Source organism: Pandoraea captiosa (assembly GCF_902459775.1).
GTDB lineage: Bacteria > Pseudomonadota > Gammaproteobacteria > Burkholderiales > Burkholderiaceae > Pandoraea > Pandoraea captiosa.
In genome coordinates this window covers 171,303-214,207 of sequence record NZ_CABPSQ010000009.1, presented here as the reverse complement: position 1 = coordinate 214,207, position 42,905 = coordinate 171,303, and the positions used below count along the sequence as shown (strand labels likewise).

The window sequence follows — 42,905 nt, the reverse complement described above, 5'->3', positions numbered from 1 at the left end:
GGGATCAAGGCGGTCAAGGGCATCGACCTGAACATTCAGCCGGGCGAGCTGGTCACGCTCATCGGCGCGAACGGTGCGGGCAAGACGACCACGATGAAGGCGATCACGGGCTTGCTGCCGTGGGCCGACGGCGACATCGAGTATCTGGGCAAGTCGATTCGCGGGGTGAAGGCGTTCGATCTGCTCAAGCAGGGCCTGGCGATGGTGCCGGAAGGTCGCGGCATCTTCACGCGCATGACCATCCTCGAGAACATGCAGATGGGGGCGTATCTGCGCAACGACAACGCGGGGATCAAGCAGGACGTCGACAAGATGTTCGGCATTTTCCCGCGCTTGAAGGAGCGCCGCGACCAGCTCGCGGGCACGCTCTCGGGCGGTGAGCAGCAGATGCTGGCGATGGCGCGTGCGCTGATGAGCCAGCCCAAGCTGTTACTGCTCGACGAGCCGTCGATGGGCCTCTCGCCGATCATGGTCGAGAAGATCTTCGAGGTGGTGCGTACGGTGTCGGCCGAAGGCGTGACGGTGCTGCTCGTGGAGCAGAACGCGCGTCTGGCGCTGCAAGCCGCGCACCGTGGCTATGTGATGGACAGTGGCCTTGTCACCATGACCGGTGACGCGAAGGACATGCTCGACGATCCGAAGGTGCGCGCCGCGTATCTCGGGGAGTGACTCGGCATGTGACTCGCGATGTGACTCGGCATGTGAGCTCGAACGCACGCAAGTGCGTCGATAGACGCGCAATCGTGTCCTGATCCCGTCCTGAGCAAAAGGGCGCCGGAAGCCAATTCCGGCGCCCTTTGTGCATGTTGGCCAAGACGCTGACGAGCCAACACCCGGCGTGCCTCCTGTCCGTCTTCGTCGCACCCAACAGTCACTACGACGCCCCCGCCGCGAGCGGCAGACGCTTGCCGAGGCTCACGACATCGTCGGCGGCGTAGCCGTGCGCGTTGTAGAACGCGAGCGCTTCGCGCGAGCGCGTGAGCACCTGCAGATTGAGCTTGAGGCAACCGCGTTCGGACAGTGCGGCCTCCGCATGGCGCAGTAGTGCACTTGCCACGCCGCGACGGCGTAACGCCGACGCGACCGCCAGCGAATAGACCCAGCCGCGATGCCCGTCGTATCCGGCCATCACCGTCCCCACGATCTTGCGCTCGCGCACCGCGACAAAGAACAGGCCGTCGTGCATGGCGACTTTGTTGGCAATCGAGCGACGCGGCTCGCGATGCGGCTTGTCCGCGCGATTGTACTCCGGAAACGCCTCGCGCCAGAGCGCGATCACCGCCTCGGTGTCCGTGTCGTCGAAAGTGCGAATATGAATGTCGGCGGGCAGGCGAATCATGGTGCTTCCTGTGGGTTCGTGCGGCTCGTGTAAATGTCGGGCCGGTGGATTTGCATCATCTTGTTCACAGGCCCCAGCGGCTCGAACCCATAACGGGCGTAGAGACTGGCGGCATCGGTGGTGGCGAGCAGGAAACGGCGTAACCCCTGCAGGGACGGGTGCGCGAGCACGTTCTCGCACAGACGTTTGCCGATACCGAGCCCGCGCATCGACGGGTCGACGAAGACGTCTGCCAGATAGGCGAACGTGGCGCGATCGGTGATCACACGTGCGAAGCCCACCTGGCGCGCCGCGCCGCCCTCGACCTGCGTCGCGTAGGCGCCGAAGCACAGCGAATGGCTGATGGCGCGCATGAGCGTATTGCGCGGAATGTCCTGCGCCCAGTGCGTTTGCGTTGAGAGCGCATGGTGGATGAAACCGATGTCGAGCCGTGCCGGATCGGATGAAATTTCGACGATGGCTTCGGCTGGCGCTGTCGGCTGCCCCGGATTCAGATCGTTCATCGATGGGTTCTCCTCTGAAATGTCCGACGTGCTCGCCCCTGCGAAAACCGGGCGAGCATCGACGCACGTGATGTGTTTTTCTATGGACCTTGCTGACCGTGCTGACCTTGCTGACTACGCCTGTCTGGCGAGCAGCGTGTCGAGCATGGCGAGCATCTGATCGATTTCCTCCCGGCTCACGTTCAGCGCGGGCATGAAGCGCAACAGGTTCGGGCGCGCCGAATTGAGCAGCAATCCGTCCGGCGCCATGTCGCGGGCCGCTTCGACCAATTGCGGGCCGATGTCGCGACCAAGCAGCAAGGCGCGTAGCAGCCCCGCGCCACGCTCGCCCTGACCGCCGTAGCGCGACGACAGATGTTGCAACCCTGCGCTCAGATAGTCGGCCTGCGCCCGCACGAATTCGAGGAACCCAGGCGAGCTGACCGTACGCATCACCGCAAGGCCGACCGCGCACATCAGCGGGTTGCCGTTGTAGGTGCCGCCCTGATCGCCTGGCTGGAAGACGGCGAACTCGTCGCCGCAGAGCATGGCCGCGAGCGGCACACCTCCGCCAATGCCTTTGCCGAGCGTCATGATGTCGGGAACGATGCCGTTTTGCTGATGCGAGAACATCGTCCCCGTGCGTCCACAGCCCGTTTGCACTTCATCCACGATCATCAGGAGTTCGTGCTTTTTGGTGAGTTCGCGAAGCGCTTTCATGAACGCGTCCGTGGCGGGCACCACGCCGGCTTCGCCCTGAATCGGTTCGAGCATCACGGCAACGGTATCAGGGCCGATAAGCGCTTCGACCGACGCGATATCGTTCATTTCGGCCTTCGGGAAACCCGGCACTTGCGGCGCGAAGATCTTGTCCCAGCCCGGCTTGCCGCTCGCGGACATCGTGGCGAGCGTACGACCATGGAAGGCGTTGTTGAACGTGATGATCTCGTAGCGTGCGCCGCCGGCCGGATTCGGGTGCAATTGCCCCCATTTGCGCGCGAGCTTGATGGCGCTTTCGTTAGCCTCGGCGCCGCTGTTGGCAAAGAAGACCTTGCCGAGGCCCGAGAGCTTCGCGAGCAGGTCGGCCAGCTCGATCATCGGCAGGTTGTAGTACGCCGGGCTAGGGTTGAGCAGCAAGGACCCTTGTGTGGCGAGCGCGTCGCGCATGACCGGATGACAGTGACCGAGGCTGTTGACGGCCCAGCCCTGAATGAAGTCGAGATATCGCTTGCCTTCGTGGTCGTACAGCCAGCCGCCCTTGCCGTGGGTGAACACGAGTTCGGGGCGCGTAGTGATGGGCAGCAAGGCTTGCGTGGGGTACTCGGCGAACTTGGCGTTGCGAGCGACCTTGGGCGCGTTGGACGGCTGTGCGGCGGACGATGGGGCAAGCGACATGACGGTCTCCGAAGGGCTGTGTGAGAAGAGACGAGGAAATAAAAAAAGCCACGGGGGTTGCCCGTGGCTTCGCTGTGCTTGAGAACTTGCGTTGTTATCGCAGTCGATAGCGTGCCGCGCGGCATCCCGGTTGGGGCAGCGTACGGCGACGTCGGATCGAGGCGATGGCAATCAGGTTCATGTCGGCAAGCATAAGACGGTGACGCGGCGCTTGTCAAAGGGAATGCAGGGACTGTGGTTTGCATGCATCTTTTGCGCATCCCCTGAACGCTTCACGGACAGCGCTCACGTCACGGCGTCACGATGTCATGGCAGCGTTACGCCCCGCCGCCGGGGTTATCGGCCTCCGTCGTGAAGGCGTCTGCGAAGAACGCGTCTTCCGGCAACCGGTGATGGGCGACGAAATCGCGGCGAGCCGACTCGACCATGACCGGCGCACCGCATGCGTAGACCTCGTAGCCCGACAGGTCCGGCAGATCCTCGGCCACGGCGCGGTGCACGAAGCCCGTGCGACCCTGCCACTGATCTTCGGGCGCCGCCTCCGAGAGTACCGGCACGAACTTGAAGCCGGGAATCTCGCGTGCCCATTGTTCGGCCTGATCGCGCAGGTAGATGTCCTTGAGCGCACGCGCGCCCCAGTAGAGCGTCATCGGTCGGTTCAGGCCCTTGTGCACCGCGTGCTCGACGATGGCCTTGATCGGGGCGAAACCGGTGCCCGAGGCCAGCAGCACGATCGGCTTGTCGGAATCTTCACGCAGGAAGAACGTGCCGAGCGGCCCTTCGAAGCGCAGGATTTCACGCGCCTTCATGTGATTGAACACGTGGTCCGTGAACACGCCGCCGGGCATGTGACGCAGATGCAGTTCCAGGAAGCCTTCCTCGTGCGGCGCAGTGGCCATGGAATAGCTGCGGCGGCGACCGTCCTTGAGGATGAATTCGATGTATTGCCCGGCGAGGTATTGGAAGCGTTCGTTGGCGGGCAGTTGCAGGCGCATCACGATGACGTCGTCGGCGCGGCGCTCCAGGGCGTTCACGCGGCAAGGCAGACGCTTGACGGGAATGTCGCCGATGCCCTTGACCTCGCGCGACTCGACGACGAGGTCGCCTTTGGTGTGGGCGCAGCAAAGCAGTGCGAAGCCGCGGGTTTCCTCGTCCTTGGAGAGGGCCGAGCTGGAGTGCGCGCCGTGTTCGACGGTGCCTTCGACGAGCTTGGCCTTGCATGACCCGCAACCGCCGTTCTTGCACCCGTAGGGCAGACCGATGCCCTGACGCAGCGCGGCGGAGAGCACGGCCTCGCCGTCTTCGACCTGGAACTCGCGCCCGCTCGGCACGAGGGTAACGTTGTAAGCCATACTACAATCCGAAAAATGAAAAAACCGTCCAAATCCTTCGGTCGTCCGCGCCTGTTGATCGTGGGCTGCGGCGACGTCGGCATGCGTGCCCTGCCGGCCCTCGTCAAACGCTTTCGCGTTTTCGCCGTGACCGCCAGCGACGCGCGTCATGCTGCCTTGCGCGCTGCGGGCGCGGTGCCTGTCGTCGCCAATCTGGACGAGGCGAAGCGCCTGCATCGTATCGGCCATCTGGCCCCGCGCGTGCTGCATCTGGCGCCGCCTGCGGCGGTCGCCGGCAATGGCAGCCAGGACTGGCGAACCCGCCGTTTGCGCGCGGCACTGACCCGGCCATCCAAACCCGATATTGTACCCGAGGGGGGGCGGGCGGCCCTGTCACGGCTGCCCGTCGCGCCGCGCCGGATTCTCGTCTACGCGAGCACCAGCGGCGTTTATGGCGACTGCGGCGGCGCGTATGTGGACGAGACCCGCACGCCCTCGCCCCGTTCGCCGCGCGGCCAGCGCCGCGTCGATGCCGAACGGACGGTGCGCTCGTTGGGCAGAGCGTCGTTCCATGCGCGCAGCGCGCGCCGACTGCTGCGGGCGGGCGCTGCGCGTGCGCGTACGCCGGGCGCACTGGCGGCCGCCGGCGCGCGAGCCTCGTGGCGCAGTGCCGAGCACGCCCGCGCGCCATGGCGGGTATCCATCGTTCGCATTCCGGGAATTTATGCCGGGCAGCGCTTGCCGCTGGCGCGTTTGCGCAAGGGCACCCCCGCGTTGCAGGCGTCGGACGACGTCTACACCAACCATATCCATGCCGACGACCTCGCAGCGATCCTGATTCGTGCGATGTGGCGCGGCAAGGCGCAGCGCATCGTGCATGCAAGCGACGACACCGACTGGCGCATGGGGGAATACTTCGACCATGTCGCCGACGCTTTCGGGCTGCCACGCCCCCCGCGCATCTCGCGCGAGGAGGCGGCGCGTGTGCTGGAGCCGACGCTGCTGTCCTTCATGTCCGAGTCGCGACGTCTGGCGAACACCCGACTCAAGCGCGAACTCGGCTATCGGCTGATGTATCCCGATGTGGCTGCGCTGCTGGCGTCGCTGGCGCCACCGACGCCACCGACGCCACCTACGCGACCGACGCAGAGCGATCAGGCGGACGTTGCCGCCCCGGCTGGCGCGGCCGCGGCGATACCTTCGCCGAATGTGCCATCGAACGCATCATCGAACGGGACTGCCTGAGCCGTCGGGGCTGACCGGGCCGTCGTTCCCCAAAGTCCCTCCCAGCGCCTTGACGAGCGAGAGCGTCGCGTCGATCTGATCGAGCCGCGATTGTGCAGCGTTGCGGCGTGCCTGACGCGCGAGCCGTTGCGAGTCGAGCCAGCTTTGCAGGTCGATGTCGCCGGCGCGATATCGCGCACCCGAGAGCGTTGCGGCGCGCTGTGCGAGCGAGGCGGCGCTGGCAAGTGAAGCATATTGCGCCGTCGTGCGCTCGCGCGTGGACAAGGCGTCTTCGACTTCCGTCAGCGCCGTGAGAAGCGTGCTGCGAAACATGACGACGGATTGTTCGTAATCGTTGCGTGCGAGGGCCGTGGTAAAGCGTGCCGTCTGCACCTGGAGAAACGGCATGGCAATCGATGCGGCCAGCGTGCCCACCGGATTGGCGAGCAGGCGCGTGAGCGAATCGCTGCTGGTCGCCGCCATGCCGGTCAGGGTGAGCGACGGATAGAACGACAGACGCGCTGCATCGACATCGGCCAGGCGCGCACGCACGCGCGTCTCGGCGGCCGCCAGGTCGGGGCGCTGCGCGAGCAGCGACGCCGGCAGGCCGGGCGCCACTTCGGGTAATCGCACCGCCGCGAGCGACTCGCTTTCCGCGAAACGCGTTTGTGCGGGACTCCCCAACGCGTTTGCCAGCGCGTGCCGCGCGATATCGCGAAGTCGCTCCCACTGCGCGAGCGCCCCGGCGAGGGCATCGCGGTCCTGCTGCGCCTGCACCGGATCGAGCGCCGAGACGGCGCCTGCGCGCCGACGCGCCTCCACCAGCGCCACGGCGCGCTCCGCGGCGACGAGATCTTCCGTCGCACTGCGAACGTTCTCGTTCAGAAACGCCACCCGCCAGTAGAGCGACGCCACTTGGCTCGACAGCGTCAGTGCGGCTGCGCGCCGCTCCCATGCACTGGCGGCGGCTTGCCAGTCGGCGGCGTCGCGTTGCGCAGCCAGCTTGTTCCACAGATCGACTTCGTAGCTGATGCCCAGACTGGCGCCTGAGGTCGTGCGCGTTTGCCCGTCGTAGGCGAGCGCGGCCTTTCCGCCGTCGAGGGCGCGCGACTTCGCCCCCGTGATATTGCCGGCGAATTGCGGCCAGCGATTGGCGCCCGTCAGGCCGGCCTGGAGCGCGTCGCGATCCGCTTGCAGTGCCTTGAGTGCGAGCGCGGGGTTGCCTGCAAGGGCCTGCGAGATGAGCGCATCGAGTCGCGGGTCGTGAAAGGCGCGCCACCAGGGTTGAAGCGCCGCATCCTCCCCGACGGCGACTGGCGCCTCCTGTGTGCCGTCGATGGGGGTACGGAACTGGGCGGGAACCGGCAAGGGCGCACGCGCATAGTCCGTGCGCGTGAGCGCGCATCCCGAGAGCACAACGGCGGCGGCCGCCGCGCTCAGGGCGGGGGCACATCCGCGCAGCATGGTGTCGGTGAACCTCGCCAGACGTGAAATAGGGGGGAAGAGCGGGACCGACGCAAAGCGCGCCAGTCGAGGGCGGCGCGGGTCTTGGCCGTATCTTGGGAGCGGTAGAAAGCGGGTCATCGAATCTGTGAAAAAGACCCCCGCGCGCGACACCGAATCGCGCGCGGGGTATAAATGCCGTCCCGAGCCTGAGGGGGGCGCTGCGGGACGGCGGGGGGCAAATCATTCGCGTGCCAGGGCATCGACCGGATCGAGCCGCGCGGCGCTGCGCGCAGGCAACCAGCCGCTGAGCATGCCGATCGCGCAGGCGCAGGCCACGGCAGCGGCAAACGTGTTGGCGGAGAACACCACGGCCACTTGCGGTATGAGCGTCGACACCAGCCAGCCGATGGCATACGACAAGGCAACCCCGATCGCACCGCCCATCAGACACACGAGCACCGCCTCGATGAGGAACTGCCGGAGGATGTCCTGACGCCGTGCGCCGATAGCACGACGAATCCCGATTTCGCGAGTGCGTTCCGTGACCGACACCAGCATGATGTTCATTACGCCGATGCCACCGACCACGAGCGAGATCAGGGCGACGAACGAAAGCAGCAACGTGAGCATCTGGCTGGTACGCGAGATGGACTTCACGATCGTGTCCATGTTGAACGTGAAGAAATCCTTCTGGCCGTGGGCACGCGTGAGTACACGAACGATCCCCGCTTCGGCGGCCGCAGGGGGATGCCCGTCCAGAATGCGCACGGTGATCGATTCCAGATGCTGCTGGCCGGCCAGTCTGCTTGCGACCGTTGTCCAAGGCACGTACACATTGAGAGTCCGGCTCACGAACATCGACGAACGGTCGCGCACCACGCCGATGACCCGCAACGGCAATGACCCGGCGAGCACGATCTTGCCGATCGGATCGCCGCCGTTGGGCATCAGTTTTCTGAGCGTGTTCTCGCCGAGCAGTGCGACCTGCGCCTGACGCGCGACCTCGCTCGCATCGAAGCTTCGACCGCGCGCCAGTTTCAGACCGTTGGCGCGCAGAAATTCCGCGCCTTCGCCGTGGATCTGCGCGTCGGTGTCGATGCGTCCGAAGCGCATGCGCGCCGTGCGCGGGCCGATTTGCGGCGTCACGCTGTCCGTGTAAGGTTGCGCGGCGAGCAACGTGGCGTCACGCGGCAAGAGCGTACGGATCTCCGTCGCCTTGTCGTCGTTGAAATCCTTGCCGCGCAATACCGTGATCGTGTTGGGGGCGATGTTGCCGATGTCGTCGAGCACGCGTCGTTTCGTGCCTTCGCCGATGGCCGAGAGCGAGACCACCGAGGTAATGCCGATGATGATGCCCAGCATCGTCAGGCCGGTGCGTAGCCGATGCGAAGCGAGCGCGTGCCACGCCATCGCGAGACTCTCGGAGAACGTTGGCCAGCCGGTGATCCAGCGCGTGAGCCACGGGCGTTGTGAGGACGGTGACGATGCGTTCGCTGTCGTCGGCGGGCTGTACGAGGACGACGGATTGCCGTCGTCCTCATCTTCCTCACTGCCCTCATTGCCCTCATGGCCTCCATCATCCCCATCATCCCCATCATTCGGTCCGACATCGGCAGTCGATTCGACGACACGCGGCGTGTCGTTGATGCGATCGCCCTTGACGCGCCCGTCGGAAATCTCGATGACTCGTTGCGCCCATGCGGCCACGCCCGGGTCGTGCGTGACGAGAATGATCGTGTGTCCGCGCGCATGCAACTCGCGCAGAATGTGCATCACCTCCCGCCCGCTGCGGCTATCGAGCGCGCCGGTCGGCTCGTCGGCGAGGATGATGTCCCCGCCGTTCATCAGCGCGCGGGCGATGCTCACGCGCTGTTGCTGCCCGCCGGACATCTGCGAAGGTCGATGCAGGCGATGCTTGCCGAGCCCCAGGCGTTCGAGCAATGCGGCCGAGCGCGACGCGCGATTCGACCGGGTGACACCGGCGTAGACCGCCGGGACTTCCACGTTTGCCTGTGCGGTGAGATGCCCCATCAGGTGATAGCGCTGGAAGATGAAGCCGAAGTACTCGCGGCGCAGCTTTGCCAGCGCATCGTCGGACAGCAAGGCCACGTCGTGGCCGTCAATCTCGTAACGTCCTTCGGTGGCGCGGTCGAGACAGCCGAGCACGTTCATCAGCGTCGACTTGCCGGAGCCGGACGGCCCCATGATCGCGACCATCTCGCCACGCCGGATCGTCAGATCGACGTTGCGAAGCACCGTCACTGCGCCAACACCTTCCCCGAACGTGCGAGAGATGCCGGACAGGCGCAGCAGGGGCGTGGATGCGGCCGTCACAGCAGTGTTCCCGTGTCGTTGGCGCCGTGCGGCGGCGCATCGGTCGGGTCGGCAGTCACGACGCGATCGCCTTCGGACAGGCCGTCCAGCGCTTGCGCGGTGAGGCGATTATCCAGCCCGACCTTGACCCAGCGCGTGTGCGCATGGCCGCCAGCGTCGAGCACGCGAACGCGATAGCGGCCGTCGGCGCGCTTCTCGCCGAGGGCGACCGAGGGAAAGGTGAGGGCATTCGACATCCGGGCGCTCACGATCGACACTTGCGCCGTCATGTCCGGACGCAATACACCGTCCGGATTGGGCACGTCGAAAAGCGCATTGAAGAAGATCGCGTTATTGATCTTTTCCGGCGACGGCTGAATTACGCGAAGCTTTGCCTCGTAGCGCTTCTCGGGGGCGCCCAGAATCGTGAAATACACCGGCTGACCGGCACGGATGCGAACGACGTCGGCTTCGGAGACCTGCGCGCGGATCGTCATCATGGAGAGATCCGCGACCTTCAGAATGGTCGGGATCTGATAGATCGCCGTCACCGTCTGCCCTTCCTGTGTGGTGATCGCGGTCACCGTGCCGTTGATCGGGGAGGTGATCCGCGTATAGGACAGATTCGTGCGTGCCTTGTCGACCTTGACCTTTTGTTGGCTGATCTGCGAGTCGAGTGACGCGAGTTCCGCGGTGAGGGCTTCGGCTTCGGTGCGGGCCTTTTCGAGGTCGCGCGGCGACGTCGCGTCATCGCGCGCCAGTTGGCGCTGGCGCGCGAGTTCGCGCTCGGCCTGGGTCTGGCGAATGGACTTGGCGCGACGGTCGGCGGCGAGCGTGGTGAGCCCGGCACTGGCTTCGCGCAAGTCGTTCTCGCTGGAGGTCGGATCGATCTCGGCGAGCAATTGGCCTTTCGACACGGTATCCCCGAGCACCACCTTCAGGGAGCGGAGTTGCCCGTTCGCCTGAGAGCCGACTTCGACTTGCTTGATGGGTTGCAGCACGCCGGTCGCGAGCACGGCGTCTTCCAGATCGCTGCGCGAGACCTTGGCGAAGAGATAGGCGGGCGGCTTGGGATGGGCCCATTGCCACGCGCTGAGTCCGCTGAGCAAGCCGACGGCGAGGAAAGCGGCAAGCGCGCCGATTTTGCGACGACGGGTACGAAACAAGGACTGAAGCAAGGATCGAAGCTGGGTCCGAAGCCGGGAGAAGAAAAGCGTCATGGATCGAAAAGCGTGCCAAAGGCGGCGCCATACGGAATGTGAAGCGGAATGTGAAGCGGAATGTGAAGCGATGCTAAACAAAGGGTGCGCGACAAACTGTTTTCAGTTGTTGGGACTTTGTGAACAGAGATGACGGGCGAGCACGGTTGTGCTGCGGCAGGAGCGGGGCCGGTAAGGGCTGGCCGGTAGGGGCGTAGGAAATGTGGAGACGCCGCCCCGCGCGCAACGAGCGTGGTGTTCGGGAGTCCGGCATCTCGCAAAGGCTTGCAGCATAAGGGCCAGCGCCTACCGGACGGTGGGGCCGGGGCGCCGACGCAGGCTCTGCACAGTGTGAAGATTGCATGGGGTGCGTGCGTGCGCCGAGGCGGGCGACCTGTCGGAGTCAAGCCGCCCGTGGTCGGTGGCTCTCGCTAAATTGGCTATAATTTCGCCAAATGTCGCCCAACGTCGACGAAATCTTGATTTTCGAGCGTTGGCGGGAGCCGCGATGTCAGTGGCGCATCTCGGTGCGCCTTACCAATCCTTTCTGAAATAAGGATTGGACGCCATTCTGTTGGATGCTTCGGTCAACGGTGCACTGGACGGGCGCGCAAACTGCGAGCTATCTCGTCACAGAGGAGCACAACGCATGGCTATCACTATTGGTTCGCCGGAGGCGGCGGCACATCGGGCCTGGCGCTTGCCGGGGCAAGGGTCGGCTGCCACGATCGGCACGCACCGTGCGCAATCCGCCGCGGATCGCTATTCCAACGCGCTGCGCTCGCTGTCCAGCACACCACAGACACCCGCTGTGACGCAGGACGATGCCGTGAAACTGTCGCAAAGCGCGACCGCACCGCGCGAAACTTAAATTACCGAGAAATCTTCATGAGTCTGCATGTTCTTCTGGTCGACGACGATCCTGTCGTTCGCGACCTGCTGCGCGAATTGCTGCACGCCAATGGCATGCAGGTCTCGGTGCTGCACAACGGTGCCTCGCTGATGCGCCGGCTCGAACTCGAACGTCCGTCCGTCATCTTGCTCGACATCATGATGCCCGAGCGCGATGGCCTGCGGGCGTTACAGGATTTGCGCGCTGCGGGCGACGATATCCCCGTGATCATGTTGTCCGCGCGCGGTGGGCCGCTCGACCGTGCGCTGGGCCTGGAACTGGGGGCCGACGACTACCTTGCCAAGCCGTTCGATCCGCGAGAATTGCTCGCGCGCATTCACGCCGTGCTGCGTCGTCGCGGGCCTGTCGCTGCGAGCGCGCCGGACGCCCGTGCACCGTATCGTTTCGGTCCGTTCGAACTCGACTACTCGTTGCGCACCCTTCAGCGCGAAGGCGAACGTCTGCCGCTTCGCGATACCGAATTTGCCATGCTCAAGGCGTTCACGCAGCATCCCATGCAGGTGCTGCCGCGCGTGAAGCTTCACGCCATGCTCTATGGCGACGGCATTACCTTTCGCGACCGCAGCCTCGACGTTCCGGTGTGGCGCCTGCGTCGCCTCATCGAGACCGATCCGTCCGAACCGCGCTATATCCAGACGATTCGTGGCAAGGGGTACGTGTTCGTGCCGGGCGGTGAAATCTCGGAGGGCGCGACGTCCGACGCGCGCGAGCGCACCGGCAGTATAGGGAGCAACGAGGGCGGCGAGGGTGGCGGGCACGACGATGGCCTCTCGCTCGCGACGAACGTCTCGGCGAGCAAGCGCGCTGCGCGCGGCTGGCGGGAGAGCGCTGCGTGAATTTCCGTTGGCTGCTGCGCGACACGCTGTTCGCGCGTCTGGCATGGTTGGGCATTGCCGTGTTGCTGGTGATGCATCTCGTGTGGAGCGCGCTGGTGTTCTATCAGCGCCCCCGTCAGCAAGTCGACGGCTTCGCGCGGGGGCTGCTCGTTGCCATCCAGAGCGTGGATCAGCGCGCCGTCGCCCCCGGCAGCCTCGCACCGCCCCACGGCCTGCGGCGCGTGCCCGTCTCACAGACGCCGACATTCTCCGGAGAAGTCGACGACGAACGCTCGACTCGCCTGCGCCACGAATTGCTCTCGCGCCTGCCGGAAGGCACGCAACTGCATATCGTCAACGACCGCAAGCGCGGCAACATTTGGGTGCTGCTCCCGCAGCATGACGAGTGGATCGTCATCGGCCTGGATTTGCCGCCCATGCCGCCGTTCGTGCGTGAGACGCTGGGCATTCTCATCGGCGCCGTGCTGCTGGCGTTGCTCGTCGCGTGGCAGATGCAGCGGCCCATCGCGCGGCTGGCGCACGCCGCACGTGTCATCGCGCGCGGACGCCGCCCGGCCCTGCTGCCCGAGCAGGGGCCGCATGAACTGCGAGACCTCACGCATGCGTTCAACGACATGGCCAAGCGTCTGGCCGAGGCGCAGGACAATCAGGCGATCATGCTCGCAGGCATTGCGCACGACCTGAAGTCGCCGCTTACGCGACTGCGTCTGCGTGCCGACCTGATCGACAGCGATGACTCGCGCGACGGCTTCGTTCGCGATATTGCGTCCATCGATCACATCGTCCAGCAATTTCTCGCTTACGCCCGTGATGAAGCCGACACCAGTCCGCTGGTCAACGTCGACGAATTTCTCCGGGAGCAATTCCCGGCGGATGACGCTGAGGAAACGCCAACGGTCGATGGGGCGCCTGCGCGCGCCCTGGCACGTGCGGACGCGCAAGACGACGCGTCACTCTTCGTCAGTCACCTGCGTGCGGGGCCCGGCTTCATGCTGCCGCGCACCTTGCTCGACCGTGTCATGTCCAACCTCGTCGACAACGCACTCGAACATGGCGAGCCGACCGTGCGGTTGGCGACATGGCGCGACGGCGACACGGGATGCATCGAAGTCAGCGACTGCGGCAAAGGCATTCCGGACGATCAGGTGGCGCTCGCCATGCGGCCCTTCGTACGGCTCGACGCGTCGCGCGGCGGCGAGGGCCATTGCGGGCTGGGCCTGTCGCTGGTGGTGCGGCTGGTCGAAGGCAGGGGCGGGGCGGTGCGTCTGGACAAATCGTCGGGCGGCGGGCTGCGTGTCACGCTGACGTTGCCGATTGCCCCGGCGAGCGAGTTTTCCGGCGCGGTTCAGTAAATCTCCGGCACGATGATCTCCGGCGGCACGGGGTGACGCATGTAGTCCTCGCTGCGCGCACGCTCGGGCAGCACGACCTGCGAGCGCTCCACGTCGTGATACGGCACTTGCTGGAGCAGGTGATGAATGCAGTTGAGCCGCGCGCGCTTTTTGTCGTCGGCCTGCACCACCCACCACGGCGCTTCAGGAATGTGCGTGCGTTCGAGCATGACTTCCTTGGCAACCGTGTACTTCTCCCAGCGGGTGCGACTCTCCAGATCCATCGGGCTCAGCTTCCACTGCTTGAGCGGATCCTGAATCCGGGCGAGAAAGCGCGCTTCCTGTTCTTCGTCCGAAATCGAGAACCAGTACTTCACGATCTGGATGCCGCTGCGCACCAGCATCTTCTCGAATTCAGGCACCGAGCGGAAGAACTCCTCGTATTCGTCCTGCGTGCAAAAGCCCATCACGTGCTCGACACCGGCGCGGTTGTACCAACTGCGGTCGAACAGCACGATCTCGCCGGCAGCCGGCAGATGCTGGACATAGCGCTGGAAATACCACTGCGTGCGCTCGCGGTCGTTCGGGGCGGGCAGCGCCGCAACACGACACACACGAGGATTCAGGCGTTGCGTGATGCGCTTGATCGCGCCGCCCTTGCCTGCGGCGTCACGGCCTTCGAAGATCACCACGAGGCGGTGACGGCTGCGAATGACCCAGTCCTGCAACTTGACGAGTTCGCCTTGCAGACGGAACAACTCCCGGAAATAGTGCAGACGGTCGTCGCGCGCCTGTGCGCTCAGATCGTTCAGCCCCGGCAGGCGAAGATCGTCGATCTCCATTTCGATCTCTTCGTCGTAGCTGTCGATCAGGTCATCCTGGAGGCGACGCGTGAGCATCGCGTCGTGGTCGGCGTCGGAATCGAATTTGGTCATGGCGACGATCTCTCTTACGGCCAGAAAACACGAGTAGGCCCAAAGGCGCTAGGACATGAAGGCGCGCAGGCACTACGGCACGAATGCCAGAGATGCCCCCTTATGTCCTCCTTATGCCCCCTTTCGCCCCCCTAACGTCCTACGCCGGGACCGACACGGCGACCCGGCAACTGGGGGGAATGGCGCGCCCGAAGGTGTGAACTCCAGTATGCGACGATTTTATGACACCAGCATGGCGTTGACGAATGGCGCGTATCGGAGTTCCCGGCAGCGCCCCGCAGGACGGCGCGTCGCCACCGATTCCGCCCCCTCCGGGCGGGCGCAATGACGCGCAGACTGTCACAAAAAAGACATATGACATTGTCATGATGGCAAGTCCCACCGAGCCGCGGTGCGAATCACGTCATTTTCCCCACGTTCGCCCGGATTGCGCGCATGTTCGCCGACTTAGTCCACAACGCTTACGGCTGCGATCAGGCTGGCCTGATCTACGGCTACCGCTTTACCGACGGCGAAGCGCCGCAACCTGTCGACTCGGGCGAAGCGCTCGCGTGGCTCATGAAAGGCGAGCGGGCCGAGGGCTTTCTCTGGCTGCATTTCAACTTCGCACACGCTGCGTGCGAGAAGTGGCTCAAGGCGCAAATGCGGCTGCCCGACGAGTTCTACGAAAGTCTGGGCGAGGGATCGCGCTCCACGCGCATCGAGCATTCCGACGACTGGCTGCTCGCCGTCATCAACGATGTCATCTTCGCGTTCGATATTGCGCAATCGGAGATTTCGACGCTGCGTGTCGCCGCCAACGCGCGTCTGCTCGTCACGGGCCGCGTAAAGCCGCTTCGCTCCATCGACAAATTACGTGCGTCCGTCAAACGGGGCGATGCATTTCGCACACCGCTCGCGCTGCTCGTGCATTTGCTGCGCGATCAGGCCGATGTCCTCGAACGTATCGTGCGAGAGACAAGCCGCCGTGTGGATATCGTCGAAGACCGCTTGTTGCAACAACGCATCGAGAGCAATCGCGTCGACCTGGGATCGTTGCGTCGCGTGCTCGTACGTCTGCAACGACTGCTCGCGCCGGAACCGGCAGCGCTCTTTCGGCTGCTGAGTCGCCCGCCGGTGTGGGGGCATGCGGAGGACGTGCAGGAATTCCGTCAGGCGACGGAAGAATTCGCGGTGGTGCTCAACGACCTCTCGGCACTGCTCGAACGGATCAAGCTGCTACAGGAGGAAATCGCGGCCATGGTCAGCGAGCGCACGGAGCGCACGATTTACACGCTCACCGTGGTGACCGTGCTCGCCTTGCCGATCAACATCGTGGCCGGGTTCTTCGGGATGAACGTGGGCGGCATTCCGCTTGCCGATCATCCGCATGGCTTCTGGGTGCTCGTGGCTATCGTGGCCACGGGCACGGCGGCCGCCGGCTGGTGGGCGTTCCGGCGGCGACCGGACTGAACGCCTCAGTCCTCCACTGGCCGCCACCGTCGATCGGGGCGCCGTCAATCTCGGCGCCGACCACGCGTCAGTGCCAGAACTTCATCAGCACCGTCGCGATCACGACCATTCCCGCCCCGCCGATGCGCGTGGAAATCTGTGCGAACGGCATGAGCCCCATGCGATTCGACGACGACAGGATCGCCACGTCGCCCGTGCCGCCGAGTCCGCTGTGGCAGGCCGTGACGATGGCCGACTCGACCGGGAACATCTTGAGCCACATGCCGACGAAGAACCCCGAGACCACCATCGCGATCACCGTCGCTGCGCAAATCACGAAGTAAGCGGTGGAGAACGCGCCGACGAGCTTGTCCCACGAAACGAATAGCGTGCCGAGGCCCACAAGAATCGCGAACGTCAGATTCGTCGACATGAACTTGTACATCTGATACGCGCCTGTTTCCATGCTGGCCGGAATCACGCGCGCCACCTTCATCACGGCTGCGGCGACGATCATGAGCACTGGGCCGGGAATGCCGGTGAGCGGAGCCAGCAACGCGCCGAGAATGAATAGCGTGCAGGCGAGCAGAAGGCCATGCCCCATGAGCCGCAGGTCGAGCGCTTGCGCCTCGCTTTGCCCTTCGAGCAGCGCGCGATCTTCACCGCTGCGCACGAGCATGCCGTTGCCGTTGTAATGCGCATGCTTCTCGCCGAAACGTTTGAGCAACCCTGCCGAGAGAATCGCCACGACGTTGCCGATCAGTGCAGCAGGCACCATCGTTGCGATCAGATGGCCCTGCGCTTCGCCCGTAATTTCCGAGTAGCCGATCGACAACGGCAGAATGCCCTCGCCAATGCCGCCGCCGAGAATCGGCATCACGATGAAAAAGAACGTATGCCGCGGGCTGAAGCCGAACAGCAGACCGGCGAGACAACCGGCTGCAATCGCGGCGAGCGTGCCGATGAGCAGCGGCACGAACATCTTCAGAAAGCCCTGAATCAGAATCTTGCGATTCATGCCGAGCATGCTGCCGGCGACCAGACAGGCGATGTAGAGATATTGCAGATTCGCCGTCTTCATCGTGACGGTGATCGCCTTGAGCATCGCGTCGTCCATCAGACCGTTGCCCAGCAGTGCGGCGGGCACGAACAGGCAAAGAATGGCAGGGCCGCCGATGTGCCGGAACCCGGGAATGACGCCGCCGATTTCACCCAGCAGCATGCCGGCGATCATCAGCACCGCGAAGCCGCCGATCATGTCGGCCGGCAGGCGCCCGGTGAGTGCGGCCAGCCCCGTGATGGCGGCGATGGCGACGAACATCGGCAGCGGCGCGCCGCCGATGGTGAGCGCCGTCCAGCGGGAAGGGCCCGAAGGGTTGGCAGCACCGGGGGCGTTCGATGCCTCGGCATGGGTGGGGGATGTACCGGCGAGCGGGGACCCGCTCGCCTGAGCGCTTTGGCTTTCCATGGTTGTCTCCTGAAAGGTCTTGAATCCGGCCGTCGTGTGAGCGCTTGCTGCGCCTCTTCTCAGGCCGTGCGTTGCTGCCGGGGCAGATCGATCTGCATCCAGGGGGCGTCGTCGCGATGGCGGGCTTCGAAGGCGGCGATCGCATCGCGGTCGCGCAGCGTCATGCCGATCATGTCGAGGCCTTCCATGAACATGTGCTTCTGGCGCGGCGGCAGATCGAACGCGAACGTCTGTCCGTTCGCCGCGACCACCTGCTGACGCTCGACGTCGATGGTCAGCAGGCTTTGCGCGGGATCGTCGATCAGCTCGGCGAGCGTCGCCACGTCGGCAGGCGCCAGGCCGATTAGCAGCAGGCGGTTGTTGAGCGCATTGAAGTAGAAGATCTCGCCGAAGCTCGGCGCGATGACGGCCTCGATGCCCGCCTGTTGCAAGCCCCACACCGCGTGCTCGCGACTGGAGCCGCAACCGAAGTTCGCGCCGCCGACCAGAATGCGTGCGTCGCGATAGGCCGGACGATTGAGCACGAATGTGGCGTCGGGCGTGCCGTCGGCAAGCGTGCGCAGGTCGTAGAGCACGCCGCGCGCGAGGCCGGATTTGTCGATGCCGAGCAAAAACTGCTTGGGCATGATCTGATCGGTGTCGAGATTGTTCAGCGGTAGCGGCGCGGCAATGCCGACGACGCGCGTGTGCTTAGCCATGAGGGATCTCCTTGCGAATGTCCACGATGCGCCCGGCGAGCGCTGCTGCGGCGGCCATGGCCGGACTCATCAGATGCGTGCGTGCGCCGCGTCCCTGACGTCCTTCGAAATTGCGGTTGGTGGTCGAGGCGCAACGCTCGCCCGGCTTGAGAATGTCGTCGTTCATCGCCAGGCACATCGAGCAGCCCGGCTGACGCCATTCGAAACCTGCATCGGTGAGCGCGGCCGCGATGCCTTCTCGCTCTGCCTGATCGCGCACCCGGCCCGAGCCGGGCACGACCATCGCGCGCACGCCGGAGGCGACCTTGCGACCGCGCACGATGTTGGCGATCGCGCGCAGGTCCTCGATGCGCGCATTGGTGCAGGAGCCGATGAAGACATGATCGATGGGCAGGCCGTCGAGCGACTGCCCCGCGTCGAGGCCCATATAGCCAAGCGCCTTCGACGCACTGTGTCGCTCGGTCTCGTCGTGCGGCAGCCCGGGAATCGGGGCGTCGATCGCAATCGCCTGATCGGGGCTGGTGCCCCACGTGACGAAAGGTGCGACATCGGCGGCGTCGAATCGGTGCGTGACGTCGAACACGGCGTCGTCGTCCGAGCGCAGCGTCAGCCAGCGCGCCATGGCAGCGTCGAGCGCCACGCCGGAGATATCCCTGATGTGGTCGCCGACGTATTGCAGCGTCGTGGCGTCGGGAGCAATCAGCGCGCCGCGCGCGCCCGCTTCGACCGTCATGTTGCACAACGTCATGCGCGCCTCTGCAGACAGCGCTTCGATGGCCGGGCCGGTGAATTCGACGACGAAGCCGCGCGCGCCTTGTGCGCCGATGCGGGCGATGATGTAGAGCACCAGATCCTTCGATGTCGTGCCGCTCGCGAGCGCACCGTCGACGTGTATGCGCATGTCGTGCGCCACGCGGTAGATGAGCGTCTGCGTTGCCAGCACGTGCTCGACTTCCGAGGTGCCGATACCGAATCCCAGGGCGCCCAGCGCCCCATACGTGGTCGTGTGGCTGTCACCGCAAAGCACCACCATACCGGGCCGGATCAGACCGAGTTCGGGCGCGACAACGTGTTCGATACCCTGCTCGGGGTCCGTCACGTCGAACAGATGAATGCCGTGCTTCTCGCAATTGCGCGTGAAGTTCGCGGCCTGATGCGCGGCGGCGTCGATCACGATGGTGCGCTTGCCGACCGGCACGGGATGCGTCGGGATCACGTGGTCCACGATGCCCATCTGTTTCTCCGGGCAGCGCACGGGCAGCCCTTTCTCGGCGAGCCCGGCGAAGGCCTGCGGGCTTGTGTACTCATTCATGATGTGCAGATCGGCATAGAGCGCGACGTGCTGCGCATCGACGTCGAAGACCGTATGGCTTCGCACGATTTTTTGATAAAGCGTCTGTCCCATGGGGGCACTCCACGAAATGGGGCGGGGCGGTCGTCGAGTTCACCGTCGTCGACAGGCGTTGCGACCTTGTGTGGAGTCTAATTCGTTCATAGAATCGTAAAATGCATATTCGCTTAACCTACTTTTAAGTTGAATTTAATAATGGATGCCATTGCCGACCTGGAGTTCTTCGCGCGACTGGTGACGTTGGGAAGCCTGTCGGCGCTGGCGCGCGATCTGGGGGTGACGCCGCCTGCCATTAGCGCGCGGCTGAGCCAACTGGAGCGTCGGCTGGGGGTGAAACTGCTTAACCGCACCACACGGCGCCTTGCCATGACGCACGAAGGCGAGCTGTACCTTGGCACGGGGTCCCGGATTATCGAACAGGTGCACGAGCTCGAACGCATGGTGTCGAGCAGCCGGGATCTGCCGCGCGGATTGCTCAAGGTGAACGCGACGTTCGGCTTCGGACGCCGCCACGTCGTCCCGGCGTTATCGGTGTTTCGCGAACAGTACCCGGACGTCGAAGTGCAACTGGATCTGACCGACCGGCCGATGAATCTTGCCGAGTTCGCCTTCGACGTCGGCATCCGTTTCGGCGAGTTGCCGGATCAGCGTGTGGTAGGGCGTCGGATTGCGGCCAACCGACGTCTGGTGTGTGCATCGCCCGCGTATCTCGCACGGCATGGTGTGCCGCAGGTGCCGGACGACCTGCGCAATCATCTGTGCATCGTGCTGCGCGAAAACGATACGGCGTACGGCACCTGGCACTTCACCAAAGGCAAGCGCCATGAAACGGTGAAGGTGCACGGCGTGATGAGCAGCAACGACGGTGAGGCCACGTTGCGCTGGGCGCTCGACGGGCACGGGATACTGGTCAGATCCGAGTGGGATGTGCGGGCCGCGCTTGCGTCGAAGGCGCTCACGCCATTGCTAAGCGACTGGGCGCTGCCTGCGGCGGATATCTATGCGATCTATCCGGAGCGCCTCAATCTCTCGGCGAAGGTGCGGATCTTCGTGGACTTCATGGAGCAGTATCTGGCGCGCGAATTACATCGGGACGGCGCCGGTCACGCGCGTGGCATCGCCTGATTCACCCCTGGAATCCTGTCTACCGTCGCCAGCACCGCTTCCGGCGTGATTTCGCGCGTGCATTCGAAGGCGCGTTGCGTGCCTTTGTGTCTCGGGCAGAAGTGGAAGTCGTCGTGGTTGTAGCGAATCGCGGGGTCGTGCCAGCAGCCGGTGCACACGTCGGTGTTGATGACGCGATACGGTGTCGCGAATTCGTTGTGCGGCAGCGTGAAGCCGGAGATGACGACCGTTGGCGCGCCCATGGTCCAGGCGAGCCATGACAGTCCGCTCGACAAGCCGATGAAGGCGCTGGCGTGCATCAGCCAGCGCGCACGCTCGGTCAGCGGCAGATCGCCCGTGGCGTCGATGGCGCCTTCCGGGATCGATTGCCAGAAGTCGTGCTTGCCGTTGCGTGGTTTCTGGTCGATGCACACCACCTGCAAGCCGCGCTCGCGCAAGCCCGCCACGACGGCATCCCAGCCGCCCGGCCGGTTCCAGTACTTGCACTGCGCCGTGCTCTGTACCGCGATACAGACGTAGGGATCTGCCATCGGGCGCGATACGTCCGGCAGCGCCGTCTTCGCCGTCGACTCGGCATCGTCGACACCGAGTATGTGGGCTGCCGTGCGATGCAGACCCGTCTGGCGGAAGTCACGGGGCTGTTGTGTCAGTTCCTTGTCGTCGAAGAACAGGCCGACGTTGTACGTCGCGTAGTACTTGCGCCGCTCGACCTTGTCCTGTGAGAGGAATTCGACGTGCGGATAGGCGTCGCGGAACAATGCCGCCACCGCCGGGGTGACCACGCATGCCAGCCGGCACCCGTGCACGTCGGCAAAACGCAGCGCATACGGCAGCCAGCCCAGTACGTCCCCCAGTGCGGCCAGCGGGAACTGAACGAGCACGTCCTGATCGCGCAGATCGAAACGGTGCTCGAAGACCACCACGTCGTTGAGCCAGATCGTGATACCGCAAGGCGTGTAGTACTTGGTCGGGCTGCGCACCACGCCGGAGGACAGGGCGACGTCGGCGAGGGGGCGGCCGTCGCGCAGATCGCTGATGCGCACGCGCCACGGCAACGGCTGACCGAAGTCGGGAATGACCACGCGCGCACCGTCGTTGAAATCGAAGCGCAACCCCGCCGGACCGACTTGTGTCGGCAGCAGCGCGGGCGCCAGAAAAATCTGATGAGGGGACGGCGCAAATGGCGTCACCGGCGGTAAGGTGCCAGCAGACGGCGTGTGCGTTTCGGAAGGGGGCGAGACAGCGTCGTTCATGGACGACACCTTACGACGGACGTGCCTCGGCCAATTGCATGGGAAGCGAGCCGAAAAGGCCGTATTTCGCGAAATTCACCGGTTTTGACGCCAAATGACCTTTCCGCACCTTTCCGAACGTGTTGGTGCGCTGGTGAGTCAGGATGTCCCCGTCATCGTGCGGTACTGGGTGCGCAACGCTTCTGTAAAGAGCCGGTGCGTCTCGCGCGGGTTTTCACGACGTGTGAACATCGCGACGGGCGGAAGCGTCCAGGTGAGCGACCACGGCACGATGGCGACGCCTGCGATTCGAACCAGTTCTTCGGCAATGTCGGCGGGTAGCAACGACACCGCGCGCTCGCTGCTGGCCAGCAGCTCCCCGGTCAGGCGCGACGAAAAGCTCTCTACCACGGGCACCGGCGGGACCACCCCGGCATGCAGGAACAGATCGGAGAGCTGGTCGCGCATTGGCGTGTTCGGTGCGCCCATCACCCAGTCGAGTTCCGCCAGTTGTGCCCACACCGGCGCGCTTCGCCCGAGTCGCGCCGCCAGACGACGGCTCGCGACCACGCGCGGCATCTGGTGGTGCAGCACTTCGAACTGCACCTGCGTGAGATCGACGTTTGCCGCCGCGCGGGCGATCACCACGTCGAGCGTGTGATCCCGAAGCTGGGCCATCAGCGATTCGCTGGTGCCTTCGTGCAGGGTGACGGTCAGGCGTTGAGGAATCCGGGCGAGCGTCTGCTGAATGGCCGCGGCCAGCGTCGTGCCGGAAACGTACGGAATCACGCCGACCTGCAAGCGCGCCGCATGACCGGCCATTACGGCTTCGATATCGCGGGTCAGGTGGTCCAGATCGTGCACCATGGCCTGCGCCCGGGCCAGCACCACGTCGCCCAGCGGCGTGGGCGTCATGCCGCGCGGCGTGCGGTCGAACAGCGGGCCGCCGAGCATGCTCTCCAGCTCGGCGAGAGCGCTCGTGACGGCCGGCTGGCTGGTCGCCATATGCTCCGCCACCCGCGTGAGCGAGCCGTGCTGCTGAATCTGCAACAACAGCACAAGATGCTTCATCTTGAGCCGCGTCGTCAGCCGCCGGATCACTTCTCCCGTATCGAAAGGCACCGCCGCCATCTGTCCCCAATCCTCTGAAACCCCCGATGCTCGGGGCTTATAACGAAAACATGATGCCCCCATAGTAATTCAGAATCGCCCCCCGCTGGCGGCTCCCTAGAATGGCTCCACCTCTGATCGCCACCGGCGGTAGCCGTCACCAGAACGGTTCGCGGCGCTTGCCAGAGTCGAGATATCAGCCGAGACATCCAACGAGGACGACATTGCCATGAGCAACAGCAACGATCACCAGGCCGCCCTGGAATATCACCAGTTCCCGACCCCGGGCAAGATCTCCGTGACGGCCAGCAAGCCGCTCGTCACGCAGCGCGATCTGGCGCTGGCCTACACCCCGGGCGTGGCCATCCCGTGTCAGGAAATCGCCGCCGACCCGTCGGCGTCGTTCAAGTACACCGGTCGTGGCAACCTCGTTGGCGTGATTACCAACGGCTCGGCCGTGCTGGGGCTGGGCAACATCGGCGCGCTCGCCTCCAAGCCGGTCATGGAAGGCAAGGCCGTCCTCTTCAAGAAATTCGCCGGGATCGACGTATTCGACATCGAGATTACCGAGAGCGACCCGGACAAGCTGGTCGACATCATCGCCAGCCTCGAAGCCACCTTCGGCGGCATCAACCTCGAAGACATCAAGGCGCCGGAGTGCTTCACCGTCGAGCGCAAATTGCGCGAGCGCATGAAGATCCCCGTCTTCCACGACGACCAGCACGGCACCGCCATCACGGTCAGCGCCGCGTTCATCAACGGTCTGAAGGTGGTCGGCAAGGACATTCGCGAAGTGAAGGTCGTGACCTCGGGCGCCGGCGCGGCAGCCCTCGCGTGTCTCGATCTGATGATCGACCTCGGCCTGCCCATCGAGAACATCTGGGCGACGGACATCGACGGTGTCGTGTACGAAGGCCGTGTGGCCAGCATGGATCCGGACAAGGCCCGTTTTGCGCAGAAGACGGACAAGCGCACGCTTGCCGAAGTGATCGACGGTGCGGACGTGTTCATTGGCCTGTCGGCGGGCGGCGTACTCAAGCCCGAAATGCTCAAGACGATGGCCGCGCGCCCGCTGATTCTGGCGCTTGCCAACCCGACGCCGGAAATCTTCCCGGACGACGCACGCGCTGTGCGTGAAGACGCCGTGCTCGCCACCGGTCGCTCGGACTTCCCGAACCAGGTCAACAACGTCCTGTGCTTCCCTTACATCTTCCGCGGTGCGCTCGACGTGGGCGCCACCACGATCACGCGCAACATGGAAATCGCTGCCGTGCACGCGATTGCCGGTCTGGCGCAGGAAGAAGTGAATGACTCCGTGGCGAACGCCTATGGCGCGTACGACCTATCGTTCGGGCCGGAATACCTGATTCCGAAGCCGTTCGACTCGCGCCTGATCGTGCGCATTGCGCCGGCCGTGGCGCGTGCCGCCATGGAAGACGGTGTGGCCACGCGTCCGATCGCCGACTTCGACGCCTATGCCGACCAGTTGCAACAGTTCGTGTACCACTCGGGCGCATTCATGAAGCCGATCTTCTCGGCGGCGAAACAGTTCGTTCGCGATGGCGGCAAGTCGCGCATCGTGTTCGCCGAAGGTGAAGAAGAGCGTGTGCTGCGTGCGGTGCAGGTCATCGTCGACGAGAAGCTGGCGCGTCCGATTCTCGTGGGCCGTCCGGAAGTGCTGCTCGCGCGCATCGAAAAGTTCGGCCTGCGCCTGCGTCTGGGCGAAGACGTGGAAGTCACCAACCCGTACTACGACGAACGCTTCCACCAGTACTGGACCAGCTATTGGGAACTGCGTTGCCGCGACGGCATCACGAAGGAGATGGCGCGCGTGGAAATGCGCCGCCGCCTCACGCTGATCGGCGCGATGATGGTCCGTCTGGGCGATGCCGACGGCATGATCTGCGGCACCGTGGGCGCGTACCACGACCACCTGCGATTCGTCGATGAAGTCATCGGCAAGCAACCGGGGGCGAACACTTACGCGGCGATGAACATCCTGCTGCTCGACAAGCGCACCGTGGCGCTCGTCGACACGCACGTCAACGACGATCCAAGCGCCGAGCAGATTACCGAGTTCACGCTGGCCGCTGCCAAGCAGATGTCGCGTCTGAACCTCAACCCGAAGGTCGCGTTGCTCTCGCGCTCGAACTTCGGCTCGGGCAGCGCCGCGTCGGGCACGAAGATGCGTCGCGTGCTGGACATGGTGACGGCGCAGGCGCCGGACCTCGAGATCGACGGCGAAATGCATGGGGATTGCGCACTCGACGAAGCGCTGCGCAGCCGCATCCTGCCGCATTCGAAACTCAAGGGCGCGGCCAACCTGCTGGTATGCCCGAACGTCGACGCCGGCAACATCGCCTACAACCTGCTCAAGACGGGCGCCGGCAGCAACGTGGCGGTCGGTCCGTTCCTGCTGGGCGTGGGGGCGCCGGTCAACGTGCTGACGTCGAGCTCGACGGTGCGACGCATCATCAACATGACGGCGCTCACGGTCATCCAGGCCAATCGCGACTGAAGTCCACCCGGCGCTGGTGCTCCGGGAGGTTTTCCGGGGCGCGACGCCGGTCGCGATGCGCCAGACGACGCACGCGCCGCAGGTAACCGGCGGCGCTTGCCAGCCCCGGAGAGCCAGGCAGCAGCATCGACGCGATGCACTGCCAGGCTCGCCGGGGCTTCGTCGTTTTGTCTTCCGGATCTTTTGCCTGTGGGTGTAGCGGTTTGCCCAGCAGGGCCGTGCAAAGCCATTCGAGCGCACCGCACATCACGAAATAGATGAGCGCAACGAACGCGAACACCTCGGCGGGATAGACCATCAGCCGGCTATTGACCTGCGTGGCGAGAAACGACAGCTCGGCCACGCCGACGATGTAGGCGAGCGAGGTGTCTTTCACCAGAGAAATCCACTGATTGATGAACGATGGCGTCATGATGCGCAGCGCCTGCGGCAATACGACGTGGCGCAGCGCCTGACCCCGCGTGAGTCCGAGCGACATTCCCGCTTGCCATTGGGCGGCGCCCACGCCGCGAATCCCGGCGTAGACCGTATGCGAGAGATACGCGCCGCCGATCAGCGCAAGCGCGCAGGCGACGGTAGCCAGTCCGGGAACGTCGACACCGAACAGAATCGGCAGCAGGAAGTACGTCCAGAAGATCAGCATCAGCACGGGTATCGCGCGAAAGAAGCCGATCACGAAGGTCAGCACCCAACGCAGCGGCCCGCCCAGCATGGCAAGCGCAATGCCGCCTGCGAGCCCCAGCACGCCAGACGCTATCGCACTCACCGTGGCGAGCACGAGGGTGAGCGCGGCGCCCGAGAGCGGCCCGTCGGGAAAGTTGCCCCACAGCAGGTAAGGCAGGTTGTCGAGTACGGCGGAGAAGTTCATGGGCAGCGAGAGGTGTCGGCGCGCGAGATCAGCGCGAAGGCGCGGCGGCGTGGCGATGCGTCGTGGCCATGCTCACGGCCTCGATCAGGGCGATGGCGCCGATGTAGAGCAGCGTGGCCACGCCAAACGCCTGAAACGTCTTGAACGTCTCCGTCTCCACTTGCCGCGAGGCATAGGAGAGTTCCGCCAGTCCGATGGCCATGGTCAGCGACGAGTTCTTCACCACGTTCATGTACTGACCGAAGAGCGGCGGCATGGCGATGCGCACGGCTTGCGGCAATACCACGTGACGGAAGATGGCGAATCGGCTCAGGCCGAGCGCGGCAGCGGCGTACATTTGCCCCGCAGGCACGCCACGCAGACCGGCGCGGATTTCTTCGCCGATGAACGCCGTCGTGTAGATCGTCAAACCGACGAAACCGGCAAGCGTTTCCAGCGTCGGCCAGCGAATGTCGAACAGCACCACGTGCCAGACGTGCGCTTGGGAGAGCCATTGCACGGCACTCGACGGCAACAGGGCAGCCACGCCGAAATACCAGAAGAAGAGCTGCACGAGCAGCGGGGTGTTGCGCATGAGCGCGACGAAGGTGGCGGCGGGGCGTGCGAACAGGGGGCTGTGCGCATTGCGTGCGACGGCGAGCACGAAGCCGAGCAATGTCGCAGCGGCACTCGCCGCGAGCGCAAGCGCGAGTGTGACACCGAAGCCGCTCAGCAGCCAGCCGAGATACTTCGGGGCGAGCCAGTCGATCATGACGAAGGTTTCCATGCAGAACGTCAAATGCCGGGCACGCATGGGGCTCTCATCCCATGCGCCCCGGCCAGGCCGACGGGCAAGCGTCAGGCGTTGGACGAAAGCCTGCTCAGGCCTTGTCGCCGATCTTGAACAGGCGCGGCAATGGCTGCGGCGACTTCGGACCGAACCAGCGGTCGTAGATGTTGGCGGCGGTGCCGTCCTTCTCCAGATCGCGCAACGTATCGTTGACGAACGCCGTCAGGCGCGGCTCGCCCTTGGGCACGCCAACCCCCATGTAGTCGTTCGAGATCGTGAAGGCGGGGATTTCGTAGTTCTGCTTGTCCGGCACGTTGGCGAGCAGACCGACGAGCTTCGGACCGTCCTGCGTGATCGCCTGCACGGTGCCCGTGCGCAATGCGGCGAATGCGAAGGGCGTGTCGTCGAATGCCACGATGGTGGCCTTCGGGAATTTCTCGCGCAGCGTGATTTCGTTGGTCGTGCCCTTGTCGGCACCGATACGCAGCGTGTTGATCTGGTCGGGCGACGACAGCGTGCCCTTCTTCGCCAGGAACTGCTGACCCGAGGAGAAGTAAGGAATGCTGAAGTCGACTTGCTTGGCGCGTTCCTCCGTAATGGTGAAGTTGGCCAGCACGAGATCGACCTTCTTCGACGTGAGGAACGGGATGCGGTTGGCCGGGTTCGTCGGTTGCAGCTCCAGCTTTACGCCGAGCTTGTCGGCAAGGGCCTTGGCGTAGTCGACATCGAGACCGACGATCTTGTGCGATTTCGCGTCCACATAGCCGAAAGGCGGATTGCTGTCGAATGTCGCGACGCGCAGCACACCGGCTTTCTTGATGTCGTCGAGCTTGTCGGCGTGGGCGGCCATCGGCGCGAGCGCGGCGATGGAGAGCAGGGCGGCGGCGAGGGAAGAAACAGCGAAGCGTGCGCGTGGTGAGTGAGTCTTGTTATGCATGGCCTGTTGGGCTCCGTTTTCGTTGATCCGTGTGTGTCCCGAAATCGTCGACACTTGAGCGGACAGACGTCGACGGGGACCCTGGCTGCGGGTAGCAGCGAGCGGATGACAACGATAACGGCGGGAACGCGTATGCCCAACCAACCGATTTTTCTTAGCAAAACGCCGGTGCAGATAAGCACCGGCGTTTCGGGAGGGTATGACGGTTTTGCGCTTGCATGCTGCCGCAAGCGCACGTCAGATGGTGACGGTCATCCGTGATAACGGTCGTGGTCATGATCGTGATCGTGGCCGCGATTGTCATGATGATCCGGGCCACCGCGATCCCATCCGCCACGGTTCAGTTCCCAGCCATGCGGACCCTGATGCCAGGCCGGTGCGCGATAGGCGTAGCCCGGCCGTGCGCGCTCCCAGTGGCCGTCGCGCCACGCATGGCGATGACCGTCCCAATCCCAGTATCCCGGGGCCCAGACATAGCCCGCACGCGGCGGCGGGACTGGCTCGTAACGCGGCGCAGGCGGCGCGCCAATGCTGATCGATACGCCCACCTGGGCATGGGCGGGCGCCACGGCAACGCCGCCGAGCGTGGCAGCAACAAGTGCGATGGTCAGTGTCAGTTTTTTCATGTTCGCCCCCTTGGAAAGCAAAGTGTTGGTACGCCTTCATCGTACGAGGGGACGCGTCGATGACGAAGCTAATAGTCGTAAGAAAGTGTTGAAAGTGTTTCGTGACATACCGCCGGAGTCCGCATGAACAAAGGATCCGGCGACACTGGCAGGCAGTCGGTATTGTCAGTGTCGCCGTCACGACATGCGCGGTGCGAGCAACGTGGGTCAGCGATGTTTGCGAACGATCAAAGCGCCGGTGCGCGCTGGTGCCGATACTCCTGCGTGCGTCCACCGTAGCCATAGGCGGCGGCGCGGGCATCGATCACGTGGATGTACGAGCACTCGTGAACGTTGCCGAGAATCCCCGAGAGCGTTTCGAATACCTGCGCGATGAAGCGCGCCTTTTCGGCTTTCGTATTGGTCTCGTCCGTCACGCTGATGTCCAGGTGAAATGCGTTCTTGCCCTGCTCGGAGAGGGGGGCGCCGCCGATGAACCAGCGCTCGTGAGGAATGTAGTCCACGGTCACGGCAATCACTTCCGGGGCCTTGTGCAGTGTGTCGACCGTCAATTGCGATACGGCGCGAACGGCCTGGCGGGAGAGCGTGTCATCGGGCGTGCCCGAGAGTTGAAGAACGATGTGCGGCATGGTGGAAACTCCTGAAAAAAGATAGTCGTTGAGGACAGCCGTTGAGGTGTCGAGGAAGACAACGACTCCAGTCTAGGGAGAGGTTTGACATCGGAAAAGCGGGAATATACGATTTCATCCATCGGTTTCATTAATGGATATCGCCATGGCCCCTGGATTCGATTTCGATCAGTTGCGAACTTTCGTTGCGGTGGCGGAGGCGGGAAGTCTCTCGGCTGCGGCCCCGCGAGTGTTCTTGTCGCAGTCCTCGGTGAGCGAGCAGATGCGAAAGCTCGAAGAGCGCGTGGGCGTGACCTTGTTCACACGCGGCAAGCAGGGCGTGTCGACAACGCCGGCGGGCGAGCGCCTGCTCGGACATGCGCGTCAATTGATCGCTCAGTCCGAACATGCCTGGCACGACGTGCGCGGGTTTTCGCTGGCCGGAGAACTGCGACTTGCCATTACGGACTACTTCCGTCCGGGCGATGTGGCCCGCATGCTGCGGCACCTTGGCGTCGCGTATCCGTCATTGCGGATCCACGTGACGATTCTCAAGAGCGGTGTGATCGAGAGCGGCTACGAGACGGGAGATTTCGACATTGGGCTGTCGATGCGGGTGCTCGGCAAATCGCTTGGGCGCGACGCCGTGGCCGGTACGCGCACGCTGGGGCGCGAGTCGCTCGATTGGGTCGCGGCGCCTGATTTCGTGCTCGACACCAACGCGCCGTTACCTTTGCTGGTGCTGCCGGACACCTGCGCGCTGCATCGCTTCACCACGCATTGGCTCGACGAACATGACGTGCCTTACACGATTGCGCACGTGGCGTCGGGCGTAGCCGGATTGCAACTCGCGTTGAACGCCGGGCTCGGGGTGGCATGTCTGAATGCATCGGCCGCGGGGCCGTCGCTGGCGCGCATCGCTTCGCTGATGCCTGGCCGACGCTTGCCACCGCTGCCGGAGGCCGAATTCCATCTATTGCCTGCGCGTCGCGGCGAGCCGGAGTGGGTCACGCAGGCGCGCGACGCGCTCGCAGAACAATTGAGCGCGTCCGCCGGCGTTACAGCGCGTTGATCGGAATCTTCAGATAGCGCGTGCCGTTCGCTTCCGGCGCGGGCATGTCGCCTGCCCGGATGTTGACCTGTACGGCGGGCAGGATCAGCGTCGGCATGTCGAGCGTACGGTCGCGCGCTTCGCGCATGGCGACGAAGGCGTCTTCGTCGATGCCGTCATGCACGTGGATGTTCGCGCGGCGCTGCTCGCCCACCGTGGTCTGCCAGTTGGCGGCGCGCCCGGCGGGCGGGTAGTCGTGACACATGAAAAGGCGCGTTGACGCCGGCAGCGACAGCAAACGGCGAATCGAACGGTACAGCGTGTGGGCATTGCCGCCGGGGAAGTCGCAGCGCGCGGTGCCCACATCCGGCATGAAGAGCGTGTCGCCGACGAAGACCGCATCGCCCACGCGATACGCCATGTCGGCGGGTGTGTGGCCGGGCACGAACAGCGCCTCGGCCTGCAACGCGCCAATGGCGAACGTCTCCCCGTCCTCGAACAGATGGTCGAACTGCGACCCGTCGGGCGGCACGTCGGCGCCGAGGTGGAACAGCTTCTTGAAGACGTGCTGCACGTCGCGGATGTGGGCGCCGATGGCGATGCGCCCGCCGACACGCTCCTTGAGCCAGCGTGCCGACGACAGGTGGTCGGCGTGTGCGTGCGTCTCGAGAATCCAGTCGATGGTGAGTTTTTGGGCGGCGACGAAGTCGAGGACTCGCTCCGCAGAGCCGGTGTGCGTGCGCCCGGCCTTCGGGTCGTAGTCGAGTACCGGATCGATGATGGCCGCGCGTCCGCCCGGGGTATCGAAAACGACATACGTCACCGTGGAAGTCGCGGTGTCGAAGAAGGCTTCGATGTGTGCTGGCGTGGCTGACATGACCGGCTCCTGCAAAAGTTTATCGATTCATATATTATAAATCAGTAAAGTGTCAGCGATATGCGTGACATTTCGCAAACGGGCGCGGCATCTCGTCGCGCCTCGTTGCTTGTCGTTGCCTCTCGCTGCCTCTCGCTGTCTCTCGTAGCTTCTTGCCGTTTCTTGTCGCTTTCTGATTTGCATCGATCCTGCCATGCCACGAGCCACCGCGCTATCCCCTGTTCGCGCCGCTGTGCCGCACGACACTGCCGTGCCGCTGGACATTGCGCGTCTGCGCAGCGCCGCGCAGGACGCGACGGCATTGCTGCGCGCCCTCGCCAACGAAGACCGTCTGCTGATTCTGTGTCAGCTCACGCAGGGCGAGCTGTCCGTCGGCGAACTGCAGGCGCAACTCGATATCCGTCAGCCGACGCTCTCCCAGCAACTCGCCGTGCTGCGCAGCGAGGCCCTGGTCACGACGCGACGTGACGGCAAACGCATTTACTACGCCGTGGCCGATGGCGCGGTACGCGCCGTGCTCGCCTGCCTTTACGAACAATTCTGTCCGAAATCCTGATGGCGTCACGGAGGCCGCTGCGATGACACTCGATACCCTGAATTTCACGCCTTGGGCGTCGCTCGCCGGCGGTTTGCTCATCGGCGTGGCCGCCGTCTGGCTGATGCTGTCCTCGGGACGCATCGCCGGCATTTCCGGTATCGCGGGGGGGCTGTTGCGCCCACGCGCGGGCGACGTCGGCTGGCGCGTGGCGTTCGTCGTGGGGCTGATGGCCGCGCCTTGGGTGTACCGCGCCGTGACCGTTGTGCCCGAAGCACAGGTCGACGCCAGCACCACGATGCTCATCGTGGCGGGAGGGCTCGTCGGCATCGGCACGCGCCTCGGGTCGGGCTGCACGAGCGGCCACGGCGTATGCGGCCTGTCGCGATTGTCGTGGCGCTCGCTCGTCGCCACCGTCTGCTTCATGGCGACGGGCTTTCTGACGGTCTACGTCGTGCGCCATATGCTCGGCATTGCCGGTGTCGGAGGTGCTGTATGAAGAAGCTCGTTTTCGCTTGGGTCGGTGGGCTTGTCTTCGGCCTGGGACTGATTCTGGCGGGGATGGCGAATCCGGCCAAAGTGCTTGGGTTTCTCGATGTGGCAGGCAAATGGGATCCGTCGCTCGCGTTTGTCATGGGCGGGGCGATCGCCGTCGGCTTCGTCGGGTTTCGCTTGGCGCGCACGCGAGCGCTGGCCTGGACGGGCGAGCCGCGTGTGTGGCCGTCGGCGGGTACCGTGGACAAGCGACTGGTGATCGGTGCGTTGCTGTTCGGCGTGGGCTGGGGGATCGCCGGTATCTGCCCCGGCCCGGCCCTGGTGTTGCTCGGCGCGGGCTCGGGCAAGGCACTGTGGTTCGTCGTGGCCATGGTCGTCGGCATGGCCATTCATGCCGTCGTCACCCGGTCGGACACCCGATAAAAAAACGGCATGCCCTTGCGGGCCGAGCGCCCGCTCAGTGCCTGCGCGCCAGTTCCGTTCCTGCGTCGGCGGGCAATTGCCGCGTCACGGGAATCGAGAGCAGCGAGAACAGACCGATCACCAGAAATGCCGGAAGGAAGTCACTCGCGACCAACTGGTCGTGGCCGGCCAGCCGGCTGCTCGCCTGCAAGACCATTCCTGAAATCGTCACGCCCAACCCCAGCGACAACTGTTGCACGACGCTAGCGAGACTGGTGGCCCGACTCGCGTCTTCGCTGGCGATGTCCGCGTACACGATCGAGTTCAGGCAGGTGAATTGCAGCGACGGGAAGAATCCACCGAAGGCCACGACGGCGAGCATCACGATCACCGGCGTGTCGTGCGTGAAGAGGCCGTAAGAGGCCAGCGCCAGCCCCGCCAGCGCGGCATTGACGATCAGCACGCGTCGGAAGCCGAATCGCGCCAGCACGCGCTGCGCAATCGCCTTCATGAAGATCGCGCCGAACGCCGATGCGCAGGTAATCATGCCGGACTCGAACGGGTCCATATGCAGGCCTTCCTGCAACGCCAGCGGCAGCAGGAAGGGCACGGCGCCCAGACCGATACGAAAGAGGGAACCGCCGACGACGCTCGCATGGAACGTGGGAATGCGCATGAGCCGGAAATCGAGCAACGGCGTCTCCACCCGGTTGGCATGCCGCCAGTAGGCGTAGAGAAACACCGCGCCGAGCACGCACATGGTGATCACAACGGTGTCGCTGACCTGATGCTCGCCGACCATCGCCAGGCCGAGCATGAGCAGACCGCTGCCGAGCGCGGAGAGGACGAAGCCGCGTGTGTCGAGACGTCCCGCGTCGCCACCGCGTTCGTTGTCGATGTATTTGCCTGCGAGGTAGATGCCGAGCAGACTCACCGGAATGTTGATGAAAAAGATCCAGCGCCAATGAAGATAGGCGGTGATGGCGCCGCCGAGCGGCGGGCCGATGACTGGCCCGAGCAGCGCCGGCATCGTCAGGTAGCCGATCGCCTTGACCAGTTCGTGTTTGGGTACGGCGCGGAAGATGACGAGGCGTCCCACGGGCACCATCATGGCGCCGCCTACGCCTTGCAGAAAGCGTGCAAAGACGAACGTCGGCAATGAAAACGACACGGCACACAGAATCGAGCCGACCATGAAAATGCCGATGGCCGTTCGGAAGACGTTGCGTGCCCCGAACCGGTCGGAGACCCAACCGCAGATGGGGATGAAGATGCCGAGGCCCACCACATAGGCGGTCAGCGCCATCTTCAGTGAAATCGGATCCTGATGCAGGTCGCGCGCCATGGCGGGCAGCGACGTGGTGATCACCGTGGCGTCAATGTTCTCCATGAACAAGGCGCAGGCGATGATGAGGGGGATGATGACGGCGCGCGACACGATTGGGGGGAGACGGCTGGCGCAAAGATTCGGATTCTCCCACGTTTTAAGCGGGCGCTTCAATCGCTGCGGTTCAGCGGACCAGATCAGCGGCATCGAGCCGGTAGAGCACGTGCCGCCGCAGGCGATGGCCGGGGGGAACCAGCGGGTGCAGGAAGTCTTCCTCCGGGCAATGGCGCATGCCGATGCGCTCCATCACCGCGCGGGAGCGAACGTTGCCGGGGACCGTGAAGGACACGAGATCGTTCATGTTCAGCGTATCGAAGGCATACCGCGCGGCGGCCGTGGCGGCTTCCGTCGCGTATCCCTTGGACCACCACGCCCGCGCCAGTCGCCATCCGATCTCGACGGCGGGCGCAAACGGTGCGTCAAAACCCACGCGCATGAGGCCCACAAAGCCCGCGAACGGCGTGACCCCCGGGATTTCCAGAGCCCACGGACCGTACCCGTGGGTCTCGATGTGCTGCGCCAGACGTTGCGCCACGGCGTCGCTTTGCGCGCGGTCGAGCGTCGTCGGGAAATGCCGCATGACCTCGCGATCGGCATTGAGCGCGGCGAACAGCGGCAAATCGTCCGAGCGCCACTGGCGCAGAATCGTGCGCTCGGTGGCAATCGATGGGGCCGTGGTATCGAAAGGCGAGGGCGAACCGGACGTTGTTGTCGATGTCGTCATGCGTTCAAATCCATAGGGAATCAACTCTAATTCCGACCGATAATCGGGTATCACGATAAATCAGTGAAAGCTTAATTAGACCGAAAATCGCTGATGTATCACGTGAAAAGCCTTGCTGCGCGGCGTTTTGACACGGATTGGCATGCCGGCGAATTCGCCTATCTTACGAAAACTTCCTGGATTCGTGAAAACGGATTGACGTATGAGTTTGACGTATACGTCAACGTATTTCGGAAGTGTCCTCGTCTGCCGATTTATTCCTGTCACGATTCCCGATCGTCCTCGAAATATCGGGCTGCCGAAGATGTCGTCGTGCCGCGCTTACACCGAACGCAATAGCGCACGAAAGCGTTCATTGGGACGAACGCGGCGGGCTGAGATCGCGAACTCCCGAGTCATTGACGAATTCCGTGGAATCTTCCAACTAAATCCCCCCCTTACCTTATCCGTAAATTGCGGCGTCCACGTAAGCATTGTCCGAATGGTTACAGTGATTCGGATAACCGAATGATCGTGGAATGATCGGAATGCAATTAAATATTTGTGATCGTATATTCTGGCGCGTCGAATCATGCGTGAAGTTGGCCTGACGGAATGTTCGCCTGTGAGGCGAAGAAAGCTTTCCGTGTCTTGCATGCATGAAGCGTGAACTAATCACGCCGCGTGGACTCCTGATCAACCGCCGGTGAAGCCCACGCGTATTGCCGGGGAAATTGACTTCTCGGGCAGACGATATTCGCTGGATTATCGCCGTAGCGCATGTGGCGGTAATCCATATTGATGCCCAGTTTGTGTGCATTGTCTGAAGTGTCGCTCGGACAATTCAATGCGATTTGTGTGTCCTCAGACTCATTTGCCGGAAATGCGGTTTTCAATTTATTAAAACTCGTGCTATTTTAAGTGGCGATCCATTTTTAACAATGTAAGGACACGCCAGATGGCAAGCTATAAGGAACTGGTCGCGCAACGCGACAAAATCGAAAAGCAGATCGAAGAGGCCCGTGCCCGTGAAGTGGCTGAGGTCATTGCCGCCGTCAAGCAGAAGATCCAGGAGTACGATCTCACTGCCAAGGATCTGGGTCTTGCCACGTCGGACGGCCGCCGCCGCGCCGTTCGTGCGCAAATCGCTCCGAAATACATGAATCCGGCTACCGGCGAAACGTGGTCGGGCCGTGGCCGCGCGCCGAAGTGGGTCGGGAAGAACAAAGAGAAATTCCTGATCAAGTAATTCGCCGGCGTGAGCCGGACTGGCATTGCCGGTCACATGCCAGGGAGGTTGGGGAGCTAACGTCGCTGTGTCTCACCCGCACAGCACCTTGCCGTCTCCATCGTGTCCCTGAGAGCAGTAAAGCGCAGCCCAGTAGTCGCATTGCCCCCCAACCCGGATCGCCTGGCTGTGGCTTGATGTGATGCAATGCCGTAAAAGATAAAACCCGCCGTTCGATCATCGACGGCGGGTTTTTTCATTGGCTGGGAATTGCGCCGGCGGTGCGTACTGACCGCTGCGAGTTCTGTGTTCGGCTTTGGGCGTCCGGCCGTGGAGCGAGGCGTTATTCCGCCCCCGGATCGTCCGGCGGGAACATCAGCGTGACCTGCAAACCGCCCGAGGGACGGTTGGCGAAGGACACGCGGCCACCGAGTTGCTGGGTGAGCTTGTCGACGATCGCGAGCCCCAGGCCGCAGTGCGCGTTGCCGCCGCGCGCCGGATCCAGACGCACGAAGGGCCGCACCACACGGTTGATGTCCTCATTGGGAATGCCGGGGCCACTGTCTTCGACGACGAGGCGCCAGCCCCCCGCGTCTTGTGAGGTACGGATCGCGAGCGGCGCGCGTCCGTACGTCACCGCGTTATCGAGCAGATTGTTCACGATGCGCTCGAGATAAGTCTGACGCAGCTTGAACCCCGGCCCCGCCTGGAGATCGAGCTCGACTGCGTAGCCCTGATCGAGGAACGGGGCGGCAAGCGCCGGGAGCCGGGCCTCAACGGGCGATGCAGCGCTATCGAGTTCCACGCCACGCGCGAAGAGCAAGAACTGATCGACGATGCGAGTCATCGATTCGGCATCGCGGGTGATACCTTCGCTCATCTGCACATCGTCGAGCATCTCTGCACGCAGTCGCAGGCGCGCGAGCGGTGTCTTCAGATCATGTGCGATGCCCGCGAGCATCGTATTGCGTTCACGGTCGGTCTGCACGATGTCCTGGCTCATGCGATTGAAACGCTCGGTCAGCTGGCGCAGTTCCAGCGGGCCACGCTCCTTGACCTGCGTTCGAACGCGATGGGTCGCCAATTGTTCTGCCGCGGCGGCCATGTCGCGCACCGGGCGTTGCAACTGCCACGCGGCGAAGAGCGCGAAGATTACGGTGATGCCGAGCACGGCCGCCAGCCCGGGAAGGATCGTGGCGGTTCCGGGCGGGTTGCGCACGGACAGGATTGGCGTGGCGATCCAGTAGTCGCGGTCCGGCAGCCGGGCCCAGATGCGCGGCGGCGGCGTGTGCTCGACACGCAATTGCGTGCCGGCCGGCAGGCGGCGCGCGAGCTCGGTCGTCAGGCGCGCGCTCTTGTTCGCGGGCTCGAACACGTCGCCATGCGCGAACGAGACCGGCACCACCTGCACGAGGTCGGGCAGTGTGAGGTTCGAATTGCCCTCATGGACTTCGGATGCCGCCTTGATGATGAAGGCCATCTGCTCGGCAGCATTCTGCACGCGTGTGTCGTCGTGATCGCTGCGAAGGATCGTGAGATAGGAGAAGTGGCTGATGACCAGCGCGGCGATGATCAGCAAGGCGAGCCGGCCGAACAGCGTATCGAAGCGGCCTTTCATGCGGCGCTCCGCGACCGGGCCGTCGGTGCTATCGGAACGGCTTGCACCGGCTGAGCGAATGAAAACGATATCGGCTGCATGCCAGAGTCCTTGCCAGACCGGGAAGTGGCGTCTTCGAACGGAACGACGGCGACACCGCACCCGAGGTCGGTGCGGCACGTCACACACGTATCGAATAGGGATTGCCGACGCATCAACCGGCAGCCATGTCGGCGCGTTGGCCGTCGGGAACGAAGATGTAACCGCGCCCGCGCACGGTCTGAATAAAGCGCGGGCTCTGCGCGTCTTCGTCGAGCAGTCGGCGCAGGCGCCAGATCTGCACGTCGATGCCGCGGTCGTTGACGTCGCTGTCGGCGCCGTAGAGCAGTTCGATGATGCGTTCTCGCGAAAGTACCTGCATGGCGTGGTTCACAAGCAGGCGCAGCAACCCGTACTCACCGTCCGAGAGCGTGAGCAACTGCGCGTCGCGCGTGAGCGTGCGGCTGCGAAAGTCGAGCATGAACGGCCCGAACGCATAGTTCTCGCGCTGTTCCGGCACCGCCGCGTCCGGGGTCTTGCGACGACGCAGCACGGCGTTGATGCGGGCGAGCAGCTCACGCGGGCTGAAGGGCTTGCCAAGGTAATCGTCGGCACCGATTTCCAGCCCCACGATGCGATCGATCTCGTCGCTGCGCGCGGTCAGCAGAATGACCGGCACGTCGTCGTTGCGCGCGCGCAGGTCGCGCAGCGCGGTCAGCCCGTCGATCTTGGGCATCATGAGATCGAGCACGATCAGGGCAGGGCGCTCACGCTCGAGGCGCGCGGCAAGCCCTTCGCCATCGTGCATCACCGCCACGGAGAAGCCATGGCGGCTCAAATACTCGCGCAGCAGGTCACGCAGGTCGGGATCGTCGTCGACAACAAGAATCTTCATATTCGTTCGGACAGGTTGTGTCGTCATGATAGTGGCCTCCCTGCACGGCTTTGCACGTGTTTTGTTTCCGGAAATTACAGTCTTGGTCGCCTGTAACGATGCGTAATAATAGAGCGAGCTTCGATGACACACGAATTTTGCACGCGTCGCGTAAAGTTCGTTCTCTTAATCAGACTTCCTGATTGACCCATCTCCGGAAGTCGATTCCTACCCAACTGCACGTCTCATGTCACGAGAACGCTGCGGCGAGGCAAATCACGGCAAGGCATACCAGCGCATGCCGAGGCGCGGTAAGGCAACGCGGGGTCAGGCACGCGCGGTAAGGGACGGCAAGGCTCCACTGGGCAATGCGAAGCCCGCCACAGCGGCGAGTCGCGCCTGAATAGAGAACCTTTCGCCGGTGCGGCAGGTCTTTCAGCAGCGTCGGATCTTTCCGAACGTCGGCACAGAGAAAGCACTTGTAACAAGCCATCGCGTCAACCTGTTACAACCGTCTGCTATGCTGATCAGCCAATGAAATATGCGTGGTCGTTCGGGCATTTCCGGTGATTTGCCGCGACGCAGCAATTCGATAAAAAAGAACGTCGTCCGTATTGGACGAATCCGCCAACTACTCCGCTGTTACGAGGAAGTCATGACCGAGCACGGTCCCCACGGTTCCGATAAACCGAACGGTTCTGAGCGTTCACCTGCCCCGCAGGTGCCGCCGACACCCGCGGTTTCGTCATCCTCCACGCCGTCGCGCGCGCGCCGCTGGCTCGTGCCGGGCGTGATCGGACTGATCGTCGTGCTCATCGCCGGAGGTGTCTACTATCGCCTGCATTCGCAAAATGCCGGCGGTCAGGCGCAGAGTGGCGGTCGCCGTGGCGGCCCGCCGGGTGGTATGGCGGGGGCGGGCGCACCGGCGACCCCGGTGACGGCCGTCGTTGCGAAAACCGGCGATCTGCCGGTCTTCCTCAACGGGCTCGGTACCGTCACACCGACGCGCAGCGTCACCGTGCATTCGCGGGTGGATGGTCAACTGATGAAAGTGCATTTCAAGGAAGGCGATCTCGTCAAAGCCGGGCAATTGCTCGCCGAGATCGATCCGCGGCCGTTTCAGGTCCAGGTCACTCAGATGGAAGGTCAACTGGCGCGCGACCAGGCGCTGCTCAAGAACGCGCAACTCGACCTCGCCCGGTACGAAACACTGCTCAAGCAGGATTCGATCGCGACACAAACGGTCGACACCCAACGGGCCCTCGTCAAGCAGTACGAAGGAACCGTCAAGTCGGATCAGGGGCAGCTCGATAACGCCCGGCTGCAATTGACGTACGCGAGTGTGAGCGCGCCGGTATCCGGCCTTGCGGGCCTGCGCCAGGTGGATCCGGGCAACATCATCCATGCGTCGGACACCAACGGTATCGTCATCATCAACGAAGTCACGCCGATCACGGTCGTCTACACGATCCCGGAAGACAATCTGCCGAATGTCGTCAAGCGCTCGCGCGCCGGGGAAGCCCTGCCCGTCGAGGCCTTCGACCGCGCCGGCAAGATCAAGCTCGCACAAGGCAAGCTCGCATCCATCGATAACCAGATCGATACCACCACGGGCACGGTGAAGCTCAAGGCCGAGTTCGCCAATGCGGACGGCATGCTATTCCCGAATCAGTTCGTCAACGTGAAGATGTTGGTGGACACGCTCAAGGGCGCGACGCTCATTCCGAGTGCGGCCGTGCAGCGCGGCACGCAGGGCAGCTTCGTCTACACCGTGCAGGCAGACCAGACAGTCAAGCTCAAGACGGTAAAGCTGGGCCCGACCGACGGCACCAATACGGCGGTGGAGTCGGGCATCGAGCCGGGCGAGAAGCTGGTAATCGACGGCATGGACAAGTTGCGCGACGGCGCGAAGGTCGAAGTGATCACGCCCGAGAGCCGCGCGGCGGCCGTGGCGCCGCGCGAACCCGGCGAGAAACGTAACGGCAGTGGCGGCGCGCATCGCCGTCAGGGTCAGTAAGCGGCATGGGAGCCAGGGGCAACGAGGCGCACGCGCAGACCGCCAGTTCCAGCCCTCGCTGCCCCATCGTCGCGCTCAGGTTCCGCTCAGGCATCGTACAAGCTTCGCACATGCCCCAAAAAAGAGACGCCCTTCAACGTAGCCAATGAATCCGTCCCGCCAGTTTATTCTCCGACCGGTCGCCACATCGTTGCTGATGCTGGCGATCCTGCTTGCCGGCTTCGTCGCCTACCGGCTGTTGCCGCTCTCGGCACTGCCGGAAGTCGACTATCCGACCATTCAGGTGGTCACCCTGTATCCGGGGGCAAGTCCGGACGTGATGACCTCGTCGGTCACCGCACCGCTGGAGCGCCAGTTCGGTCAGATGCCGGGGCTCAACCAGATGTCGTCGACGAGTTCGGGCGGCGCGTCGGTCATTACGTTGCAGTTCTCGCTGGACCTCGGGCTCGATGTCGCCGAACAGGAGGTGCAGGCGGCGATCAATAGCGCCAGCAATCTGCTGCCGAGCGATCTGCCGATGCCGCCGATCTATAACAAGGTCAACCCGGCGGACACTCCGATTCTCACGCTGGCGATCATGTCCAAAACCATGCCCCTGCCGAAGTTGCAGGATCTGGTGGACACACGCGTGGCGCAGAAGATATCGCAATTGCCGGGCATCGGTCTGGTGAGCATTTCCGGCGGGCAGCGTCCGGCGGTGCGCATTCAGGTCAATCCCCGTGCGATCACGTCATACGGATTGAACATCGAAGACGTGCGCACGTCGATTGCGGCGGCGAACGTCAATCAGGCGAAGGGGAGTTTCGACGGCCCGCTGCGCGCCTCGACCATCGACGCCAACGACCAGTTAGCGTCGGCTGACGAATACCGCAATCTTGTCGTCGCTTACAAGAATGGTGGTCCGATCCGGCTGTCCGACATTGCGGATGTCATCGACGGCGCCGAAAACACCAAGCTTGCCGCGTGGGCCGATACCACGCCGGCCATCGTGGTGAACGTGCAGCGTCAGCCGGGTGCGAACGTGATCGAGACGGTCAACAAGGTCAAGGCGCTGTTGCCGCAGTTGCAGGCGGCGCTGCCCGGCAGCATCGACATGCAGTTGCTCACCGATCGCACCACGACGATTCGCGCCTCGGTCTCCGACGTGCAGTTCGAGCTGATTCTCGCCGTCGCACTCGTGGTGATGGTCATCTTCCTGTTCCTGCGCAATGTCTCGGCGACCATCATTCCCAGCGTGGCGGTGCCGCTCTCGCTGATTGGCACCTTCGGTGTGATGTATCTCGCCGGGTTCTCGATCAACAACCTCACGCTCATGGCGCTGACCATTGCGACCGGCTTCGTGGTCGACGACGCCATCGTGATGATCGAGAACATCGCCCGCTACATGGAGCAGGGAGAAAAACCGTTGCAGGCGGCGCTCAAAGGCGCCGAACAGATCGGGTTCACCATCATTTCCCTGACCTTCTCGCTGATCGCCGTGCTGATTCCGCTGCTTTTCATGGGCGATGTCGTGGGGCGTCTTTTCCGCGAGTTCGCGATCACGCTCGCGGTGTCTATCCTTATATCGGCCGTGGTCTCGCTCACGCTTACCCCGATGATGTGCGCGAAACTGCTGCGCCACGTGCCGGAAGAGAAGCAGGGCAAGTTCTATCGCAAGACCGGGGCGATGTTCGACCGCATCATTGCGAAGTACGGCGAGTGGCTCACCTGGGTGCTCGACCGGCAACCGGCCACGCTGCTCGTGGCGCTCGGCACGCTGGTGCTGACCGTGCTGCTGTACCTGTGGGTGCCCAAGGGCTTCTTCCCGGTGCAGGACACCGGCGTGATTCAGGGGATTTCCGAGGCGCCCCAGTCGATCTCGTTCGCGGCCATGGGCGAGCGGCAGCAAGCGCTCGTCGCGGCAGTCCTCAAGGACCCGGCGGTCCAGTCGGTGTCGTCGTTCATCGGGGTGGACGGTGTGAACGCCACGCTCAATAGCGGGCGGTTGCTCATCAACCTCAAGGACAAGGCCACGCGCGGCGTCGATGCCTCGGAAGTCATCCGCAGAATTCAGCCCGAAGTGGCGAAGGTGCCGGGAATCGCGCTCTATATGCAGCCGGTGCAGGATCTGACGATCGAGGACCGGATCAGTCGCACGCAGTATCAGTTCACTTTGCAGGACCCTAGTCTGGACACGCTGGGCGTGTGGGTGCCGAAGCTCGTGGAGAAGTTGCAG

General features: G+C 63.9%; 36 protein-coding genes and 2 pseudogenes (1 of these 38 only partly in view). 15 read left to right on the top strand and 23 right to left on the bottom strand.

All coding sequences use genetic code 11. The features are described from left to right. Nucleotides 1-669: ABC transporter ATP-binding protein (locus tag PCA31118_RS20595; RefSeq protein WP_150626915.1), on the top strand; the 669-nt coding region annotated here is incomplete at its 5' end. A gap of 205 nt (nucleotides 670-874) precedes the next feature. On the opposite strand, the gene PCA31118_RS20590 is transcribed toward PCA31118_RS20595, so the two are convergent. The 4 genes from PCA31118_RS20590 to PCA31118_RS20575 form a co-directional block, all read right to left on the bottom strand. Continuing rightward, complete coding sequence (locus PCA31118_RS20590; RefSeq protein WP_150626914.1) at nucleotides 875-1,339, bottom strand: GNAT family acetyltransferase; 465 nt, start codon at nucleotides 1,337-1,339, stop codon at nucleotides 875-877. After that, on the bottom strand, nucleotides 1,336-1,842 hold the full coding sequence (locus tag PCA31118_RS20585) for a GNAT family N-acetyltransferase (RefSeq protein ID WP_150626913.1): 507 nt from the start codon (nucleotides 1,840-1,842) through the stop codon (nucleotides 1,336-1,338). Before PCA31118_RS20585 ends, PCA31118_RS20590 begins: the two co-directional genes overlap by 4 nt. A 114-nt stretch (nucleotides 1,843-1,956) precedes the next feature. Continuing rightward, nucleotides 1,957-3,216 (bottom strand): acetylornithine transaminase, encoded by a 1,260-nt coding sequence (locus PCA31118_RS20580; RefSeq protein WP_150626912.1) that lies wholly within the window; start codon nucleotides 3,214-3,216, stop codon nucleotides 1,957-1,959. A 317-nt stretch (nucleotides 3,217-3,533) separates the two neighbouring features. Next, on the bottom strand, nucleotides 3,534-4,568 hold the full coding sequence (locus tag PCA31118_RS20575) for a CDP-6-deoxy-delta-3,4-glucoseen reductase (protein WP_150626911.1): 1,035 nt from the start codon (nucleotides 4,566-4,568) through the stop codon (nucleotides 3,534-3,536). A 15-nt stretch (nucleotides 4,569-4,583) separates the two neighbouring features. Here PCA31118_RS20575 and PCA31118_RS20570 point away from each other — a divergent pair, with 15 nt between their 5' ends. Continuing rightward, nucleotides 4,584-5,792, top strand: a complete 1,209-nt coding sequence (locus tag PCA31118_RS20570) for a Rossmann-fold NAD(P)-binding domain-containing protein (protein ID WP_246190348.1) — start codon at nucleotides 4,584-4,586, stop codon at nucleotides 5,790-5,792. On the opposite strand, the gene PCA31118_RS20565 is transcribed toward PCA31118_RS20570, so the two are convergent. From PCA31118_RS20565 to macA, 3 genes are all read right to left on the bottom strand, one after another. Beyond that, nucleotides 5,772-7,235, bottom strand: a complete 1,464-nt coding sequence (locus PCA31118_RS20565; protein ID WP_174990548.1) for an efflux transporter outer membrane subunit — start codon at nucleotides 7,233-7,235, stop codon at nucleotides 5,772-5,774. The genes PCA31118_RS20570 and PCA31118_RS20565 overlap by 21 nt on opposite strands. Nucleotides 7,236-7,457: 222 nt before the next feature. Further along, nucleotides 7,458-9,551 (bottom strand): MacB family efflux pump subunit, encoded by a 2,094-nt coding sequence (locus PCA31118_RS20560; RefSeq protein WP_150626909.1) that lies wholly within the window; start codon nucleotides 9,549-9,551, stop codon nucleotides 7,458-7,460. Continuing rightward, nucleotides 9,548-10,696 (bottom strand): macrolide transporter subunit MacA, encoded by a 1,149-nt coding sequence (gene macA / locus PCA31118_RS20555; protein WP_217431288.1) that lies wholly within the window; start codon nucleotides 10,694-10,696, stop codon nucleotides 9,548-9,550. Before macA ends, PCA31118_RS20560 begins: the two co-directional genes overlap by 4 nt. Nucleotides 10,697-11,378: 682 nt before the next feature. Between macA and PCA31118_RS20550 the strand changes: the two genes are divergently transcribed. The 3 genes and pseudogenes from PCA31118_RS20550 to PCA31118_RS20540 all read left to right on the top strand — a co-directional run bounded on the left by PCA31118_RS20550 (nucleotide 11,379) and on the right by PCA31118_RS20540 (nucleotide 13,830). Beyond that, the gene (locus PCA31118_RS20550) at nucleotides 11,379-11,600 is read left to right on the top strand and encodes a hypothetical protein (protein WP_150626907.1); all 222 of its coding nucleotides are present in this window, start codon (nucleotides 11,379-11,381) and stop codon (nucleotides 11,598-11,600) included. Between the two features lie 17 nt (nucleotides 11,601-11,617). Continuing rightward, nucleotides 11,618-12,346, top strand: a pseudogene (locus PCA31118_RS20545) (response regulator); the annotation flags it as partial. 128 nt (nucleotides 12,347-12,474) lie between these two features. After that, entirely contained in the window at nucleotides 12,475-13,830 is a 1,356-nt protein-coding gene (locus PCA31118_RS20540; protein ID WP_246190347.1) for an ATP-binding protein, read from the top strand. Here PCA31118_RS20540 and ppk2 read toward each other — a convergent pair. Further along, complete coding sequence (ppk2, locus tag PCA31118_RS20535) at nucleotides 13,824-14,744, bottom strand: polyphosphate kinase 2 (protein WP_072617578.1); 921 nt, start codon at nucleotides 14,742-14,744, stop codon at nucleotides 13,824-13,826. The genes PCA31118_RS20540 and ppk2 overlap by 7 nt on opposite strands. 435 nt (nucleotides 14,745-15,179) lie before the next feature. Between ppk2 and PCA31118_RS20530 the strand changes: the two genes are divergently transcribed. Further along, entirely contained in the window at nucleotides 15,180-16,196 is a 1,017-nt protein-coding gene (locus PCA31118_RS20530) for a transporter (protein ID WP_150626905.1), read from the top strand. 67 nt (nucleotides 16,197-16,263) lie between these two features. Here the strand turns inward: PCA31118_RS20530 and PCA31118_RS20525 are convergent, their stop codons facing one another. Genes PCA31118_RS20525 through leuC form a run of 3 tightly spaced genes read right to left on the bottom strand, consistent with a single transcriptional unit; the run spans nucleotide 16,264 to nucleotide 19,746 of the window. Then, a complete protein-coding gene (locus PCA31118_RS20525; protein WP_150626904.1) occupies nucleotides 16,264-17,643 on the bottom strand; it encodes a 2-hydroxycarboxylate transporter family protein in 1,380 nt (459 codons plus the stop codon). A gap of 59 nt (nucleotides 17,644-17,702) precedes the next feature. Continuing rightward, a complete protein-coding gene (gene leuD, locus PCA31118_RS20520) occupies nucleotides 17,703-18,341 on the bottom strand; it encodes a 3-isopropylmalate dehydratase small subunit (RefSeq protein WP_150626903.1) in 639 nt (212 codons plus the stop codon). Beyond that, the gene (gene leuC / locus PCA31118_RS20515) at nucleotides 18,334-19,746 is read right to left on the bottom strand and encodes a 3-isopropylmalate dehydratase large subunit (RefSeq protein ID WP_150626902.1); all 1,413 of its coding nucleotides are present in this window, start codon (nucleotides 19,744-19,746) and stop codon (nucleotides 18,334-18,336) included. Before leuC ends, leuD begins: the two co-directional genes overlap by 8 nt. Nucleotides 19,747-19,887: 141 nt before the next feature. Between leuC and PCA31118_RS20510 the strand changes: the two genes are divergently transcribed. Then, complete coding sequence (locus tag PCA31118_RS20510; protein WP_150626901.1) at nucleotides 19,888-20,817, top strand: LysR family transcriptional regulator; 930 nt, start codon at nucleotides 19,888-19,890, stop codon at nucleotides 20,815-20,817. On the opposite strand, the gene PCA31118_RS20505 is transcribed toward PCA31118_RS20510, so the two are convergent. Beyond that, complete coding sequence (locus PCA31118_RS20505) at nucleotides 20,796-22,070, bottom strand: autotransporter strand-loop-strand O-heptosyltransferase (protein ID WP_150626900.1); 1,275 nt, start codon at nucleotides 22,068-22,070, stop codon at nucleotides 20,796-20,798. The two genes, PCA31118_RS20510 and PCA31118_RS20505, sit on opposite strands and share 22 nt — an antisense overlap. A gap of 138 nt (nucleotides 22,071-22,208) precedes the next feature. Further along, on the bottom strand, nucleotides 22,209-23,171 hold the full coding sequence (locus PCA31118_RS20500; RefSeq protein WP_044458414.1) for a LysR family transcriptional regulator: 963 nt from the start codon (nucleotides 23,169-23,171) through the stop codon (nucleotides 22,209-22,211). Between the two features lie 217 nt (nucleotides 23,172-23,388). Here PCA31118_RS20500 and PCA31118_RS20495 point away from each other — a divergent pair, with 217 nt between their 5' ends. Next, complete coding sequence (locus PCA31118_RS20495; RefSeq protein WP_150626899.1) at nucleotides 23,389-25,677, top strand: NADP-dependent malic enzyme; 2,289 nt, start codon at nucleotides 23,389-23,391, stop codon at nucleotides 25,675-25,677. 148 nt (nucleotides 25,678-25,825) lie between these two features. On the opposite strand, the pseudogene PCA31118_RS20490 reads toward PCA31118_RS20495, so the two are convergent. From PCA31118_RS20490 to PCA31118_RS20470, 5 genes and pseudogenes are all read right to left on the bottom strand, one after another. After that, nucleotides 25,826-26,545: pseudogene (locus tag PCA31118_RS20490) on the bottom strand (amino acid ABC transporter permease); the annotation flags it as partial. Between the two features lie 28 nt (nucleotides 26,546-26,573). Continuing rightward, nucleotides 26,574-27,338, bottom strand: a complete 765-nt coding sequence (locus PCA31118_RS20485) for an amino acid ABC transporter permease (RefSeq protein WP_246190346.1) — start codon at nucleotides 27,336-27,338, stop codon at nucleotides 26,574-26,576. A gap of 67 nt (nucleotides 27,339-27,405) precedes the next feature. After that, nucleotides 27,406-28,164, bottom strand: coding sequence for an ABC transporter substrate-binding protein (locus PCA31118_RS20480; protein ID WP_246190355.1), 759 nt, complete (start codon nucleotides 28,162-28,164; stop codon nucleotides 27,406-27,408). 338 nt (nucleotides 28,165-28,502) lie between these two features. Then, nucleotides 28,503-28,877, bottom strand: a complete 375-nt coding sequence (locus tag PCA31118_RS20475) for a YXWGXW repeat-containing protein (RefSeq protein WP_150626896.1) — start codon at nucleotides 28,875-28,877, stop codon at nucleotides 28,503-28,505. A gap of 227 nt (nucleotides 28,878-29,104) precedes the next feature. Continuing rightward, nucleotides 29,105-29,506, bottom strand: a complete 402-nt coding sequence (locus tag PCA31118_RS20470) for a tautomerase family protein (RefSeq protein WP_044456801.1) — start codon at nucleotides 29,504-29,506, stop codon at nucleotides 29,105-29,107. Nucleotides 29,507-29,651: 145 nt separating this feature from the next. Here PCA31118_RS20470 and PCA31118_RS20465 point away from each other — a divergent pair, with 145 nt between their 5' ends. After that, entirely contained in the window at nucleotides 29,652-30,557 is a 906-nt protein-coding gene (locus tag PCA31118_RS20465; protein WP_246190345.1) for a LysR family transcriptional regulator, read from the top strand. On the opposite strand, the gene PCA31118_RS20460 is transcribed toward PCA31118_RS20465, so the two are convergent. Next, nucleotides 30,544-31,413, bottom strand: coding sequence for an MBL fold metallo-hydrolase (locus PCA31118_RS20460; protein WP_150626894.1), 870 nt, complete (start codon nucleotides 31,411-31,413; stop codon nucleotides 30,544-30,546). The genes PCA31118_RS20465 and PCA31118_RS20460 overlap by 14 nt on opposite strands. Before the next feature lie 193 nt (nucleotides 31,414-31,606). Between PCA31118_RS20460 and PCA31118_RS20455 the strand changes: the two genes are divergently transcribed. The 3 genes from PCA31118_RS20455 to PCA31118_RS20445 are packed head-to-tail and all read left to right on the top strand — an operon-like array spanning nucleotide 31,607 to nucleotide 32,866. Next, entirely contained in the window at nucleotides 31,607-31,969 is a 363-nt protein-coding gene (locus PCA31118_RS20455) for an ArsR/SmtB family transcription factor (protein WP_150626893.1), read from the top strand. A gap of 22 nt (nucleotides 31,970-31,991) precedes the next feature. Further along, a complete protein-coding gene (locus tag PCA31118_RS20450; RefSeq protein ID WP_150626892.1) occupies nucleotides 31,992-32,447 on the top strand; it encodes a YeeE/YedE family protein in 456 nt (151 codons plus the stop codon). Beyond that, on the top strand, nucleotides 32,444-32,866 hold the full coding sequence (locus tag PCA31118_RS20445; protein ID WP_150626891.1) for a YeeE/YedE family protein: 423 nt from the start codon (nucleotides 32,444-32,446) through the stop codon (nucleotides 32,864-32,866). The genes PCA31118_RS20450 and PCA31118_RS20445 overlap by 4 nt, the downstream gene beginning before the upstream one ends. Nucleotides 32,867-32,900: 34 nt before the next feature. Here PCA31118_RS20445 and PCA31118_RS20440 read toward each other — a convergent pair whose 3' ends face one another. Continuing rightward, nucleotides 32,901-34,283 (bottom strand): MFS transporter, encoded by a 1,383-nt coding sequence (locus tag PCA31118_RS20440; RefSeq protein ID WP_150626890.1) that lies wholly within the window; start codon nucleotides 34,281-34,283, stop codon nucleotides 32,901-32,903. Between the two features lie 73 nt (nucleotides 34,284-34,356). Next, nucleotides 34,357-34,956, bottom strand: a complete 600-nt coding sequence (locus tag PCA31118_RS20435; protein WP_150626889.1) for a GNAT family N-acetyltransferase — start codon at nucleotides 34,954-34,956, stop codon at nucleotides 34,357-34,359. Nucleotides 34,957-35,893: 937 nt separating this feature from the next. Here PCA31118_RS20435 and PCA31118_RS20430 point away from each other — a divergent pair. Further along, complete coding sequence (locus tag PCA31118_RS20430) at nucleotides 35,894-36,184, top strand: H-NS histone family protein (RefSeq protein WP_044456797.1); 291 nt, start codon at nucleotides 35,894-35,896, stop codon at nucleotides 36,182-36,184. 322 nt (nucleotides 36,185-36,506) lie between these two features. Here the strand turns inward: PCA31118_RS20430 and PCA31118_RS20425 are convergent, their stop codons facing one another. Continuing rightward, entirely contained in the window at nucleotides 36,507-37,781 is a 1,275-nt protein-coding gene (locus PCA31118_RS20425; protein WP_150626888.1) for an ATP-binding protein, read from the bottom strand. A gap of 193 nt (nucleotides 37,782-37,974) precedes the next feature. Next, the gene (locus PCA31118_RS20420; RefSeq protein WP_084070817.1) at nucleotides 37,975-38,694 is read right to left on the bottom strand and encodes a response regulator; all 720 of its coding nucleotides are present in this window, start codon (nucleotides 38,692-38,694) and stop codon (nucleotides 37,975-37,977) included. Nucleotides 38,695-39,328: 634 nt separating this feature from the next. On the opposite strand from PCA31118_RS20420, the gene PCA31118_RS20415 reads away from it, so the two are divergent. Further along, nucleotides 39,329-40,690, top strand: coding sequence for an MdtA/MuxA family multidrug efflux RND transporter periplasmic adaptor subunit (locus PCA31118_RS20415; RefSeq protein ID WP_246190343.1), 1,362 nt, complete (start codon nucleotides 39,329-39,331; stop codon nucleotides 40,688-40,690). Nucleotides 40,691-40,835: 145 nt separating this feature from the next. After that, nucleotides 40,836-42,905: the 5' portion of an MdtB/MuxB family multidrug efflux RND transporter permease subunit gene (locus PCA31118_RS20410; protein ID WP_174990547.1), read on the top strand. Its footprint extends 1,182 nt past the window's final position; 2,070 of the gene's 3,252 nt are visible here — the first part of the coding sequence; it begins with the start codon at nucleotides 40,836-40,838; the stop codon falls past the right edge of the window.

What these genes read in the sequence shown, in the direction of transcription:
- PCA31118_RS20495 (WP_150626899.1), top strand. Translation starts at nt 23,389, where the DNA reads ATGAGCAACAGCAACGATCACCAGGCCGCCCTGGAATATCACCAGTTC.
- ppk2 (WP_072617578.1), bottom strand. Translation starts at nt 14,744, where the DNA reads ATGACCAAATTCGATTCCGACGCCGACCACGACGCGATGCTCACGCGT.
- PCA31118_RS20455 (WP_150626893.1), top strand. Translation starts at nt 31,607, where the DNA reads ATGCCACGAGCCACCGCGCTATCCCCTGTTCGCGCCGCTGTGCCGCAC.
- PCA31118_RS20565 (WP_174990548.1), bottom strand. Translation starts at nt 7,235, where the DNA reads ATGCTGCGCGGATGTGCCCCCGCCCTGAGCGCGGCGGCCGCCGCCGTT.
- PCA31118_RS20420 (WP_084070817.1), bottom strand. Translation starts at nt 38,694, where the DNA reads ATGAAGATTCTTGTTGTCGACGACGATCCCGACCTGCGTGACCTGCTG.
- PCA31118_RS20425 (WP_150626888.1), bottom strand. Translation starts at nt 37,781, where the DNA reads ATGAAAGGCCGCTTCGATACGCTGTTCGGCCGGCTCGCCTTGCTGATC.
- PCA31118_RS20460 (WP_150626894.1), bottom strand. Translation starts at nt 31,413, where the DNA reads ATGTCAGCCACGCCAGCACACATCGAAGCCTTCTTCGACACCGCGACT.
- PCA31118_RS20590 (WP_150626914.1), bottom strand. Translation starts at nt 1,339, where the DNA reads ATGATTCGCCTGCCCGCCGACATTCATATTCGCACTTTCGACGACACG.
- PCA31118_RS20585 (WP_150626913.1), bottom strand. Translation starts at nt 1,842, where the DNA reads ATGAACGATCTGAATCCGGGGCAGCCGACAGCGCCAGCCGAAGCCATC.
- PCA31118_RS20575 (WP_150626911.1), bottom strand. Translation starts at nt 4,568, where the DNA reads ATGGCTTACAACGTTACCCTCGTGCCGAGCGGGCGCGAGTTCCAGGTC.
- PCA31118_RS20570 (WP_246190348.1), top strand. Translation starts at nt 4,584, where the DNA reads ATGAAAAAACCGTCCAAATCCTTCGGTCGTCCGCGCCTGTTGATCGTG.
- PCA31118_RS20415 (WP_246190343.1), top strand. Translation starts at nt 39,329, where the DNA reads ATGACCGAGCACGGTCCCCACGGTTCCGATAAACCGAACGGTTCTGAG.
- PCA31118_RS20475 (WP_150626896.1), bottom strand. Translation starts at nt 28,877, where the DNA reads ATGAAAAAACTGACACTGACCATCGCACTTGTTGCTGCCACGCTCGGC.
- leuC (WP_150626902.1), bottom strand. Translation starts at nt 19,746, where the DNA reads ATGGGACAGACGCTTTATCAAAAAATCGTGCGAAGCCATACGGTCTTC.
- PCA31118_RS20480 (WP_246190355.1), bottom strand. Translation starts at nt 28,164, where the DNA reads ATGGCCGCCCACGCCGACAAGCTCGACGACATCAAGAAAGCCGGTGTG.
- PCA31118_RS20485 (WP_246190346.1), bottom strand. Translation starts at nt 27,338, where the DNA reads ATGCGTGCCCGGCATTTGACGTTCTGCATGGAAACCTTCGTCATGATC.
- PCA31118_RS20505 (WP_150626900.1), bottom strand. Translation starts at nt 22,070, where the DNA reads ATGAACGACGCTGTCTCGCCCCCTTCCGAAACGCACACGCCGTCTGCT.
- PCA31118_RS20525 (WP_150626904.1), bottom strand. Translation starts at nt 17,643, where the DNA reads ATGGAAAGCCAAAGCGCTCAGGCGAGCGGGTCCCCGCTCGCCGGTACA.
- PCA31118_RS20445 (WP_150626891.1), top strand. Translation starts at nt 32,444, where the DNA reads ATGAAGAAGCTCGTTTTCGCTTGGGTCGGTGGGCTTGTCTTCGGCCTG.
- PCA31118_RS20470 (WP_044456801.1), bottom strand. Translation starts at nt 29,506, where the DNA reads ATGCCGCACATCGTTCTTCAACTCTCGGGCACGCCCGATGACACGCTC.
- PCA31118_RS20530 (WP_150626905.1), top strand. Translation starts at nt 15,180, where the DNA reads ATGTTCGCCGACTTAGTCCACAACGCTTACGGCTGCGATCAGGCTGGC.
- PCA31118_RS20430 (WP_044456797.1), top strand. Translation starts at nt 35,894, where the DNA reads ATGGCAAGCTATAAGGAACTGGTCGCGCAACGCGACAAAATCGAAAAG.
- PCA31118_RS20510 (WP_150626901.1), top strand. Translation starts at nt 19,888, where the DNA reads ATGGATGCCATTGCCGACCTGGAGTTCTTCGCGCGACTGGTGACGTTG.
- leuD (WP_150626903.1), bottom strand. Translation starts at nt 18,341, where the DNA reads ATGGCTAAGCACACGCGCGTCGTCGGCATTGCCGCGCCGCTACCGCTG.
- PCA31118_RS20550 (WP_150626907.1), top strand. Translation starts at nt 11,379, where the DNA reads ATGGCTATCACTATTGGTTCGCCGGAGGCGGCGGCACATCGGGCCTGG.
- PCA31118_RS20580 (WP_150626912.1), bottom strand. Translation starts at nt 3,216, where the DNA reads ATGTCGCTTGCCCCATCGTCCGCCGCACAGCCGTCCAACGCGCCCAAG.
- PCA31118_RS20465 (WP_246190345.1), top strand. Translation starts at nt 29,652, where the DNA reads ATGGCCCCTGGATTCGATTTCGATCAGTTGCGAACTTTCGTTGCGGTG.
- PCA31118_RS20435 (WP_150626889.1), bottom strand. Translation starts at nt 34,956, where the DNA reads ATGACGACATCGACAACAACGTCCGGTTCGCCCTCGCCTTTCGATACC.
- PCA31118_RS20450 (WP_150626892.1), top strand. Translation starts at nt 31,992, where the DNA reads ATGACACTCGATACCCTGAATTTCACGCCTTGGGCGTCGCTCGCCGGC.